51 protein-coding genes and 1 tRNA gene (2 of these 52 only partly in view) are annotated in these 55,949 nt (G+C 72.4%); 24 read left to right on the top strand and 28 right to left on the bottom strand.

Features of this window, described 5'->3' with window-relative positions; translation table 11 throughout:
* Both ACZ3HQ_RS17625 and ACZ3HQ_RS17620 read right to left on the bottom strand, forming a co-directional pair.
* On the bottom strand, positions 1–2,191 hold the 5' portion of the coding sequence (locus ACZ3HQ_RS17625) for an SUKH-4 family immunity protein (RefSeq protein WP_467511829.1). The gene continues 191 nt to the left of window position 1, outside the view; only the first 2,191 of its 2,382 coding nucleotides appear in the window; the start codon lies at positions 2,189–2,191; its stop codon lies off the left edge, out of view.
* A gap of 10 nt (positions 2,192–2,201) precedes the next feature.
* Positions 2,202–3,203, bottom strand: coding sequence for an SMI1/KNR4 family protein (locus ACZ3HQ_RS17620; protein WP_467511827.1), 1,002 nt, complete (start codon positions 3,201–3,203; stop codon positions 2,202–2,204).
* A 333-nt stretch (positions 3,204–3,536) separates the two neighbouring features.
* On the opposite strand from ACZ3HQ_RS17620, the gene ACZ3HQ_RS17615 reads away from it, so the two are divergent.
* Positions 3,537–4,052 (top strand): YwqJ-related putative deaminase, encoded by a 516-nt coding sequence (locus tag ACZ3HQ_RS17615; RefSeq protein ID WP_350904063.1) that lies wholly within the window; start codon positions 3,537–3,539, stop codon positions 4,050–4,052.
* 59 nt (positions 4,053–4,111) lie between these two features.
* Positions 4,112–4,645 (top strand): SUKH-3 domain-containing protein, encoded by a 534-nt coding sequence (locus tag ACZ3HQ_RS17610; protein WP_467511825.1) that lies wholly within the window; start codon positions 4,112–4,114, stop codon positions 4,643–4,645.
* Here ACZ3HQ_RS17610 and ACZ3HQ_RS17605 read toward each other — a convergent pair.
* The 5 genes from ACZ3HQ_RS17605 to ACZ3HQ_RS17585 form a co-directional block, all read right to left on the bottom strand.
* A complete protein-coding gene (locus ACZ3HQ_RS17605; protein ID WP_467511823.1) occupies positions 4,632–5,513 on the bottom strand; it encodes an SAM-dependent methyltransferase in 882 nt (293 codons plus the stop codon). The genes ACZ3HQ_RS17610 and ACZ3HQ_RS17605 overlap by 14 nt on opposite strands.
* Complete coding sequence (locus ACZ3HQ_RS17600; RefSeq protein WP_467511821.1) at positions 5,498–6,172, bottom strand: cysteine hydrolase family protein; 675 nt, start codon at positions 6,170–6,172, stop codon at positions 5,498–5,500. The genes ACZ3HQ_RS17605 and ACZ3HQ_RS17600 overlap by 16 nt, the downstream gene beginning before the upstream one ends.
* The gene (locus ACZ3HQ_RS17595; protein WP_467511819.1) at positions 6,169–7,251 is read right to left on the bottom strand and encodes an isocitrate/isopropylmalate family dehydrogenase; all 1,083 of its coding nucleotides are present in this window, start codon (positions 7,249–7,251) and stop codon (positions 6,169–6,171) included. The genes ACZ3HQ_RS17600 and ACZ3HQ_RS17595 overlap by 4 nt, the downstream gene beginning before the upstream one ends.
* Positions 7,252–7,289: 38 nt before the next feature.
* Positions 7,290–7,820: an EF-hand domain-containing protein gene (locus ACZ3HQ_RS17590; protein ID WP_467511817.1), complete on the bottom strand. Its 531-nt coding sequence runs from the start codon at positions 7,818–7,820 to the stop codon at positions 7,290–7,292.
* 198 nt (positions 7,821–8,018) lie between these two features.
* Positions 8,019–9,350 (bottom strand): sensor histidine kinase, encoded by a 1,332-nt coding sequence (locus ACZ3HQ_RS17585; protein WP_467511815.1) that lies wholly within the window; start codon positions 9,348–9,350, stop codon positions 8,019–8,021.
* A gap of 144 nt (positions 9,351–9,494) precedes the next feature.
* On the opposite strand from ACZ3HQ_RS17585, the gene ACZ3HQ_RS17580 reads away from it, so the two are divergent.
* The 7 genes from ACZ3HQ_RS17580 (at position 9,495) to ACZ3HQ_RS17550 (ending at position 15,192) form a co-directional block, all read left to right on the top strand.
* Positions 9,495–10,376, top strand: coding sequence for a hypothetical protein (locus ACZ3HQ_RS17580; protein ID WP_467511813.1), 882 nt, complete (start codon positions 9,495–9,497; stop codon positions 10,374–10,376).
* 6 nt (positions 10,377–10,382) lie between these two features.
* Positions 10,383–10,453 (top strand) — tRNA-Gln (locus tag ACZ3HQ_RS17575).
* 124 nt (positions 10,454–10,577) lie between these two features.
* A complete protein-coding gene (gene glmU, locus ACZ3HQ_RS17570) occupies positions 10,578–12,026 on the top strand; it encodes a bifunctional UDP-N-acetylglucosamine diphosphorylase/glucosamine-1-phosphate N-acetyltransferase GlmU (RefSeq protein ID WP_467511812.1) in 1,449 nt (482 codons plus the stop codon).
* A 149-nt stretch (positions 12,027–12,175) separates the two neighbouring features.
* Positions 12,176–13,156: a ribose-phosphate diphosphokinase gene (locus ACZ3HQ_RS17565; RefSeq protein ID WP_389006642.1), complete on the top strand. Its 981-nt coding sequence runs from the start codon at positions 12,176–12,178 to the stop codon at positions 13,154–13,156.
* A 205-nt stretch (positions 13,157–13,361) separates the two neighbouring features.
* Positions 13,362–13,958, top strand: coding sequence for a 50S ribosomal protein L25/general stress protein Ctc (locus tag ACZ3HQ_RS17560; protein ID WP_467511809.1), 597 nt, complete (start codon positions 13,362–13,364; stop codon positions 13,956–13,958).
* An 82-nt stretch (positions 13,959–14,040) separates the two neighbouring features.
* Entirely contained in the window at positions 14,041–14,637 is a 597-nt protein-coding gene (gene pth, locus ACZ3HQ_RS17555) for an aminoacyl-tRNA hydrolase (RefSeq protein ID WP_467511807.1), read from the top strand.
* Between the two features lie 66 nt (positions 14,638–14,703).
* Positions 14,704–15,192: a hypothetical protein gene (locus ACZ3HQ_RS17550; protein WP_467511805.1), complete on the top strand. Its 489-nt coding sequence runs from the start codon at positions 14,704–14,706 to the stop codon at positions 15,190–15,192.
* Positions 15,193–15,262: 70 nt separating this feature from the next.
* On the opposite strand, the gene ppc is transcribed toward ACZ3HQ_RS17550, so the two are convergent.
* The gene (gene ppc, locus ACZ3HQ_RS17545; RefSeq protein WP_467511803.1) at positions 15,263–17,995 is read right to left on the bottom strand and encodes a phosphoenolpyruvate carboxylase; all 2,733 of its coding nucleotides are present in this window, start codon (positions 17,993–17,995) and stop codon (positions 15,263–15,265) included.
* Between the two features lie 301 nt (positions 17,996–18,296).
* Between ppc and ACZ3HQ_RS17540 the strand changes: the two genes are divergently transcribed.
* Positions 18,297–19,295: an acyl-CoA desaturase gene (locus tag ACZ3HQ_RS17540; RefSeq protein ID WP_467511801.1), complete on the top strand. Its 999-nt coding sequence runs from the start codon at positions 18,297–18,299 to the stop codon at positions 19,293–19,295.
* On the top strand, positions 19,292–19,969 hold the full coding sequence (locus tag ACZ3HQ_RS17535) for a TetR/AcrR family transcriptional regulator (RefSeq protein ID WP_161146734.1): 678 nt from the start codon (positions 19,292–19,294) through the stop codon (positions 19,967–19,969). The genes ACZ3HQ_RS17540 and ACZ3HQ_RS17535 overlap by 4 nt, the downstream gene beginning before the upstream one ends.
* On the opposite strand, the gene ACZ3HQ_RS17530 is transcribed toward ACZ3HQ_RS17535, so the two are convergent.
* On the bottom strand, positions 19,966–20,328 hold the full coding sequence (locus ACZ3HQ_RS17530; protein WP_467511798.1) for a VOC family protein: 363 nt from the start codon (positions 20,326–20,328) through the stop codon (positions 19,966–19,968). The genes ACZ3HQ_RS17535 and ACZ3HQ_RS17530 overlap by 4 nt on opposite strands.
* 3 nt (positions 20,329–20,331) lie before the next feature.
* Positions 20,332–21,123, bottom strand: coding sequence for a trans-aconitate 2-methyltransferase (locus ACZ3HQ_RS17525; protein WP_467511796.1), 792 nt, complete (start codon positions 21,121–21,123; stop codon positions 20,332–20,334).
* Positions 21,124–21,227: 104 nt separating this feature from the next.
* Between ACZ3HQ_RS17525 and tamR the strand changes: the two genes are divergently transcribed.
* On the top strand, positions 21,228–21,725 hold the full coding sequence (gene tamR, locus ACZ3HQ_RS17520) for a MarR family transcriptional regulator TamR (RefSeq protein WP_030814668.1): 498 nt from the start codon (positions 21,228–21,230) through the stop codon (positions 21,723–21,725).
* On the opposite strand, the gene ACZ3HQ_RS17515 is transcribed toward tamR, so the two are convergent.
* Positions 21,684–22,451: a LuxR C-terminal-related transcriptional regulator gene (locus ACZ3HQ_RS17515; RefSeq protein ID WP_467511794.1), complete on the bottom strand. Its 768-nt coding sequence runs from the start codon at positions 22,449–22,451 to the stop codon at positions 21,684–21,686. The genes tamR and ACZ3HQ_RS17515 overlap by 42 nt on opposite strands.
* A 219-nt stretch (positions 22,452–22,670) precedes the next feature.
* Between ACZ3HQ_RS17515 and ACZ3HQ_RS17510 the strand changes: the two genes are divergently transcribed.
* Positions 22,671–23,126: a GNAT family N-acetyltransferase gene (locus ACZ3HQ_RS17510; protein ID WP_467511792.1), complete on the top strand. Its 456-nt coding sequence runs from the start codon at positions 22,671–22,673 to the stop codon at positions 23,124–23,126.
* Positions 23,127–23,137: 11 nt separating this feature from the next.
* Here ACZ3HQ_RS17510 and galK read toward each other — a convergent pair whose 3' ends face one another.
* Genes galK through galT form a run of 3 tightly spaced genes read right to left on the bottom strand, consistent with a single transcriptional unit; the run spans position 23,138 to position 26,345 of the window.
* On the bottom strand, positions 23,138–24,301 hold the full coding sequence (galK, locus tag ACZ3HQ_RS17505) for a galactokinase (RefSeq protein WP_467511791.1): 1,164 nt from the start codon (positions 24,299–24,301) through the stop codon (positions 23,138–23,140).
* Positions 24,301–25,263, bottom strand: coding sequence for a UDP-glucose 4-epimerase GalE (gene galE, locus ACZ3HQ_RS17500; RefSeq protein ID WP_350904099.1), 963 nt, complete (start codon positions 25,261–25,263; stop codon positions 24,301–24,303). Before galE ends, galK begins: the two co-directional genes overlap by 1 nt.
* On the bottom strand, positions 25,260–26,345 hold the full coding sequence (galT, locus tag ACZ3HQ_RS17495; protein WP_467511788.1) for a galactose-1-phosphate uridylyltransferase: 1,086 nt from the start codon (positions 26,343–26,345) through the stop codon (positions 25,260–25,262). Before galT ends, galE begins: the two co-directional genes overlap by 4 nt.
* A 167-nt stretch (positions 26,346–26,512) precedes the next feature.
* Between galT and ACZ3HQ_RS17490 the strand changes: the two genes are divergently transcribed.
* The gene (locus tag ACZ3HQ_RS17490) at positions 26,513–28,225 is read left to right on the top strand and encodes a sodium:solute symporter family protein (protein WP_467511786.1); all 1,713 of its coding nucleotides are present in this window, start codon (positions 26,513–26,515) and stop codon (positions 28,223–28,225) included.
* Between the two features lie 21 nt (positions 28,226–28,246).
* On the top strand, positions 28,247–28,591 hold the full coding sequence (locus ACZ3HQ_RS17485) for a hypothetical protein (protein ID WP_467511784.1): 345 nt from the start codon (positions 28,247–28,249) through the stop codon (positions 28,589–28,591).
* Between the two features lie 201 nt (positions 28,592–28,792).
* On the opposite strand, the gene ACZ3HQ_RS17480 is transcribed toward ACZ3HQ_RS17485, so the two are convergent.
* The 4 genes from ACZ3HQ_RS17480 to ACZ3HQ_RS17465 form a co-directional block, all read right to left on the bottom strand.
* Positions 28,793–29,485 (bottom strand): helix-turn-helix transcriptional regulator, encoded by a 693-nt coding sequence (locus ACZ3HQ_RS17480; RefSeq protein ID WP_030814646.1) that lies wholly within the window; start codon positions 29,483–29,485, stop codon positions 28,793–28,795.
* 71 nt (positions 29,486–29,556) lie between these two features.
* Positions 29,557–31,197, bottom strand: coding sequence for an outer membrane protein assembly factor BamB family protein (locus ACZ3HQ_RS17475; RefSeq protein ID WP_467511782.1), 1,641 nt, complete (start codon positions 31,195–31,197; stop codon positions 29,557–29,559).
* 70 nt (positions 31,198–31,267) lie between these two features.
* A complete protein-coding gene (locus ACZ3HQ_RS17470) occupies positions 31,268–33,004 on the bottom strand; it encodes an outer membrane protein assembly factor BamB family protein (protein WP_467511780.1) in 1,737 nt (578 codons plus the stop codon).
* 165 nt (positions 33,005–33,169) lie between these two features.
* Positions 33,170–34,978, bottom strand: coding sequence for an ABC-F family ATP-binding cassette domain-containing protein (locus ACZ3HQ_RS17465; RefSeq protein ID WP_467511778.1), 1,809 nt, complete (start codon positions 34,976–34,978; stop codon positions 33,170–33,172).
* Positions 34,979–35,136: 158 nt separating this feature from the next.
* Here ACZ3HQ_RS17465 and ACZ3HQ_RS17460 point away from each other — a divergent pair, with 158 nt between their 5' ends.
* Positions 35,137–35,721: a Uma2 family endonuclease gene (locus tag ACZ3HQ_RS17460; protein WP_467511776.1), complete on the top strand. Its 585-nt coding sequence runs from the start codon at positions 35,137–35,139 to the stop codon at positions 35,719–35,721.
* A gap of 5 nt (positions 35,722–35,726) precedes the next feature.
* On the opposite strand, the gene ACZ3HQ_RS17455 is transcribed toward ACZ3HQ_RS17460, so the two are convergent.
* The 6 genes from ACZ3HQ_RS17455 to rsmI all read right to left on the bottom strand — a co-directional run bounded on the left by ACZ3HQ_RS17455 (position 35,727) and on the right by rsmI (position 41,655).
* Complete coding sequence (locus tag ACZ3HQ_RS17455) at positions 35,727–36,620, bottom strand: 4-(cytidine 5'-diphospho)-2-C-methyl-D-erythritol kinase (protein ID WP_467511775.1); 894 nt, start codon at positions 36,618–36,620, stop codon at positions 35,727–35,729.
* Positions 36,617–37,495 carry a 16S rRNA (adenine(1518)-N(6)/adenine(1519)-N(6))-dimethyltransferase RsmA gene (gene rsmA, locus ACZ3HQ_RS17450; RefSeq protein WP_467511773.1) on the bottom strand — a complete coding sequence of 293 codons (879 nt, stop codon included), beginning with the start codon at positions 37,493–37,495 and terminating at the stop codon, positions 36,617–36,619. Before rsmA ends, ACZ3HQ_RS17455 begins: the two co-directional genes overlap by 4 nt.
* A gap of 41 nt (positions 37,496–37,536) precedes the next feature.
* Positions 37,537–38,829 (bottom strand): ubiquitin-like domain-containing protein, encoded by a 1,293-nt coding sequence (locus ACZ3HQ_RS17445; protein ID WP_467511771.1) that lies wholly within the window; start codon positions 38,827–38,829, stop codon positions 37,537–37,539.
* 120 nt (positions 38,830–38,949) lie between these two features.
* Positions 38,950–39,831 carry a TatD family hydrolase gene (locus ACZ3HQ_RS17440; RefSeq protein WP_467511769.1) on the bottom strand — a complete coding sequence of 294 codons (882 nt, stop codon included), beginning with the start codon at positions 39,829–39,831 and terminating at the stop codon, positions 38,950–38,952.
* A gap of 25 nt (positions 39,832–39,856) precedes the next feature.
* On the bottom strand, positions 39,857–40,195 hold the full coding sequence (locus ACZ3HQ_RS17435) for a hypothetical protein (protein ID WP_467511767.1): 339 nt from the start codon (positions 40,193–40,195) through the stop codon (positions 39,857–39,859).
* Positions 40,196–40,806: 611 nt separating this feature from the next.
* Positions 40,807–41,655: a 16S rRNA (cytidine(1402)-2'-O)-methyltransferase gene (gene rsmI, locus ACZ3HQ_RS17430; RefSeq protein WP_467511766.1), complete on the bottom strand. Its 849-nt coding sequence runs from the start codon at positions 41,653–41,655 to the stop codon at positions 40,807–40,809.
* Positions 41,656–41,760: 105 nt separating this feature from the next.
* Here rsmI and ACZ3HQ_RS17425 point away from each other — a divergent pair, with 105 nt between their 5' ends.
* The 3 genes from ACZ3HQ_RS17425 to ACZ3HQ_RS17415 all read left to right on the top strand — a co-directional run bounded on the left by ACZ3HQ_RS17425 (position 41,761) and on the right by ACZ3HQ_RS17415 (position 47,365).
* Positions 41,761–43,512 carry a dolichyl-phosphate-mannose--protein mannosyltransferase gene (locus ACZ3HQ_RS17425; protein ID WP_467511764.1) on the top strand — a complete coding sequence of 584 codons (1,752 nt, stop codon included), beginning with the start codon at positions 41,761–41,763 and terminating at the stop codon, positions 43,510–43,512.
* Between the two features lie 472 nt (positions 43,513–43,984).
* Positions 43,985–45,604, top strand: a complete 1,620-nt coding sequence (locus ACZ3HQ_RS17420; RefSeq protein WP_467511762.1) for a penicillin-binding transpeptidase domain-containing protein — start codon at positions 43,985–43,987, stop codon at positions 45,602–45,604.
* 96 nt (positions 45,605–45,700) lie between these two features.
* Entirely contained in the window at positions 45,701–47,365 is a 1,665-nt protein-coding gene (locus ACZ3HQ_RS17415) for a penicillin-binding transpeptidase domain-containing protein (RefSeq protein ID WP_467511760.1), read from the top strand.
* Here ACZ3HQ_RS17415 and ACZ3HQ_RS17410 read toward each other — a convergent pair whose 3' ends face one another.
* Entirely contained in the window at positions 47,366–47,707 is a 342-nt protein-coding gene (locus tag ACZ3HQ_RS17410; protein WP_031184234.1) for an SsgA family sporulation/cell division regulator, read from the bottom strand.
* Positions 47,708–47,873: 166 nt separating this feature from the next.
* On the opposite strand from ACZ3HQ_RS17410, the gene ACZ3HQ_RS17405 reads away from it, so the two are divergent.
* The 4 genes from ACZ3HQ_RS17405 (at position 47,874) to ACZ3HQ_RS17390 (ending at position 51,756) form a co-directional block, all read left to right on the top strand.
* Positions 47,874–48,920 carry an energy-coupling factor ABC transporter permease gene (locus ACZ3HQ_RS17405; RefSeq protein ID WP_467511758.1) on the top strand — a complete coding sequence of 349 codons (1,047 nt, stop codon included), beginning with the start codon at positions 47,874–47,876 and terminating at the stop codon, positions 48,918–48,920.
* Position 48,921: 1 nt separating this feature from the next.
* The gene (cbiQ, locus tag ACZ3HQ_RS17400; protein WP_401637441.1) at positions 48,922–49,683 is read left to right on the top strand and encodes a cobalt ECF transporter T component CbiQ; all 762 of its coding nucleotides are present in this window, start codon (positions 48,922–48,924) and stop codon (positions 49,681–49,683) included.
* Positions 49,671–50,438, top strand: a complete 768-nt coding sequence (locus ACZ3HQ_RS17395; RefSeq protein ID WP_467511755.1) for an energy-coupling factor ABC transporter ATP-binding protein — start codon at positions 49,671–49,673, stop codon at positions 50,436–50,438. The genes cbiQ and ACZ3HQ_RS17395 overlap by 13 nt, the downstream gene beginning before the upstream one ends.
* 151 nt (positions 50,439–50,589) lie before the next feature.
* Positions 50,590–51,756: a serine hydrolase domain-containing protein gene (locus tag ACZ3HQ_RS17390; RefSeq protein WP_467512031.1), complete on the top strand. Its 1,167-nt coding sequence runs from the start codon at positions 50,590–50,592 to the stop codon at positions 51,754–51,756.
* 186 nt (positions 51,757–51,942) lie between these two features.
* Here ACZ3HQ_RS17390 and ACZ3HQ_RS17385 read toward each other — a convergent pair whose 3' ends face one another.
* The 3 genes from ACZ3HQ_RS17385 to ACZ3HQ_RS17375 form a co-directional block, all read right to left on the bottom strand.
* Positions 51,943–52,218 (bottom strand): DUF1876 domain-containing protein, encoded by a 276-nt coding sequence (locus tag ACZ3HQ_RS17385; RefSeq protein WP_467511753.1) that lies wholly within the window; start codon positions 52,216–52,218, stop codon positions 51,943–51,945.
* Between the two features lie 83 nt (positions 52,219–52,301).
* The gene (locus tag ACZ3HQ_RS17380; protein WP_467512029.1) at positions 52,302–53,288 is read right to left on the bottom strand and encodes an NAD(P)-dependent oxidoreductase; all 987 of its coding nucleotides are present in this window, start codon (positions 53,286–53,288) and stop codon (positions 52,302–52,304) included.
* Between the two features lie 727 nt (positions 53,289–54,015).
* Entirely contained in the window at positions 54,016–54,327 is a 312-nt protein-coding gene (locus ACZ3HQ_RS17375) for a hypothetical protein (RefSeq protein WP_467511751.1), read from the bottom strand.
* Between the two features lie 383 nt (positions 54,328–54,710).
* Here ACZ3HQ_RS17375 and ACZ3HQ_RS17370 point away from each other — a divergent pair, with 383 nt between their 5' ends.
* Positions 54,711–55,949, top strand: the 5' portion of a protein-coding gene (locus ACZ3HQ_RS17370) for a helix-turn-helix domain-containing protein (RefSeq protein WP_467511749.1). Its footprint extends 27 nt past the window's final position; 1,239 of the gene's 1,266 nt are visible here — the first part of the coding sequence; it begins with the start codon at positions 54,711–54,713; its stop codon lies off the right edge, out of view.

The following is a 55,949-nucleotide window of genomic DNA, read 5'->3' as shown; positions in this document are numbered from 1 at the left end:
GCAGCCCGGAGTTGACGAACTGCGGCGGCACCGGCGCCCCGCCCGGCCCGCTCTCCACCGGCACGGCCACGATGTTCGCGGTGCCGTACTGCACGCAGATCGCCTTGCCGAAGTCCGTGCCCATCACCAGGTAGGACCCCGCGTCCGAGGCCGGGGCCACCCCGCGCTCGGCCGCCAGCTCCGCCAGCGTCGGCACCGGACGGCCCGGCTGGGCCTGCGCCCAGAAGAACGGGCCCATGTCCAGCGGGAGTCCGGCCACCACCAGGGTGTGCGCGACGACCGGCGGCACGCCCTGCCGGGCCACCGCCTGCTGCTCGAACCGGTACACGCCAGGACCGAACACCGCCGCCAGCTCCTGCGCGACCCCCTCCGGCGGGATCGGCGGCACGGGCGGCACCGGCGGCAGCGGCGCCCGCACCGGCGCGGGCCGCGCGGGACCGTCGGCGACCTGGTGCAGCTCGCCCTGATGGGCCAGCAACTCCTGCATGCCCTCCTGCCGGCTCGCATGGTCCGTGCCGTACGGCGCGATGGACGCGATCCGCGCCTGCGGCCACTGCTCCCGGATCATCCGCGCGCAGTACGCGCCCGGCAGTTCGCAGGACTCCAGCTCGGTGTGCAGCTCCAGCACCTGGTCCGGCGGCACGTTCATCGCGCGCAGCTCGTGGAAGATCTGCCATTCCGGGTGCGGGGTGCCGGGCGCGGAACGCCGGATGAGCTGCTGCTCCGAGCCGTCGTGGGCGCGGTAGCGCAGCACGGCCTGGTAGCCGGGGCCCACCATGGGCTGCCCCTGCGGCGGAAACCCGTACGCACCCGGCTGACCCGGCATCGGCCCGGCCGGCGGCGGCATCGCACCGGGCGGCATCGCACCGGGCGGCGGCATCGCACCGGCCGGGGGCGGCATGGCTCCCGGCGGCGGCATGGCACCGGGCGGCGGCATGGGCGCGCCCTGCGGCGGCGGGCCCGCGTGCGGCATCGGCTGCGGCGCGGGCGGCGGGCCGGGCGGCATGCCGGGTACGGGCGGCATGCCCGCCGTCGGCTGGGTGCCGGGCGCGGGAGGCGTGCCGGGGGCGGACGGCGGCGGGGGTACGCCGGGGCCGCCGGGCGAGGGCGGGGACAGCACGGTCTCCGCGTGGTGCACGGCACCGGGCGCTCCGGCGGGCCGGGGCGGGGCCGGGGCGTTCGGCGGCTGCGGTGCGCCCTCCGGCCCGGAGGGGCCGTCGAGCGAGGACACCAGTTGCGTGGGTACGTAGCCCTCGGCGCCCGCGCCCGGAGTGCCGGGGGCGCCCGGCGGATGCGGAGGGGCGTTGCCGCGCGGCTTGCGGGGCGGCGGGGCGGCCTTGCTGGTCGCGGCGTCGGCGATGTCCCCGGCGTGCGGGGGCAGCGGGCGGGCCGGGGCCGGCGGCGTACCGGGGCCCTGGGCAGGCGTCTTGGTGTCGTCCACCGCGGGCGCGACCGCCGTGGGCGGGAGCTGGCTGCCGCCCGACATCAGCGCCGTCTTGGCATCCGGCGCGGCGGCGGGCGGGGGCGGGGTGCCGTCGTGCACCGGCGGCGCGAACACCGTCGCGGGCAGCGGCACCGAACGGTCCTCGCCGTCGCCGTTGGTGTCCGTACCGGCCCACGGGGTGTCCCCGTCCCGGCGCTCCTCCTCCGCGTCGCCCTGGGCGGCGGGCCAGGCGGCCCCGCTGTCCGGGACGGCGGCGGGCGGGGTCGGGATGCCGGCCTGCGTCTGGGCGAGCCCCGGGGAAGAACCCTGAGCCGGGACCGAGGGCGCACCCCGACCGGCCTCCGTGTCCGAACCCTGACGCCGGTCCGGGATGCCCAGCTTGTCCGCGGCCTCCTGCAACCACTCCGGCGGACTCAGCAGGAACGACGTCTGGTTGAGGTCCACCCGCGCGGCGGGCGGCGCCGGCACCGCGTCCTCGACGTCGTCGGGGCGGCCGTACAGCTCCTCGTACCGGCGGATGACCTCGCCCACCGGCAGCGCGGGCCACAGCGTGGCCTCGCCGCTGTCCCGCGCGATGACCAGCCGCTGGCCGCCCGCGTCGGAACGCGGGCCGTCGGCCCGGTCCTCGCCCCACACCACGAACCCGAGGTCGAACTCCCGCACCCGCACCTCCCGGTGCTGGTACGCCGGGACGTCCCCGTTGATCCACTCCTCGCCGCGCTCCTGCGCGCGCGCAAACGTCACCATGACCCGGACCTCACTCCCCCGCCGGCGCCGACGCCGCGGACACCGGGACGGCGTGCGCGAAGCCGCCGTCCACCATCAGACTCGCCACCGTCTCCAGCTCCGGCGGATCACCGGCCAGCCGGGACAGGAACGCGTCGAAGTCGTCGCCGCAGGGCAGCAGCAGCCGCTCCACGCGCTCCGCCGCCGACCAGGACGGGTCGGTGTCCCGTACGTCGTCGTACGCGCAGAACCACACCGAACCGGCCCGCTCGCCCTTCACCTTCACCGCGACCAGGCCGCCCTGGACGAACGCGACGCCCAGGTAGTCCTTGGTCAGGTGGTCGCGCAGGCACTTGTTCACGTACACCAGGTCGTTGACCGCGGCCTCGTCACGGACCGTGAAGAACGGCTGGTCCAGCAGCAGGCCCAGCTCGGCGTCGAGCGCGGCGCCCACCGGGGCGCAGCCGCCCGCCGCCTTCAGGAACGACCGGTAGGCGCCGGGCAGCCGGTAGCCGAGGTCCTCCTCGACGCCCTGCACCTGCGACTCCGTCACCGCGATCTCCGACTTGGGGAGCGCGAAGTGCGCCGGACGCGTCTCGTTGAGCGGCCGGGTGCCGCGCTTGGCGTGGTCCACCACCGCCGTCGCCACCCCGCCGTGGTGCCGCAGCAGCGCCTTCACCTCGACCGGGATCAGCTCCAGGCGCCGGGAGTTCGCGACGTGGTGCCACGTCCAGCCGTGCGGCGTCGCCACCTCCGGCACCGTGTCCCACAGCTCGTGTCCGGACGCCGCGAGCACCGCGTTCGCCGACACGTAGTCCGTGAGCCGCAGTTCGTCGACGCCGAACCCCACCGGGGGCTCCGCGATCTCGGCCGCCGCGCGCGCGTACGGCGCGAAGTCGGGGTGACCGTGCTCGTCGATCCGCACGCCGCGCGGATGGCGGGCCGCCCGCACCGGGTCCGGGAAGTGCACGACCTGCCCGGCATAGGCCGCGTTCGGCGGCGCGGCTTCCTGCCCGAGCCGACCTGTCGTCATGGCGGTTGCCCCCTGCGGCACTCTGTACGAGCCGGGACGCCCCGACCCGTATCCGACTGTCTTCAACGTCACCGACGCCCTTGCCCGCGCCCCGGCGCGGTGCCGACAGCCTATGCGGTACGCGTGTGGCGGTCACCGGCCCACCGGACCCCGGCCCTCCGCCCCCGCCTCTCGAACACCCCCGCGAGAGCCCGCCACTTGTGTGACGAACCGTCACCGCGCGTGACGGCGGAGCCCCGCACCAGCGTGTCGCACCGCCCCAGCTTCCGCAGCCGCCACGGCATTTGGCACTCTGTGTCCTCCGGGCGCGGGCCCAGGGGAGGGAAGACGACCATGAACACCATGCCGACCGGAGGTACCGACGTGCGGGCCGGCGACCCCCGCATCGGCTGGAGCGACAGCACCGAACCTCCCGCCCCTGCCCTGCTGCACCGCCGCGACGGCATCCTGCCCGCCGTCGCCGCCGCCCTCTCCGTACGCGGCGCCACCCTCACCGGCACCGCCGCCCGCGGCGACCAGCCCGCCCCCCTGCACCACCTCGTGCAGGACTTCCTCGACACCCTCACCAGCGGCCAGCGCGACCGCTTCACCGGACGGTGTGCCGAAACGATCCTCATCTCACGGCACCTCACCGCCGCCGACGCCACCCGCAGCAGGCGCTCCGCCCGCCGCCCCATGACCAACGGCGAGGCCCGCAAGTCCCTGAAGCACGCCAAGCTCACCGCCCGCCGCATACGCGAGGACGGCGACCCGCTGCACGGCAGCTTCGCCACCCCCTGCCGCGCCTGCGCCGCCCTCAGCGCCCACTTCGGCGTCCGCATCGTCGACCCGGCCACCACCGGCGACTGACCCCCGCCCCCGCCGGGGACCACGAACCACGCACACCAGCACGACGATCGACAGGGCAGATGCACCCAGACCGCACCTCATCCCCCAGGCTCACCGCACCTCACGGCCCGGGCGGCACCACACCCCGCTTCCCCGGCGCCGTCGACAACGCGCTGCGCACCGCGGGCTGGCACCCCGGTCGCTGGGACATAAAGCAGGCCGAGATCTGGGCCGACACCCTGCGTGAACACCTCTCCCCCGCGGGCCACCGGCACGCCGTCTTCCCCGCCGCCGTCGAAGCCTGGGCCGAGTTCGGCGGACTCCACGTCACCCCCACCGGCACCGGCCGCCAGATCGCCCCGGCCAACCTCCACCTGGACCCGCTCCAGGGCCTGCACCTCGCCCGCACCCTCGGCGACCTCGGCCGCGCGCTCGCCACCGAACTCAGCCCGCTGGGCGTGGAGACCGACACCGCCGCCCTCCTCGCCATCGACACCCAGGGCCGGGTCTACACGCTCGACCACACCGGCGACTGGTACCTCGGCCCCGACATCGACCACGCGCTGACCGCGCTCATCGCCGGCACCCAGCCCGTCCGCCTCACCACCGGCTGACCCCCGCCGCGTCCTTCACCGCGAACACCCAGCGGTTGGCGGCCAGCGCGTCATCGGGCTCCGGGCGCGGCCCCCGACCGTACCGGCGGACATGGTCGTACGGCGTCCCCACCTCGGTCCGCCAGCCCCGGCCCGCCAGATCCGCCGCCGAGTCGGGACGCGGATCGCCGTCGAACAGCGCGAGCAGGTCCACCCCGAGCCGCTCCCGCGCCTCCGCGTACACCGGGCTGTCCCGCACCGCGCGGGCCTCCTTCAGCAGCTTCACCTCATAGCCGAGCATGCTGCCCGGCACGCTCAACCCGTCGACGGTCGCGACGAGTCGGCGTTCGGCCGCCGCCGGGAGATACAGCAGCAGCCCCTCCGCAAGCCACGCCGCAGGAAGCCCCGGGTCCAGACCGGCGCCGAGCAGCGCCGCCGCCCAGTCGCCCCGCAGATCCACCGGCACCGGCACCCGCCCGGCCGACGGCACCGCACCCGCCTCCGCGAGCACCCGCTCCTTGAAGCCGAGCACACCGGGCCGGTCCACCTCCCACACCGTGCTGCCCGACGGCCAGTCCAGGCGGAACGCCCGCGTGTCCAGTCCCGCCCCCAGCAGCACGAACTGCCGGGTCCCGGCCCGCGCCGCCGAGCGCAGCGCGTCGTCCAGCGCCCGCGTCCGCAGCCCGAAGTACCGGGCGAGCCGCCCCCACACCGGATCGGCGTCCCCGCGCGGCACCTCCTCGGGAGACACCGGCCAGCGCGCCGACACCGGCGCCGCCCGCACGAAGCACTCCGCGTACGGATCACGCGCCAGCGCGTCCGGACGGCGCGCCTCGATCGCCCGCGCCGCCGCCACCAGCAGCGCGGTCACCCCTACCCCGGCGTCCACTCCGAAGTCACCGGTACCGGACCGGCCGGCCGCAGAGACGGTTGCGATGGTTCCTCCTCGGTCGAGGGGCACGCGGCCCACAGCTCCGGGTCCGCACGCGTCGTCAGCCGGGCCCCGTACACACGCCGCATGAACGACAGGATCACCGGCTCCGGCAGATGCAACGGCGTCGTGCAGTCGGTCAGCACCGACACCTCGAACCCCTTCTGGAACGCCGTCCGCGCCGTCGAATCCACACACACATCGGTGAACACCCCCGCGAACACCAGCCGCACCACCCCCCGCTCCCGCAGGTACCGCTCGAACCCCTCCACCAGGAACGCGTCGAAACACGCGTACTTGGTGAACACCCGCTCCCCCGCGGCCGGCACCACCCCGTGGAACTCCGCGCCCCCGCTCCCCGCCACACACTTCGGCCGCTTGCCCAGCACCCCGTCCCGCCGCCGCCAGCTCGGCCCCTGATACGCCGCGTCCCCCAGGAACCGGACGAAGACCACCTCCACGCCCGCCGCCCGCGCCTGCTCCACCACCCCGGCCGCGGCCCCCGCCGCCCGCGCCAGCACCCCCGGATCGCCGCCGTGGCGGGCGGCGGCCGACGCGTCGCAGAAGTCGTTCTGCAGGTCGACCACCACCAGCACCACACCCCCCGCCCCGCTCACGCCCCCGCCACCAGCGCGTCCGCCCCCGGACCCGGCACCCCCAGTCCGGCCAGCACCCCCGCCACCACCTCACCCGTCGACGCCGCACCCCCCACGTCGGCCGTGCACACCCCCCGCGCCGCCAGCCCCGCCAGCGCACCCTCCACCGCGGCCACCGCCCCCGCACACCCCACATGCCGCTCCGCCACGGCCGCCGCCGCCCGGATCGTCGCCACCGGATTCACCAGATCACGGCCCTCAAGATCGTCCGCCGAGCCGTGCACCGTCTGGAACTCCACCAGCCCCGCCACCTCCGGCAGCAGATGCACGTTCTCCGTGAACCGGCTCTCCTGCCGCTCACCCCCGAACCGGTCCAGCAGCACCACATGCATGATGTCCGCCCACTCGTTCCCCGCCACCACCACCGTCCCCGGCGGCAGACCGTGCGCGATCAGATCCCGGTTCACCGTGTCCGGCTGGCACAACCGGATCTCCACCCCGTACCGCTCCGCCGCCCGCCGCACCCAGTCGTCCAGCGCCCCGTCCAGCAGATGGAACTTGTACGCCATCACCACCCGCGCCGCCCCACCCCCGGGCCACAGCAGCCGCGCCCGCGCCAGCGCGCAGTCGATCACCTCGTTCGTGATCGCCTCCGAGAACTCCATCGTCCGCACCACACGCCCCGGCTCATGCCGGTTCTCCCCCGTGTAGAACCCCTGCGCCTGATCCCGCACCAGCAGCAGCTCCGGCGCCACCCCGCCCGGCGGACCCCCCAGCCCGTCCACCTTCACCGCACGAAGGCGCTGCCGCACCAGATACAACGACTGCGCGTTGACCGCCGTACGGAACACCGCCGAGACCCCCCGGCCCGCCAGCCCCCGGCAGAACCCCTCGTAATGCGCCGCGTCCTCCTCGGTCAGCGCCGCGATCCGATCCGGCGCCTCACCCCGCAGCGACACATACGAGTGGTAGACCCGCTCCGCACGCTCCACCCGCACCGGCACCCCGTACGCCCCCGCCAGATGCCCCAGCACCCGCTCGAAGACCCCGGCCACCTCCCCGCCCGTACCCCGCCCCACGGCGAGCCCCACGACCGTCACCCCGGACCGCCCCTCTCCCCGAACCGACCCGACGTCCCTCAGACCGCCGCGCCCACCAGGCGGTCCCCCGGAATCCCCGCCTTGTCCGGCGCGTAGAAGTCCTCGATCCCCGCCACCCACGTCGCCACCGCGATCCGGTCCTCCGCGTCCGGACCGAACGCGTCGAACAGCGCGTCGATGTTCGGCTCCGCGAAACCGATCGCCCGCATCAGCGCCGTGAACAACGGCCGCTCGATCGCCCCGTCCCCGTCCGGGTCACCCAGCGCCGCCAGCGCCTCCGCGAACTCCCGCACCGTCCCCGCGAACCGCTCCGGCGCCAGCACACACGCCCGGAACTCCTCCAGCGTGATCCGCCCGTCCCCGTCCGCGTCCAGCTCCGCCTCCAGCGTCTCCCAGTACCGCTGGAACGCCCCCGCCATCCGCGCCCGCGCACCCTCCCCCGAACCCTCCGCGGCCGCCGTCACCCGCGACGCCATCAGCTCGAAGTCCTCCGGGTCCAGATGACCGTTCCCGTTCGCGTCGAAGAGCGAGAACACCAGCGTCACCCGGTCGATGGCCTCAGTACGCATGACTGACCAGAACCTTCCGTCGACTCGCCCCGAACCCCTCGGCGCGCACCGACACACTGCGTCCGGAAAGCCCCCTGCATGCCGGACGGCGGACACGTTCATCCAATGGGTGGATTCAGTACGTACCGAGGATTGGACGGCGAACACGACATAAGAGGCGAGCGGGAAACGCGGCCCCAGACCAGCGGGAACACGGCCCTAGGCCGCCGGAATCACCGCCGACACCCGGAAACCCCCCGCATCCGTCGGCCCCGACACGAACACGCCCCCCAACGCCACGACCCGCTCCCGCATCCCCAGCAGACCATTGCCGCCCGACGGCAGACCCGCCGACGCCGACCCAGGCTCCGGCGGCGACTCGTTCTCCACCTGCATCGCGATCTCCGCCGGCCGATGGGCCAGACGCACATACGTCTTCGCGCCCGCCGCGTGCTTGTGCACGTTCGTCAACGCCTCCTGCACCACCCGGTACGCCGTCTGCTCCACCTCCGCCGGATACGACCGCAGCTCACCCTCCACCGACAGCGCCACCACCATCCCGGCCGCCGCCGACTGACCCACCAGCTCCTCCAGCTCCGACAGCCACGGCCCGTCCACTACGACCACCTCGGCCGCAGCCTTCGACGCGGCCTCCGCGGCGGCAGCACCCACCGCCGCCAACGGCACCGGAACCGGCTCCGGCCGCACGCGCCGCCGCGCCGCCTCCCCGGAGTCCCCCGACCGCAGCACCCCGAGCATCTCCCGCAGCTCCGTCAGCGCCTGCCGGCCCATGTCCCCGACCAGCGCCGCGTTCCGCACCGCCTTCTCCGGGTCCTTGCGGGCCACCGCCTGCAACGCCGCCGCGTGCACCACCATCAGACTCACCCGGTGCGCCACCACGTCGTGCATCTCCCGCGCGATCCGCGTCCGCTCCTCACCGCGCGCCCACTCCGCGCGCTCCTCAGCACGCTCCGCGAGCAACTGCAGCTCCCGCTCCAGGCTGTCCGCCCGCTCCCGCAGGCTCTCCATCAGCCGGCGCCGGGCACCCACGTACAGCCCCAGCAGCAGCGGAGGCGCCGTCAGGCCCAGCGAGGTGGTCACCGCGGCGAACGGCACGAACCAGTCGCCCAGCGTCAGGTCGCCGCGCGCCATGTCCTGGCGCACCCGCACGAACGTCACGATCATCGTGCCCACCAGCGACATGCCCGCCAGCGCCACGATCACCCGGCGCGGCAGCTCGCACGCCGCCAGCGTGTACAGGCCGACGATGCCCATCAGGAAGCCCATCTGGGCGGGCGTCACCGCGATCGCCACCAGGACCACCGCGACCGGCCACTTCCGGCGCAACAGCAGCACCGAACCCGCCAGCAGCCCGAACACGACACCGAGCCACAGCGGCACGCCCGCGTCCCGCGCGAACGGCACGCCCTCCGCGCCGCACTCCACCGCCGACGCCAGCCCCAGGCCGACGTCCAGCACCGCACCGCGCCGCCTCTCCCACCACCACGGGCCGGTCGGCGCCCTGGTGTGGTCTTCCCCCGTCGTGGTCATGCCCTCCAGCCTACGGGCGCCCCCGGCGGCATTTCCGGTGACTTTCCCCTACCCACCCCGGCCGCGGCCCCCTCCGTCACTCGAACTACTGAACTCCACCGCCCGCACCCCCGGAGCCCCACATTCCCCCCGGGGGATATGCAAATGGCACATTCACCAGGCAAAACCCCCAACCACCCCGACATCGAAAACCTCCACACCCAGGCCATCACCCTCCGCCGCCAGGGCATGAGCCTCCGCCAGATCCGCGACCACCTGAAGGTCTACAACAACGACCTCCTCAACCGCCTCGTCCACGGCGAACCGGCCCCGGAGTGGACGAAGCGCCCGAACGCCAAGGACGACCTGCGGGAAGAAGCGAGGGAACTGCGCCGCCAGGGCCACACCTACGATCAGATCCAAATGAAGCTGGGCTGCTCGAAGAGCTCGATCTCGCTCTGGGTGCGCGACCTGCCAAAGCCGGAGCGTCGGGACCCCACGGAGCAGGCGAAGCTGGCGGCCCGCAAACGCTGGGAGCACGAACTGGCCGTGCGCGACGAGAGCCGTCGACGGACCAAGGCGGACGCGCGGGCGGAGATGGGCGCACTGTCCGACCGCGAGCTGTTCATCGCGGGTGTCGCTCTCTACTGGGCCGAGGGAAGCAAGGACAAGCCGCACGCCCGCCGCGAGCGGGTCGTCTTCATCAACAGCGACCCCGGCGTGATCCGCGTCTTCCTGGCCTGGCTCGACCTGCTCCGGGTGCGACGCGAGGACGTCAGCTTCCGGGTGATGATCCACGAGTCGGCGGATGTGGCGGCCGCCGAGACGTACTGGGCCGGCCTCGTCGGGGCGGAGGGGGGCGCCTTCGCGAAGACGACCCTGAAGCGCCACAATCCCAAGACGGTCCGGAAGAACACCGGGGAGCAGTACCGGGGATGCCTGATCGTCAGCGTGCGCCGGAGCGCTGACCTCTACCGTCGCGTCGAAGGCTGGTGGTGCGGCATAGTAGGGGCTGCCACCACGGCCGATCTTCCGAATCGGACATAACGGCAATCCCAGGTCGTCTAAGGGCAAGACGTCAGATTTTGGTTCTGATCATGGGGGTTCGAGTCCTCCCCTGGGAGCAAATTGCTCAGTTCGGGTCCCGACCGGCACACCCCCGGCGGGACCCGCTCTCATGTCCGCCGAAATGCCCCCCGGTATTCTGCCGCCAGTCACCACCTCTTCCCAGAGCCGAAAGGCAACTCCGTGAGCGCCATTCGCCCGGCAGCCGTCGTCGTTCTCGCAGCGGGTGAGGGCACCCGTATGAAGTCGGCCACACCGAAGGTCCTGCACCGGATCTGCGGCCGCTCCCTGGTCGGCCATGTGCTGGCCGCCTCCCGTGAACTGGACCCCGCCGAGCTGGTGGTCGTCGTCGGCCACGCCCGTGAGCAGGTCGCCGCGCACCTCGCCGAGATCGACCCCGGCGTCCGTACGGCCGTGCAGGAGCAGCAGAACGGCACCGGGCACGCGGTGCGGATGGCGCTGGAGGAGCTGGGCGGCCCGGTGGACGGCACCGTCGTGGTGGTCTGCGGCGACACCCCCCTGCTGACCGCGGACACCCTGGCGGCCCTGACCGGCACGCACCAGGCGGACGGCAACGCCGTGACCGTGCTGACCGCCGAGGTCCCGGACGCGACCGGTTACGGCCGGATCGTGCGGGACGGCGCGAACGGCGCGGTGACCGCGATCGTGGAGCACAAGGACGCGACGGACGAGCAGCGGGCGATCGCCGAGATCAACAGCGGTGTGTTCGCGTTCGACGGCCGGCTGCTGGCGGACGCGCTGAAGCAGGTGCGCACCGACAACAGCCAGGGCGAGGAGTACCTGACCGATGTGCTGGGCATCCTGCGGGCGGCCGGGCACCGGGTGGGCGCTTCGGTGGCGGGTGACCACCGGGAGATCGCCGGGATCAACAACCGGGTGCAGCTCTCCGAGGCGCGCCGGACGCTGAACGACCGTCTGCTGACGGCCGCGATGCTGGACGGCGTGACCGTGGTGGACCCGGCGACGACGTGGGTGGACGTGACGGTCGGCTTCGGCCGGGACGCGGTGGTGCACCCGGGTACGCAGCTCACCGGTGCGACGCGGATCGAGGAGGGCGCGGAGGTCGGCCCGAACAGCCGCCTGCACGACACCGTGGTGGGCGCGGGCGCGCGCGTGGACAACACGGTGGCGGACGGCGCGGTGGTCGGCGAGGGCGCGACGGTGGGTCCGTACGCGTATCTGCGGCCCGGTACGCGGCTGGGGGTGAGGTCGAAGGTCGGTACGTACGTGGAGACGAAGAACGCGTCGATCGGTGAGGGGACGAAGGTTCCGCATCTGTCGTACGTGGGGGACGCGACGATCGGGGACTTCACGAACATCGGCGCGGCGAGTGTGTTCGTGAACTACGACGGTGAGAGCAAGCACCACACGACGGTGGGGTCGCATTGCAAGACCGGTTCGGACAACATGTTTGTGGCTCCTGTCACGGTCGGGGACGGCGCGTACACCGGCGCGGGGTCCGTGATCACCAAGGATGTGCCGCCCGGTGCGCTGGCCGTGGCCCGTGGTCAGCAGCGGAATATCGAGGGCTGGGTGGCCCGTAAGCGTCCTGGGAGCGCGGCCGCGAAGGCGGCGGAGGCGGCGTCCCGGCCGGGCGTGGACGAGGGCTGAGGGAAGGCTCGTCGGACACGGCTGCGTCAAACACGGCGTACCGTGATAAGTGCACAACCGCACCCCTACCAGCCGATTCGGCCCTCTCGTGCCCCGTCGAGAGGTCGCTTGGCCGGCGGCTGGCTGAGAACCTCTGAGGAGACAGTGCTGTGACCGGGATCAAGACGACCGGCGAGAAGAAGATGATGTTCTTCTCCGGCCGCGCCCACCCCGAACTTGCCGAGGAGGTCGCTCACAAGCTCGGTGTGGGGGTCGTCCCGACCAAGGCGTTCGACTTCGCCAACGGTGAGATCTACGTGCGTTATCAGGAGTCGGCGCGCGGCGCGGACTGCTTCCTGATCCAGAGCCACACGGCGCCCATCAACAAGTGGATCATGGAGCAGTTGATCATGATCGACGCGCTGAAGCGGGCGTCGGCGCGGTCGATCACCGTGATCGTGCCGTTCTACGGGTACGCCCGGCAGGACAAGAAGCACCGGGGCCGTGAGCCGATCTCGGCGCGTCTGATCGCGGACCTGATGAAGACGGCGGGTGCGGACCGCATCCTGACCGTGGATCTGCACACCGACCAGATCCAGGGCTTCTTCGACGGTCCGGTGGACCACCTGTTCGCGCTGCCGCTGCTGGCGGACTACGTGGGCGCGAAGGTGGACCGCTCCAAGCTGACCGTGGTGTCCCCGGACGCGGGCCGGGTGCGGGTGGCCGACCGCTGGTGCGACCGTCTGGGCGCGCCGCTGGCGATCGTGCACAAGCGCCGGGACAAGGACGTGGCGAACCAGGTCACGGTGCACGAGGTCGTGGGTGAGGTCGAGGGCCGGGTGTGTGTCCTGGTCGACGACATGATCGACACCGGTGGCACGATCTGCGCGGCCGCGGACGCGCTGTTCGCGCACGGGGCCGAGGACGTCATCGTGACGGCGACGCACGGTGTGCTGTCGGGTCCGGCGGCGGACCGGCTGAAGAACTCGCGGGTGAGCGAGTTCGTGTTCACCGACACGCTGCCGACGCCGGGTGAGCTGGCGGCGGACCTGGACAAGATCACGGTGCTGTCGATCGCCGGGACGATCGCCAGCGCGGTGCGTGAGGTGTTCGAGGACGGTTCGGTGACGAGCCTCTTCGACGAGCAGTGAGGTTTCTGCAGGCCCTCTGAGGGGCGGCGGAAGATCCTTTTGGGCGCGGCCCCCTTGCCGAGTAGACTGCGACAGTTGCTCGGCGAGGGAGGCCGCGCTCGTGTGTTCCACGGGTGCCGGTTGTCCGTTATCGACGCGCTCTTCGTAGCAGGCCGTTCGTGGCCGGGTGACCCCGTCCGTCCTACCTGTACGAGGAGTGATCCGCATGTCCGAGGTCAAGCTCGCCGCCGAGTCCCGCACCGAGTTCGGCAAGGGTGCCGCCCGTCGCATCCGCCGTGACAACAAGGTTCCCGGTGTCCTTTACGGCCACGGTTCCGAGCCGCTGCACATCTCCCTGCCGGGCCACGAGCTGCTGCTCGCCCTGCGTACGCCGAACGTCCTGATCTCCCTGGACATCGACGGCAAGACCAACGAGCTGGCGATCCCGAAGGCCGTGCAGCGCGACCCGCTGAAGGGCTTCCTGGAGCACGTCGACCTGCTGCTGGTCAAGCGTGGCGAGAAGGTCACCGTCGAGATCCCGGTCGTCGCCGAGGGCGAGCTGGCCCCGGGCGGCAACCTGCTCGAGCACGTGCTGAACGCGCTGCCGGTCGAGGCCGAGGCCACCCACATCCCCGAGTCCGTGACGGTCTCCGTCGAGGGCCTGGAGGCCGGTGCCTCCGTCCACGCCAAGGACATCAAGCTCCCCAAGGGTGTCTCCCTGGCCGTCGAGGACGACGCCGTCGTCCTCCAGGTCCTGGCCGCCCAGGTCGAGGAGCCGGCCGAGGACGCGGCCGCCGAGGGCGAAGAGTCCGCCGAGGCCTGAGCCGCACCGGCTTGAATCATCTGTCAGCCGTCGTCCCCGCTTCCGGGGGCGGCGGCTGGCGCATATCGAGGAGAGTGGCTCGTTGAGTACCCCCGCAAACGCCCCTTGGCTGGTGGTCGGGCTCGGTAATCCGGGGCCGGAGTACGCGATGAACCGGCACAACGTCGGTTTCATGGCGGTGGATCTGCTCGCGGAGCGGATCGGCGGGAAGTTCAAGCGGTCGGGCAAAGCGCAGGCGCAGGTGCTGGAGGGCCGGATCGGTCCGGTGGGCCCGGCCGGCCGGCGGGTGATCCTGGCCAAGCCGATGTCGTACATGAATCTGTCGGGCGGTCCGGTGAACGCGCTGCGCGACTTCTACAAGGTGCCGCTCTCCCAGGTGGTGGCGGTCCATGACGAGCTGGACATCGACTACGGCGTGCTGCGGCTGAAGCTGGGCGGCGGCGACAACGGGCACAACGGCCTGAAGTCGATGACCAAGGCGATGGGGCCGGACTACCACCGCGTCCGCTTCGGCATCGGCCGTCCGCCGGGCCGGATGCAGGTCGCGGACTTCGTCCTGAAGGACTTCGCCTCGGCCGAGCGCAAGGAACTGGACTACTTCGTGGACCGCACCGCGGACGCGGTGGAGTGCCTGGTCATCGAGGGGCTGGAGCGGGCGCAGTCGGCGTACAACTCGTAGCGCCGGGGGCGTCGGGGGCACCCCTGGAGTTGACCCGTCGTAGGGGTATGGCCAATGATCCCGGCCATGTCTCCTGCCTCCGCCAGTTCCGCGCGTTCGGGGTCCGTCGTCCGGATGGGCCGGGTCGTGGTCGCGGGGGTGTTCGCCGGGCTGATCGTGTTCGCCGGGGCGTGGGGGTCCTGGGGGACCGCGCAGCACGCGATGCTGCCCAAGGGGCGTGAGCGCGGCACGCTGACGGTGACCCACTGTCTGCCGGAGCGCTGCGAGGGCTCGTTCAAGCCGCTGTCGCCGGGCGCCACGGCGCGGCCGTCCGTGCGGATCGAGCGGTCGGTGGTGGTGCGCGAGGGGCACAGCTACGACGTCGTCCTGGAGCCCGGCACGGACTTCGCCGTGCGCGCGGGCGTCTCCGGTGTCCTGCTGGCCTGGCTGCCGCTGGGCGGGGCGCTGCTGCTGGCCTCGGTGGTGGTCGCGGGCGGGATGCGGATGTCCCGGCTCGCCTGGGTGCTGGGCCTGGCGGGCGCGGCCCTGCTGACGGCGGCCTTCGTGCTCTCCTGAAACGGGACCCTGACGCATCGGTGCCCCCGGAACCGACGAGTTCCGGGGGCACCGTCGTACGCGCTTCGGGTCAGCCGGTGTTGCGCAGGCCCGCCGCGACGCCGTTGACGGTGAGCAGGAGGGCGCGGCCCAGGGTCGGGTCGGGTTCCTCACCGGCGGCGGCCGCGTCGCGCTGGCGCTTGAGCAGGGCGACCTGGAGGTAGGAGATCGGGTCCAGGTAGGCGTCGCGGATGCTCAGGGTCTGCCGCAGCTCGGGCTGGGCGTCGAGGAGTTCGGTCTCGCCGGTGATGCGCAGGACCTCGGCGACGGTCAGCTCGTGCTCGGCCTTGATGGTGTCGAAGACGTGCTTCAGCTCGTCGGGGACGAGGGTGTCGACGTAGTGCTGGGCGATGCGCAGGTCGGTCTTGGCGAGGGTCATCTCGACGTTGGAGATGAAGTTCCGGAAGAAGTGCCACTGTTCGTGCATCTCGCCGAGCACGGTGTCGAGCCCGGTCTCGCGCAGGGCCTTGAGGCCGGAGCCGACGCCGAACCAGCCGGGGACGATCTGCCGGGACTGGGTCCAGCCGAACACCCACGGGATGGCGCGCAGGCCGTCGAGCGAGACGCCCGAGCCGGGGCGGCGGGAGGGCCGCGAGCCCAGGTGCAGCTCGGCGAGCTGGTCGACCGGGGTGGAGGCGAGGAAGTACGTCGGCAGGTCGGGGTCCTCGACGAGCCGGCGGTAGGCGGCGTGGGCGGCATCGGAGACGACGTCCATGGCCGCGTCCCAGCGGGCGAGGGCCTCGTCGGACTGGCGGGGCGCGGTGTGCAGGGCGGACGCCTGGAGGGTGGCGGCGACCGTCAGCTCCAGGTTCTCCCGGGCGAGGGAGGGGATCAGGTACTTGTCGGAGATGACCTCGCCCTGCTCGGTCACCTTGATCTCGCCCTCCAGGGTGCCCCAGGGCTGGGCGAGGATCGCGTCGTGCGAGGGGCCGCCGCCGCGGCCGACGGTGCCGCCGCGGCCGTGGAAGAGGCGCAGCCGGACGCCGTAGCGGTGGGCGACGTCGCGCAGCCGGCGCTGGGCGCGGTGGATCTCCCACTGGCTGGTGGTGATGCCGCCGAACTTGGAGGAGTCGGAGTAGCCGAGCATGACCTCCTGGACGTCCCCGCGCAGCGCGACCAGGCGCCGGTAGGAGGGGTCGGAGAGCATGTCCTCCAGGATGGTGTCGGCGGCCTTCAGCTCGTCGGTGGTCTCCAGCAGCGGCACGATGCCGATCTTGGCCCAGCCGGCGTGCAGGTCGAGCAGTCCGGCCTCGCGGGCCAGCACGGTCGCGGCGAACACGTCGTCGGCGCCCTGGCACATCGAGATGATGTACGACTCGATGACCTCGGGCCCGAAGACCTCCAGCGCCCGCCGGACGGTCTGGAAGACGCCGAGTGTCCTGGCGCCGGCCTCGTCGACCGGGGCCGGGCTCGGGGCGAGCGGGCGGCGCGAGCGCAGCTCCTTGGCGAGCAGCTTGGCGCGGTACTCGCGGGGCATGTCGGCGTAGCGCCAGGACTCCTCGCCGAGCCGGTCGAAGAGCTGGCCGAGGGCGTGGTGGTGGGCGTCGGCGTGCTCGCGTACGTCCATGGTGGCGAGCTGGAGGCCGAAGGCGGCCAGGGTGCGGATGACGCGGTCGATGCGGCCGTCGGCGAAGAGGGCGCCGCGGTGCTCGCGCAGGGAGGTCTGGATGATGCGCAGGTCGGCGAGGAGTTCGGCGGTGCCGAGGTAGTCGCGGCCCTCCTCGTGCGGGGTGTTGCGGGCGAGGCGCTGCTTGGTGTTCTCCAGCTTCTGCCGGATCGCGGTGGCCTTGAGCCGGTAGGGCTCCTCGGCGTTGAGCCGCTTGTAGCGGGGGCTGATCTCCGGCAGGCGCTCCAGGTCGGTCTCCAGGGACTCCAGGAGTTCCCGGGTGGCGCCGGCGTAGCGGATGGAGTTGGAGAGCAGGCCGCGGAGCTGGTCGATCATCTCCAGCGCGTCGTTGATGCCGTGCTCGTGCTGGAGGATCAGCACGTCCCAGGTGACCTGGGGGGTGACGTTGGGGTTGCCGTCGCGGTCGCCGCCGATCCAGGTGCCGAAGGTCAGCGGGCGGGTGTCCGGCGGCAGGGTGACGCCGACCCGCTCCAGCTCGGCGGTGAGGTCCTCCAGGACGTCCCCGACGGCGTCGGCGTGCAGCTCGTCCAGGTAGTAGATGGCGTTGCGGGCCTCGTCGGTGGGCTCGGGGCGGACCACGCGCAGTTCGTCGGTCTGCCAGACGAGGTCGATGTTCTCGGCGAGCCGTACGTCGTGGCGGCGGCGGTCGGAGTCCAGGACGGGGGTCTCCAGGAGCTCCGCGACACGCCGGAGCTTGTTGAGGACCGAGCGGCGGGCGGCCTCGGTGGGGTGGGCGGTGAACACCGGGCGCACGTTGAGGTTGCGGACGGCGTCCCGCAGGTGCTCGGGGTCGGCGTCCTTCAGCCGGTCGGCGGTACGGGAGAGCAGACCGCCCTCGGCCGCCCGGCGGGCGCGCAGCTCGCGGCCGCGGTGCACCTGCTCGGTGACGTTGGCGAGGTGGAAGTAGGTGGAGAAGGCGCGCACCAGCTTGGCGGCGGTCTCCAGCTCGGTGCCGCGCAGCAGCTCGGCCGCGGCCTCGCCGTCCTCGCGGGTGAGACGGCGGACCTTCTCGACCAGTTCCAGCAGCTCGGGGCCCTCCTGGCGGACGAGGGTCTCGCCCAGGAGATCGCCCAGGCGCCGGATGTCGGCGCGCAGCGCCTGGCCGTTCGTGGTGCTCTGGTCGTCGACACTGCTCACAGGTGCGGCTCCTTGCGGTGTTGAAGCTCATCCGGAGGGAACCCGGACACCCATCCATCACACGGCAAAACGCCGCATACCGGCCGGAACGTCCGGGAAGCAAACAGAGCGGACCGCGCTGTCCGACCGTCTCCAAGGATAGGTGTCCCGGTGGACGCGCAGGATCTCGGGCTCTTGCCGCCGACCTGACCGCTGACATACTTACGACGCCGTAGGTTACGGAACCGTAGGGACGTACCGTCCGTTCCCTACCTGTCCGGCACCGCCTCGACCCCCGCCCTCGACCCCACAGGGGACGCGCATGACCTCAAGTAGTTCCGATGTGATCGACGAAGCCCGCACCGATGGCGCGACCGCCACGCTGGGCGGCGAACAGAAGCGCTCGATCGAACAGATCGCGCTCCTGGTGTTCATCGTCGTACCGTTCCTGGCCCTGCTCGCGGCCGTGCCGCTGGTGTGGGGCTGGGGGGTGAGCTGGCTCGACCTGGGCCTGCTGGTGTTCTTCTACTTCCTCGGGTGCCACGGCATCACCATCGGCTTCCACCGCTACTTCACCCACGGCTCCTTCAAGGCGAAGCGGCCGCTCAGGATCGCGCTGGCGATCATGGGGTCGATGGCGGTGGAGGGGCCGCTCGTGCGCTGGGTGGCCGACCACCGCAGGCACCACAAGTTCTCCGACGCCGAGGGCGACCCCCACTCGCCGTGGCGGTTCGGGGAGACGCTCCCCGCGCTGATGAAGGGCCTGTGGTGGGCCCACATCGCCTGGATGTTCGACGAGGAGCAGACCCCGCAGGAGAAGTACGCGCCGGACCTGGTCAAGGACCCCGCCATGCGGGCGATCTCCCGGCAGTTCGCGCTGTGGACGACCGTCTCGCTGCTGCTGCCCCCGCTGATCGGCGGGCTGGCGACGATGTCCTGGTGGGGCGCCTTCACCGGGTTCTTCTGGGGTTCACTCGTCCGGGTGGCCCTGCTGCATCACGTGACGTGGTCGATCAACTCGATCTGTCACGCGGTGGGCAAGCGCCCCTTCAAGTCCCGCGACCGCTCGGGCAACGTGTGGTGGCTGGCCGTGCTGTCCTGCGGCGAGTCCTGGCACAACCTGCACCACGCCGACCCGACCTCCGCGCGGCACGGGGTGGAGCGCGGGCAGATCGACTCCTCGGCCCGGTTCATCCGCTGGTTCGAGAAGCTCGGCTGGGCCTATGACGTGCGCTGGCCGTCGCGCTCGCGCATCGATTCCCGCCGCACCGACGACGACGGTTCCGCCCGGCGCGGGAAGGCCGCCGCGAAGGCGGCATGATTGACGGCGTGGCCACCGACTCCAGCAGCACCTCCAGCAACGACAAGACACGGCGGACCCGCCGGACCCGGATGACCGGTGCGGAGCGCCGCCAGCAGTTGCTGGAGATTGGCCGGACCCTCTTCGCGGCCAAGGGCTTCGAAGGCACGTCGGTGGAGGAGATCGCGGCCAAGGCCGGGGTCTCCAAGCCGGTGGTGTACGAGCACTTCGGCGGCAAGGAGGGGCTGTACGCGGTCGTGGTGGACCGGGAGATGCGGTGCCTGCTGGACATGGTCACCGGCTCGCTGACCGCCGGCCACCCCCGTGAGCTGTGCGAGCAGGCCGCGTTCGCGCTGCTGGACTACATCGAGGAGTACACGGACGGTTTCCGCATCCTCGTCCGTGACTCCCCCATCCCGCAGTCCACCGGCTCCTTCGCCTCGCTGATCTCCGACATCGCCACCCAGGTCGAGGACATCCTGGGCCGCGAGTTCAAGAGCCGCGGCTTCGACTCCAAGCTCGCCCCGCTCTACGCCCAGGCCCTGGTCGGCATGGTCGCCCTCACCGGCCAGTGGTGGCTCGACGTCCGCCGCCCCAAGAAGGCCGAGGTGGCCGCCCACCTCGTCAACCTCGCCTGGCACGGCCTGGACGGCCTGGAACAGAAGCCCCGCCTGATAGGCCACCGCAAGAACTAGGCGTCCGCCGCCAGGAACTCCAGGCGGTTGCCCACCGGGTCGCTGGAGTGGAAGCGGCGGTGGCCGGGCTGCCCGGCGTCCCACTCCACCGGCGCGCCGTGGGCGGCCAGCCGGGCGGCGCACGCGTCGAGGTCCGCGACCAGCAGGCCGGGGTGCGCCTTGCGGGCGGGACGGAAGTCGTCGTCGACGCCCAGATGGAGCTGGACCCCGCCCGCCCGGAACCAGCAGCCGCCGCGCGCCGCCAGCGCCGGGGGCTTGGGCACCTCCGTCATGCCGAGCACCCCGCCGTAGAAGGCGCGCAGCGCGTCCTCCGTGCCGGACGGCATCGCGAGCTGGACGTGGTCGATCGCACGCAGCACGGCTCAGGCCCCCTTCACCGCGACCGCGAACAGGCGGCGGAAGGGCAGGACCGTGCCGTACGGGGCGGTCGGGTACGCCTCTCGGAGGAGGTCTCGGTATTCGGTGACGAAGGCGTCCCGCGCCTCCGGATCGTCGGCCAGGGCGGTCAGGGCGGGGCGGAGGGCGGTGCCCTTGGCCCAGTCCAGGACCGGGTCGGGGCCGGGGAGGACGTGCTGATAGGTGGTCTGCCAGACGTCGGTGGCGCAGCCCAGGCGGGCCAGGTGGTCCAGGTAGGCGCCGGGGGTGTGGACGGAGTCGGGGGTGCGCAGGACGCCGGCCAGGCGGGACGCCCAGCGGGGCGTGGCGGCCAGTTCGCGCAGCAGGGTGTGCAGCGGGGCGTCGGTGTTGTCCGGCACCTGGAAGGCGAACACCCCGCCCGGCTTCAGCGCGTGGGTCCAGTCCGCCAACCGGTCGAGGTGGCCGGGCACCCACTGGAGGGTGGCGTTGGACAGCAGCAGGTCGTGCGGGCCTTCGGGTGTCCAGGTGCGGGCGTCGGCGGGGGCGAAGTCCAGCGCGGGCTGTTCGGCGCGGGCCCGCTGAAGCATCTCGGGCGAGTTGTCGTACCCGGTGATCCGGGCGCCGGGCCAGCGTTCGGCGAGCAGCGCGGTGGCGTTGCCGGGGCCGCAGCCGAGGTCGGCGATCCGGGGGCGCTCGGACGGCAGGGCGGGGACGCGGGCCAGCAGGTCCGTGAACGGGCGCAGCCGGTGGCCGGAGTGACGGAGGTACTGGGCGGGGTCCCAGGAAGGCGTCGTCATGGCAGCCACCTTCCCGAAGAACTTCTCTCGATGTCAAGATACTCAGCTTCAAGAGGCTTCGCTTCAAGAGACTTCACGTCGACACAACCACTACACTGATCTCCATGGAGGACGAGGTCGATCGGCTGGTCGCAGCGTGGCGCCGGGAGCGCCCTGACCTCGACGTGGAACCACTGGAAGTACTGAGCCGGGTGAGCAGGCTGGCCCGGCACCTGGACCGCGCCCGCAGGCTCGCCTTCTCCGAGCACCAGTTGGAGCCCTGGGAGTTCGACGTGCTGACCGCGCTGCGCCGCGCCGGCACCCCGTACCAGCTCTCCCCCGGCCAGTTGCTCACCCAGACGCTGGTCACCTCGGGCACCATGACCAACCGCATCGACCGGCTGGCCAAGAAGGGCCTGGTGGAGCGACTGCCCGACCCCAGCGACCGGCGCGGTGTGCTGGTACGGCTGACCGACACCGGCCGGGACCGCGCGGACGAGGCACTGGCGGGCCTGCTGGCCCAGGAGCGGGCCATCCTCGGCGAGCTGTCCCGCGCCCAGCGCGGCGAACTCGCCGGGCTGCTACGCCAGTTGACCGCCCCGTTCGACAACGTCCCCGGTTAGGTCGACCGGCCCCACCCCGGCCCGCCGGGCCAGCGCCACCGCGGCCAGCGTGGAGTGCACACCCAGCTTGCCCAGCACGTTCTGCATATGGGTGCGGACGGTGTGCGGGGAGAGGAACAGCCGTTCCGCGACCGCCTTGCGGCCGAGCCCGGCGACCATGCAGCGCAGCACCTCCCGCTCGCGCGGGGTCAGCGACGACACCAGCCGCTCGCTCTCGCTGCGGTGCTTGCGCGCCGCCGTCAGCTCCTTCAGCACGCCGGTGAGCAGCGCGGCCGGCAGATGCGTCTCGTCCCGCAGCACACCCCGGACCACGGTGAGCAGCCGGGACAGCGAGCAGTCCTTGGCGACCCAGCCGGAGGCACCCGCCTGGAGCGCGAGCGCGGCCCGGTGCGGGTCGTCCTTCTCGGCGAGGACCACCGTGCGCACCCCGGCCTGCGCCGAGCGCACCCCGGCGACCAGCGAGATCCCGTCCACCAGGCCGTCCGCGTCGCCCGCCTGCACCGGGACCGCCGCCCGCCCGCCGGGCAGCACCCGGCCGAGGTCGGCGTCGACCAGCAGTACGTCGTAGCGGCGGCCCTCGGCGGCGGCGCGCTCCAGACAGCGCAGCGCGGCCGGGCCGCTGCCCGCGGCGGACACGTCCACGTCGGGCTCGGCCGCCAGAGCGGCCGCCAGTGACTCGGCGAAGATGCGATGGTCGTCCACGACCAGCACTCGGATGCGAACCACGAAACCCCCTTCCCCAGGCTCCACTTGGAGCAGGGGTCACCCACGGCGCGGCGGCCGCCGTCGCGGAGACTGCTACCCCCGGCGCGGTCCCCGTACCCGCCCGTCCCGCCCCCTGATCGGCCACCGGCCCCCACCGGTACCGCTCGCGAGGTCCCTCAGCGTACGGGCGGGCCCTGGCCGGGGGGAGCGGATTGACGGAACTGACCGGCCGTCGCGTTTATGGTGTGCCGCATGTTTCGGATCGAGACGGAAGTGGACAAGGACCGACGGGATCTGCTGCGCGCCCGGCTGCGGGACACCAACACGGCGGCCTCCCCGGTACTGGCCGCGCTGCGCGGCTCGCCGGGCGACCGGAACACCCCGCTGCACGTGTGGGTGCTGGACGCGGCGGGCGGGCTCGCCGGGGGGCTGGTCGGGCACACCTGGGCCGGGTGGCTGCACGTCACGTATCTGTGGGTGGACGCCCGGTACCGGGGCGCGGGTCTCGGCTCCCGGCTGCTGGCGGAGGCCGAGCGCGTCGCGCACACCGGCCGGGGCTGTACGCGCTCCCGCGTGGAGACCTGGGACTTCCAGGCCCCGGAGTTCTACAAGGACCGCGGCTACGACGTGGTGTCCGTGATCCCCGACTATCCGCCGGGGATCACGGAGTACACGCTGACCAAGCGGCTCGGCTGAAGGCTCGGGGATCAGCCCAGGCGGCGGGCGCCCGGCGAGGGCACCGCCTCGAAGACGCGCGGGGCCGTGTACCCGGCCGCCGCGAACGCCTCCTCGACCGCCTTGGTGAGGGTGTCCACCGCGGACACCTCGGCCAGCGCGATCGCGGAGCCGCCGAAGCCGCCGCCGGTCATCCGGGCGCCGAGCGCGCCGGCCGCCAGCGCGGTGTCGACCGCGAGGTCCAGCTCCGGGCAGGAGATCCGGAAGTCGTCGCGCAGCGAGGCGTGGCCCTCGGTGAGGAGCGGCCCGATGGCGCGGACGTCGCCCGAGGTCAGCAGCTCCACCACCCGCTCCACGCGCCGGTTCTCGGTGACGATGTGCCGCACCAGCCGGCGCACCTCGGCCGCGTCGTCCTCGGAGCCGAGCTGCTCCAGCGCCGCGTCCAGCCCGTCGTACGCCACATCGCGCAGCGCGTCGACGCCGAGCAGGGCGGCGCCCTTCTCGCAGCCGGCCCGGCGCTTGCCGTACTCGCCGCCGCTGTGGGCGTGCTTGACCTGGGTGTCGACCACCAGCAGGCGCAGGCCCTCGGCGGCCAGGTCGAACGGGATCTGCCGCTGGGACAGGTCGCGGGTGTCGAGGAAGAGCGCGTGGCCCTCCTCGCAGCAGGCCGACGCGGTCTGGTCCATGATGCCGGTGGGCGCGCCGACGTAGACGTTCTCCGCGCGCTGGCACAGCCGGGCCAGCTTCCAGCGCGGCAGCTCCAGGCCGAACAGGTCGTCCAGCGCGAGCGCGACGACGACCTCCAGCGCGGCCGAGGACGACAGCCCGGCGCCGGTCGGCACGGTGGAGGCGAGGTGGATGTCGGCGCCGGTGACCGGGTGCCCGGCCTCGCGCAGCGCCCAGACCACGCCCGCCGGGTACGCGGTCCAGTCGTCGTCGGTGCCCGGCGCGAGGCCGTCCAGTACGAGTTCGACGACCTCGCCCTCGATGTCGGCCGAGTGCAGCCGCAGCAGGCCGTCGGTGCGGCGGGAGACGGCCGCGGTGACCTGGTGCGGCAGGGCGAACGGCATGACGAAACCGTCGTTGTAGTCGGTGTGTTCGCCGATCAGGTTGACCCGGCCCGGCGCCGCCCACACCCCTTCCGGTGCCGCACCGTACAGCTCGGTGAAGCGTTCCCGGACCTGCTGTGCCCCCACTAGTGCTCCCTCTGCGTGTCGCGCGCGAACTCCCAGGCGTCCGCGATGATCCCGGCGAGGTCCGCGCGGGACGGGTTCCACCCCAGTGTGGCGCGTGCGGTCTCCGCCGACGCCACCAGGACCGCCGGGTCGCCGGCCCGGCGCGGGGCGGTGACCTCGGGGATGGGGTGGCCGGTGACCTCGCGGGCGGTCTCCACGACCTCGCGGACGGAGAAGCCGTTGCCGTTGCCGAGGTTGCAGATCAGGTGCTCGCCGGAGCGGGCGGCGCCGAGGGCGAGGAGGTGGGCGTCGGCGAGGTCCGCGACATGGATGTAGTCGCGGACGCAGGTGCCGTCGGGGGTCGGGTAGTCGTCGCCGTAGACGGAGATGGCCTCGCGGCGGCCCTGGGCGACCTGGAGGACGAGCGGGATGAGGTGGGACTCGGGGTCGTGGCGCTCGCCGTAGGGGCCGTAGGCGCCGGCCACGTTGAAGTAGCGCAGGGAGACGGCGGCCAGGCCGTGGGCGTGCGCCTCGCTGGTGATCATGTGGTCGACGGCCAGCTTGGAGGCGCCGTAGGGGTTGGTGGGCCGGGTCGGGGCGGACTCCGGGATCGGGACCTCCTCGGGCTCGCCGTAGGTGGCGGCGGTGGAGGAGAAGACCAGCCGGTTCACGCCCGCCTCGCGCATGGCGGCGAGCAGGGCCATGGTGCCGCCGACGTTGTTCTCCCAGTACTTCTCCGGCTTCACCACCGACTCGCCGACCTGGGAGAACGCGGCGAAGTGCAGCACGCCGTCGTAGGACGGGTCGAGCCACTTGGCGGCATCGCGGATGTCGCCCTCGACGAAGGCGGCACCGGCGGGCACGCCCGCGCGGAAGCCGGTGGAGAGATTGTCGAGGACGGTGACCTCGTGTCCCGCCTCCAGCAGATGCTGGGCGACGACACTGCCCACATAGCCCGCGCCACCCGTCACCAGGTACTTCATGAACTCGCTACCTCTCGCAGTCGCTCGGCCGCGCGCTCCGGCGGCACGTCGTTGATGAAGACGTTCATGCCGGACTCGGAACCCGCGAGGAACTTCAGCTTGCCGGATGTGCGGCGGATGGTGAAAAGCTCCAGGTGGAGCGCGAAGTCGTCCCGCGTCACCCCGTCGAAGCCGGGGAGGTCGCCGAACGGCGCCTGGTGCCACGCCGCGATGTACGGCGTCGGCGCCTCGGCCTCGTCGCCCTCTCCACCCTCCGGCCGCCCGAAGATCCGGTCGAAGCGCCTCAAGAGTTCCAGATAGACCTGGGGGAACTCTGTGCGCGCGGCCTCGTCCAGCGCGAGCAGGTCGGGCACCCGGCGCTTGGGGTACAGGTGCACCTCGTAGGGCCAGTGCGCGGCGAACGGGACGAAGGCCGCCCAGTGTTCACTCTGCAGGACGACCCGGTCACCGGCGAGTTCGCGTTCCAGGACGGCGTCGAAGAGGTTCTCCCCGCCGGTGGCGGCCTTGTGGCCGGCGAGCGAGCGGAGCATCAGTGCGGTGCGCGGGGTGGTGAACGGGTAGGCGTAGATCTGGCCGTGGGGGTGACCCAGCGTCACCCCGATCTCGGCGCCCCGGTTCTCGAAACAGAAGACCTGCTTGACGGAGGGCAGATGCGACAGCTCGGCGGTGCGGTCGGTCCACGCCTCCAGCACGAGCCGGGCCTGTTCGTCGGTGAGGGAGGCGAAGGACGCGTCGTGGTCGGAGGTGAAGCAGACGACCTCGCAGCGGCCGGAGTCACCGGCGAGGGAGGGGAAGCGGTTCTCGAACACCACCACGTCGTAGGTGGAGTCCGGGATCTCGCTGAGCCGCCCGTCCCGGCTGGGGCAGAGCGGGCACTCGTCGGCCGGGGGGTGGTAGGTGCGGCCCTGGCGGTGGGAGGCCACGGCCACCGAGTCGCCGAGCAGCGGGTCCCGGCGGATCTCGGAAGCGGTGACCGTGGGCTCCAGCGGACGGCGGTCCACCGCGTCGCGGACGGTGTCGTCCCGCAGGTCGTAGTAGACCAGCTCACGTCCGTCGGCCAGCCGGGTCGAGGTCTTCTTCACGCCGGACTCCTCGCTCTCACTCAACACAATCAAACATAACAAACCACAACCCGACAACAGCTCGCACGATCACAATCGAACAAAGAACACCAACAGAACTGTTCAAATAATGAACGCCGCGGCGTAGGTTCCGCTCTGGATCAGTTCGCGCAACGAAGCGAGTTCTCATGCAGACCCCCCCGACCGGACCCGCGCCCCTGGCGGCGGGCCCCAGCTATCTGGCGGCGGAGCTACGGCTCCCCACCAACTGGCTCGACTACACGATCCTGGCCATCTACTTCGTCGTGGTTCTCGGCATCGGCTTCGCGGCCCGCCGCTCGGTGAAGACCAGCCTGGACTTCTTCCTCTCCGGACGCTCGCTGCCCGCCTGGATCACCGGCCTCGCCTTCATCTCGGCGAACCTGGCGGCCACCGAGATCCTGGGCATGGCGGCCAACAGCGCCCAGTACGGCGCGTACACCGTGCACTGGTACTGGATCGGCGCCATCCCGGCCATGGTCTTCCTCGGCCTGGTGATGATGCCCTTCTACTACGGCAGCAAGGTCCGCTCGGTCCCCGAGTTCCTGCTGCTGCGCTTCGACAAGGCAGCCCACCTGCTCAGTTCGATCCTGTTCGCCTTCGCCGCCATCCTCATCGCGGGCGTGAACCTGTACGCGCTGGCGATCGTGGTGGAGGCCCTGCTCGGCTGGCCGCAATGGGTGGCCATCGTGGTGGCGGGCGCCTTCGTGCTCGGCTACATCACCCTGGGCGGTCTGTCCTCGGCGATCTACAACGAGGTGCTCCAGTTCTTCGTGATCCTGGCCGCCCTCATCCCGATCACCGTCCTCGGCCTGAAGAAGGCCGGCGGCTGGGACGGCCTGACCCACAAGCTGGACGCGGCCCACGGGCACAACTTCACCACCGCCTGGGGCGGCACCGGCATCGGCAGCGCCAACCCGCTGGGCGCCAACTGGCTGACCATCGTGCTCGGTCTCGGCTTCGTGCTGTCCTTCGGCTACTGGACGACCAACTTCGCCGAGGTGCAGCGCGCGCTGTCCGCGAAGAACCTCTCCGCCTCCAAGCGCACCCCGCTGATCGCTGCCTACCCGAAGATCTTCATCGTCTTCCTGGTGATGATCCCCGGCCTGGTCGCCGCCGCCCTGGTCCCGAAGATCGGCCAGCCCGGCTCCGGGCTCCAGTACAACGACGCGATCCCCTACCTGATGCAGGAGCTGCTGCCCAACGGTGTGCTCGGCATCGCGGTCACCGGTCTGCTCGCCGCGTTCATGGCGGGCATGGCGGCCAACGTGTCGTCCTTCAACACGGTGTTCACCACCGACATCTGGGCCCGCTACGTGAAACCGGGCCAGGAGGACGCCTACTACGTCCGCTTCGGCCGCTGGATCACCGTGATCGGTGTCGCCGCGTCGGTCGGCACGGCGTTCCTGGCGTCGTCGTTCTCGAACATCATGAGCTACCTCCAGACGCTGTTCTCCTTCTTCAACGTGCCGATGTTCGTGGTCTTCATCGTCGGCATGTTCTGGAAGCGCGCCTCCGCCAAGTCCGGCTTCTGGGGCCTGCTCGCCGGTACCGCCACCGCGATGGTCAACTACTTCGTGTTCTACAAGGAGGGCATCATCTCGATCCCCTCCGACCAGGGCGCCAACTTCGTCTCCGCCATCGCGGGCTTCGTCGCGGGCGCGGTCGTCATGGTCGCGGTGTCGCTGTTCACCAAGCCCAAGCCGGCCGAGGAACTCCAGGGCCTGGTCTACGGCACCAAGTCGCCCGGCATGTCCGAGGCACCCGCCGAGGGCGACGACGCCTGGTACCGCAAGCCCGCCCTGCTCGGCTGGGGCGCGGTCGTCCTGGCCGCCGCCTGCTACATCCCGTTCTCGTTCTGATCGCGGGAGGATGAGGAAACCATGACCGACGAATCCCCCCGCCCCGAGCACGGGCCCGGCGCGACCGAGCACGACGTCCAGCGCGAGGTCACCGAGCTGGAGGGCAAGTCCGCCACCGCGGCCCGCATCTTCGACCTGCGGCGCATCATCGGCGGCCTGTTCGTGCTCTACGGCATCATCGTCACGATCGCCGGCATCACCGACTCCCAGGCCGCGATCGACAAGGCCGAGGGCGTCAACATCAACCTGTGGACCGGCATCGGCATGCTGATCCTCGGGGTGTTCTTCCTGGCCTGGCTGAAGCTGCGGCCGACCCCGCCCCCGCTGCCCACCGAGGACGCGGGCGACGAGGACCCCGTGCACTAGGGGGTGTCTTTCCGATCTTCGTGGATCAGCCCGCGGCGTCTGGTGCGGTGCCTCGGCGTGCGGTCGAGTCGCCCTCGTACTGGACGTACTTGGGTGATTCGGCCGTGCGGCGAGGTGCCGTGCCAGGGGTCGCGGGCCCGCGAAGATCGGGGAGACGCCCCCTAGCCCCGCGGGGACGAAAGCCGGAGCCGGAGCTGTGGACTACAGCTCCGGCTCCGTCGTGTGCGGGGCGGCTCCGGCGCGGTCCAGCAGCCCGGTACGGGCCGCGAGGGCGGCCGCCTCCAGCCGGGAGCCGACCCCCAACTTCATCAGCACCCGCTGCACATGGGTACGGGCGGTGCTGGGTGCTATCCCCATGCCGGCCGCGATCAGCCGGGTGTCCTCGCCGTCGGCGACCCGGACCAGCACCTCCACCTCGCGCGGGGTGAGCAGCCTCAGCAGCCGCTGGCCCTCGTCGTCGGGCTGCACGGCCGGGTTCAGCAGCTCCGCGAAGGCGCCCTGGAGCAGTTGGGGGGCGACGGCGGCCTCACCGGCGCGGGCCTTCAGGATGGCCCGCTCGACCCCCTCGATGCGCTCGTCGTGCCGTACGTACCCGGCGGCGCCCGCAGCGAAGGCGGCCGCGATGCCGCGCGGGGACGGGACCGGGCCGAGGACCAGGACGGCCACCTGCGGGCGCTCCCGCTTGATGCGGGCCACCGGGTCGAACGCCCCCGGCTCGGCGGGTGCCGCGGTGCCCAGCAGGCACACCTCGGGGGCGCGCGATATCACCAGCTCGGCCGCGCCCGCGGCCGGCGCCGCCGCGGCGAGCACCCGGTGCCCGCGCAGCTTCAGCGCCGACGCCAACGCCTCCGCCAGCAGGCGGTGGTCGTCGACGACCATGAGCCGCACTCCCATAGAGCAACCCCCCAGTTCCTCCCGATCTCCCGGAAGTTACACGCTCGGGGCGCCTGCCGTGCGGGCTTCGGTCAGTCGCGGGTGCCGAAGGCCACCACGCAGTTCTTGTCCTTGTCGAAGCTCCCGATCGGCTTGCCCGCGTTCGGCGCCGCCATGAAGAGCCTGCCCTGGCTGTACCGGTACTCCGAGAAGCTGGGCTGGAGACCGGTCTGGAGGGCACGGTCGGCCTGGTCGGCGGGCAGCTCCATCAGCGTCGTGGACTTGAAGGCGGCGCCGTCGATGCGGACGACCTGGCCGCCCTTGTCGTACGGCGCGTCCTTGTACGCGATCAGGTTGCCGCCGTCCATGCGCAGCGGGAACAGCGTGTAGCCCTCGCCGGCCTCGGCCCGCTGGCCGGTCCGCTTGCCGGTGGCGAGGTCGAAGGCGACGACCTCGTTGGTGTGGACGAGCTTGCTCTTGCCGCTGCCGCTGTGCTCCTTGGTCGCCAGGTACAGCCTGCCCGCTCCCGCGACGACGCCCTTGCACTCCTCGACGAGGGTGATGGTCTCGCACTCGCCGTCGTAGGTGTCGCCCGAGACCGGGATACGGGCCAGCAGCCTGCCGGTGCGGTTGTCGATGGAGAAGTAGTCCGAGACCCCGCTGCCGCCGCTCGCGCTGTGCCCGGCGTCCGCGCCGACCACCAGCGGGTCGGTGGAGACGATGGCCGCGTAGTCGATGCCGGCGCCCATCTTGTACTCGGCGATCACCTTGCCCGAGGTGGGGTCGATGTTCTGGATGCTGAGGGTGCGGTTGCCGAACGCGCCGCACTTGCGGACCGCGACCAGCTTGCTGCCGCCGCCGTAGCCGACGTCGTCGCAGTCGTCGCCGGGCTTGGGCTGCCAGAGCACCTTGCCGGTGCCGATGTCGTAGGCCGCGCCGCCGCCGAGACCGCCGACCGCGACGGTCTTCCCGGCGACGGTGACGTTGCTGAACTGGGTGGCGAACTCGCCCGTGCCGACCGACTTGGTCCACAGCTTGGTGCCGGCCCGGACGTCGACGCCCGCGACCTGGGTGCAGCCGGGGCGGCTGTCCTTGGTCGGCATGGAGGGCTGGTAGACGATGCCGGTGCGGCCGTCGGCGGTGACGTGCTCGGTGGCCGCGCAGACGGGGCCGGGCAGCTTGAGCGTCCACTTCTTGTGGCCGTCGGCCGGGTCGTAGCCGTTGATCTCGGCGATGCCGCTCTTGGCGTAGACGCCGCTGCTCAGCCAGGAGCCCGGCGTGGTGACGACGTTCTCCTCGGTCTTGGGCTGCGGGACCTTGAACACGACGTCGGCGGCCGGGTTGTCCGGCACCTTCTCCTTGCCGCCGGTCGCGGTGGCGGTGCCGTCCTTGTCCCCGCCGGTCTTCGCGGTACCGCCTCCGTCAAGGGAGCGGGAGTACCAGACGCCGGAGCCGATGATCAGACCGATGGCGACGACGGCCGCGAGGACGATCAGCGCGATGGCGCGGTTCTCCCTGGCGCGGGTGTTGTCGCCCGCCACGACGGTCGGCGGCTGGGCGGGGTATCCGTAGCCCGGCTGCTGCGGATGCTGCGGCTGGGCCGGGTAGCCGTAGCCGGGCTGCGGCTGCGGCTGGGGCGGGGGCGCCTGCGGATAGCCGTACGTCGGCTGGGGAGCGGCCGGCGGGGTGGGCGGCTGGTCCTGGGGCGGGCCGGAGGGCGGCTGGTCGGTCATCGTGGGGTACCTCGAAGCGGCTGGTGGGGACGGCGGGGGGCGGCAGGGGCGGCCGAGAGGAGGGGACGGGCTACTTGCCGTAGGCCAGCATCAGCTTCTCCTCGGACTCGTCCTGGCCGCTCAGCCGGTCGGTGGCGATGAAGAAGCGGCCGCCGGACCAGACCGTGGTGGCGTCATAGAAGCCGTTCTCGATCTGCGCGGCGCCGTCCGGGTTCCGGAGCAGCGTGACGGGCCGGTGCGCGCCGGAGCCGGTCGGGACGGAGAGCACCCGGCCGCCCTGGGAGTAGGACGCGTCGGCGTAGGCGATGAGGTTGCCGCCCTGGAGCTGGACCGGGACCATCGGGCGGCCGATCGGGGACTTCACCCGCCACTTCTCCTTGCCGTCGGCCAGACCGATGGCGATGATCTCGTTCGCGCCGGTGGTGGACTCGGTGGGCAGGTAGAGGGTCTTGGCGTCCACGGCGACGGCCTTGCAGTTCTGCAAACCGCGGTTCAGCGAGAGGAAGCCGCAGCCGGGGGCGAACTTCTTGTCGACCTTGACCTCGGAGGTGAAGCGGCCGCCGCTGTCCAGGGTGGAGATGTTCCACGTCTTCTTGTCGCGGTTGGTCAGGTAGACCACCAGCGGGTTCACGGAGAAGACACGGTCGGCCTTCCAGCCCTTGGTGACGGCCCGGGTCCACTTCGCCTTGCCGGTGGCCGGGTCGAGTTCGCGGATCTCGTCGCGCTCCTTGGCGCCGCCCGCCCCGCAGGAGGCCACCTCGACCAGGCGCCCGGTGTCACCGGCGTACCCGGCCGGGTAGCAGTCCGTGCCGTACTTCTTGAGGTCGTACAGCTTCTTGCCGGTGCCCGCGTCGTACGCGGTGCCCGACATGTCCCGGCCGACCACCAGGGTTTTGCCGGCGAGGGTCAGCTCGATGCTGCGGGTGCTGTCGAACAGGGCGGTGCCGTCGGCGACTTCGGCGTGCCAGCCCTTCTTGCCGGTGTCCAGGTCGATCTGCTGGAGCTGGTTGCACTTGGCGCGGTCGGTGGAGCCGTTCATGTACGCGACGACGATGCTGCCGTCGGCGTCGGCGCGCTTGGTGACCGCGCAGACCTCGTGCGGCAGGGCGATCGGGGCCCAGGCGGGCTTGCCGTCCGCGACGCGGAAGCCGAGGACCTCCTTGTACGCGGCCTTCACCGCCGTCCTCTCCGTGACCCAGAGGCCGGGCGCCTCCGCGCCGTTGCCGGGGGCGTCGGGGGCGGACTTGTACCAGAGGACCTTCGACTCGCCGGGCTTGCGGCCCGCGTTGAGGTCCTCGGCGTCCGTACGGCCGTCGCCCTTGCCGTCGCCGGTGTCGGCGGAGGGGGACGCGGTGGCGGAGTGCTGGGTGTCGCCGGTCGGGTGGGCGACGGGCTTGTCGTCGTCCCCACCGCCACTGGCGACCGCGTACACGGTGCCGCCGGCGAGCAGCAGCGCGACGGCCACCGCCCCCGCGATCAGTGCGGTGCGCTTCTTGCCACCGGGCGGCTTGCCGGGGCCGCCGGGGTGCGGGTACGCCCCGTAGGGGGCGCCGGGCGGGGGGCCGTAGGGGCCGGGAGCCTGCCCGTAGGGGCCGGGCTGGGCGTACGGGCCGGGAGGCTGCTGGGGGTAGCCGTAGCCGGGCTGCTGGGGCGGCGGCGGGGCGCCGAACCCGCCCTGGGGCGGCGGCTGTTGGGACGGCGGCTGCGGAGGGGCGCCGAAGCCCCCCTGCGGCGGGCCCTGCGGCGGCTGGTTCTGCGGTGGGCCGAAACCGCCGTGCGGCGGCTGCCCGGGCGGCGGCTGGCTCATCAGCGCTGCTCCCCCTCGTTCACTGACTTTTAGCCTACGAAGGGTCTTTCTATCACCGACCACCGACAGCACAGGGGCCCGTGAGAGCCCCTGTGCCCAAGGTCGAACCACCCCGTGATGCCGCCGTTACGGACTCACCGGTATGGCCTGATTCCGCCGTACGCGCTACGCGTCCTCCGCCAGCTCCAGCCAGCGCAGCTCGAGTTCCTCGCGCTCGCCGGCGAGTTCACGCAGCTCGGCGTCGAGTTCGGCGACCTTGGCGAAGTCGGTGGCGTTGTCCGCGATGCGGGTGTGCAGCTTGGCCTCCTTGTCGGAGATCTTGTCCAACTGCCGCTCGATCTTCTGGAGTTCCTTCTTCGCGGCCCGCTGGTCGGCGGCGCTCCTCTCCGCGCCGGCCGGGGCGGGCGCGGCGACGGCCGAGCGCTGGGCGACGGCCTCCTCCATGCGCAGGCGGCGCTCCAGGTACTCGTCGATGCCGCGCGGCAGCATGCGCAGAGCGCCGTCGCCGAGGAGGGCGTACACCTTGTCGGTGGTGCGCTCGACGAAGAACCGGTCGTGGGAGATGACGACCATCGAGCCGGGCCAGCCGTCGAGGACGTCCTCCAACTGGGTCAGGGTCTCGATGTCCAGGTCGTTGGTGGGCTCGTCGAGGAAGAGGACGTTGGGCTCGTCCATGAGCAGGCGCAGCAGTTGGAGCCTTCGGCGCTCACCGCCGGAGAGGTCGCCGACCGGCGTCCACTGCTTCTCCTTGGTGAAGCCGAAGGTCTCGCAGAGCTGGCCCGCCGTCATCTCGCGGCCCTTGCCGAGGTCGACGCGCTCGCGCACGCGCTGCACGGCCTCCAGCACCCGCCAGTTCGGGTCGAGTTCGGCGACCTCCTGGGAGAGGTAGGCGAGCTTGACCGTCTTGCCGACGCTGACCTTGCCGCCCGCGGGCTGCTCCTCGCCGCCGGTGCGGGCGGCCTGGGCCATGGCCCGCAGCAGGGAGGTCTTGCCGGCGCCGTTGACGCCGACCAGGCCGATGCGGTCGCCGGGGCCGAGCTGCCAGGTGACGTGCTTCAGCAGTTCCTTGGGGCCCGCGGTGACGCTGACGTCCTCCAGGTCGAAGACCGTCTTGCCGAGCCGGGAGGAGGCGAACTTCATCAGCTCGCTGCTGTCGCGGGGCGGCGGCACGTCCTTGATCAGCTCGTTGGCCGCCTCGACGCGGAAGCGGGGCTTGGAGGTGCGGGCGGGGGCGCCCCGGCGCAGCCAGGCCAGTTCCTTGCGGACGAGGTTCTGCCGCTTGGTCTCCTCGGTGGCGGCGATGCGCTCGCGCTCGGCGCGGGCGAAGACGTAGTCGGAGTAGCCGCCCTCGTACTCGTAGACGGTGCCGCGCTGGACGTCCCACATGCGGGTGCAGACCTGGTCCAGGAACCAGCGGTCGTGGGTGACGCAGACGAGGGCCGAGCGGCGCTCGCGCAGGTGCCGGGCGAGCCAGGCGATGCCCTCGACGTCGAGGTGGTTGGTGGGCTCGTCCAGGACGAGGAGGTCCTGCTCCTCGATGAGCAGCTTGGCCAGCGCGATCCGGCGCCGCTCACCGCCGGAGAGCGGGCCGATGACGGTGTCCAGACCCTTGGGGAAGCCCGGCAGGTCGAGCCCGCCGAACAGGCCGGTCAGCACGTCCCTGACCTTGGCGTTGCCCGCCCACTCGTGGTCGGCCAGGTCGCCGATGACCTCGTGCCGGACGGTGGCCTCGGGGTCGAGCGAGTCGTGCTGCGTCAGCACCCCGCTCCGCAGCCCCCCGGAGTGCGTGACCCGCCCGCTGTCGGCCTCCTCCACCTTGGCGAGCATCCGGATCAGCGTGGTCTTCCCGTCGCCGTTGCGCCCGACGACCCCGATCCGGTCCCCTTCCGACACACCGAGCGAGACGCCGTCCAGCAGGGCCCGCGTGCCGTAGACCTTGCTGACGTTCTCGACATTGACCAGATTGACGGCCATTTCACTCCTGTGCAGGGGGATCGATCAGCCTTCAAGCGTAGGCCCTGCGGCGCGGGTGCCGGGGCGCGCGGGTGCGGTCACTCTTTGTGATGACGTGATCGACGCTCGGCCGCTACCGTGGAAGGCGGGCAGCAGGATCTCCGTCCATGGGAGGAACCATGACCGCCGAGTCCGTCGAGCACCAGGTCGAGTGGCCGGTGCCGCCGCAGGACGGGTACACCGTGGATGATCTGTTCACGCTGCCCAATCTCCCGCCGCACACCGAGTTGATCGACGGGAGCCTGGTTTTCGTGAGTCCGCAGCGGCGTTTCCACTATCTTGCGATCAACATGCTGTTCGACGGACTGCGCGCCGCTCTCCCCGGGGAGTTCAGCGTCGAACGGGAGATGACGGTCGTCCTGGACGACCGTAACGGGCCCGAACCCGATATCTGTGTGGTTCGGGCCGAAGCGGTCACCGGGCTGGATCAGACCCGGTTCCGGGCCGAGGACGCACTGCTTGTCGTGGAGGTCGTCTCGCCCGAGTCCGGGTCCCGCGACCGCACGACGAAACCTCACAAGTACGCCGCCGCGGGAATCCGGAACTTCTGGCGCGTCGAGCAGGACGGACCCACCGGCAGCCTGTTCGTCCATGTCTATGAGATCGACCCGCTGACCAGCCGGTATGTGCATATGGGGCTGCACAAGGACAAGCTCGATGTCGAGAAGCCCTACCCGATCAGCATCGACCTGACCGCCATCTGACCGACTCAGAGAACCGTCGCCCCCGGTACCGGCCCCGCTGCCGTGCGGGTGGTGCGGCAGGTGCCGGAGTCCTCAAGGGCCTGGGCGACCTGGGTCGCCGTGTCCGCGTCCGGGACCAGGAAGGCCGTGGTGGGGCCCGAGCCGGAGACCAGGGTGGCGAGGGCGCCTGCCTGGTGGCCGGTGGCGAGGGTGGCTGCCAGCTCCGGGTAGAGGGAGAGGGCGGCGGGCTGGAGGTCGTTGGTGAGGGAGGCGGCCAGGGCTTCCGGGTCGCCCTTGGACAGGGCGGTCAGGAGGGTCGGGTCGGCCTCCGGGGCCGGGATGTCGTGGCCCTCCGTCAGGCGGTCGAACTCGCGGAACACCGCCGGGGTCGACAGGCCCCGCTCCGCCATCGCGAACACCCAGTGGAAGGTGCCCCCGACCTCCAGCGGAGCCAGCTTCTCGCCGCGCCCGGTACCGAGCGCCGCGCCGCCGACCAGGCTGAAGGGGACGTCGCTGCCCAGCTCGGCGCAGATGTCGAGCAGCTCGGCACGCGTGGCGCCCGTACCCCACAGCGCGTCGCAGGCCAGCAGCGCGCCCGCGCCGTCCGCGCTGCCGCCGGCCATGCCGCCCGCGACCGGGATGTCCTTGGCGATGTGGAGGTGGACGGCGGGCTCGATGCCCCGGCGTTCCGCGAGCGCGAGCGCGGCGCGGGCGGCCAGGTTGGTGCGGTCCAGGGGGACCGACGCGGCGTCCGGCCCGGAGCAGGTGACCCGGAGTGCGTCGGCCGGGGTCACGGTGACCTCGTCGTAGAGGCCGACCGCCAGGAAGACGTTGGCCAGGTCGTGGAAGCCGTCGGGGCGGGCGGCGGCTACGCCGAGCTGGACGTTGACCTTGGCGGGGACCCGTACCGTGACGCTCACGCGGCTGCTCCCCCATGGCCCTTGTGCTCGGCGATCCGCGCGAACTCCTCGACCGTCAGCGCCTCGCCGCGCGCCTGCGGGGAGACTCCGGCGGCGACCAGCGCGGCCTCGGCGGCGGCGGCCGACCCGGCCCAGCCGGCGAGCGCGGCGCGCAGGGTCTTGCGGCGCTGGGCGAAGGCGGCGTCGACCACGGCGAAGACCTCGGCGCGGGTGGCCGACGTCTTGACCGGCTCGGCACGCCGGACCAGCGAGACCAGGCCGCTGTCGACGTTCGGCGCGGGCCAGAACACGTTCCGCCCGATCGCCCCCGCCCGCTTGACCTCGGCGTACCAGTTGGCCTTGACCGAGGGCACGCCGTACACCTTGGAGCCGGGCGCGGCGGCGAGCCGGTCGGCGACCTCGGACTGGACCATCACCAGGGTGCGCTCGATGCTCGGGAAGGTGGCGAGCATGTGCAGCAGCACGGGGACGGCGACGTTGTAGGGCAGGTTGGCGACGAGCGCGGTCGGCGGCGGGCCGGGCAGCTCCTCGACGAGCATCGCGTCGGAGTGCACCAGCGCGAACCGGTCGGCCCGCTCGGGCATCCGGGCGGCGACGGTCGCGGGCAGCGCCGCGGCCAGCACGTCGTCGATCTCGACGGCGGTGACCCGGTCGGCCGCCTCCAGCAGGGCCAGGGTGAGGGAGCCGAGTCCGGGCCCGACCTCCACCACCACGTCGTCGGGGCGCACCCCGGCGGTGCGCACGATGCGGCGGACCGTGTTGGCGTCGATCACGAAGTTCTGGCCGCGCTGCTTGGTCGGCCGTACGCCGAGCACGGCCGCCAGTTCGCGGATGTCGGCGGGACCGAGGAGGGCGTCGGGGGTGGGGCTGCTCACGGGACAAGGGTACGGGGCGGCAGGGGCGCCGCTGCCCCGGCTCAGCCGCGCAGGCGTGCCCCGCAGTGCGGCCAGGGCGAGGTGCCGTGCCGCAGGTACAGGGTCTTGGCGCGCCGGGTCTGCTCCTCGGGCGGCGCGTCCTGGGGGCGTCCGCTGCCGCCGAGGCCGTGCCAGGTGGCGGTGTCGAACTGGTAGAGCCCGCCGTAGGTGCCGGAGGGGTCGACGGCGTCGGCCCGGCCGCCGGACTCGCAGACGGCGAGCGCGTGCCAGTTCAGGCCGTCCGCGCCGGCGGGGGTGGCCGGGCGGGCCTTGGTGCCGACGCGGACGAGCCGGCGGCGCGGCTCGCGGACCACCTCGGAGTGCTCGCGGCGGGGGCGCTGCCGGACGCCGTTGACGGTACGCAGCAGGTAGGTGGTGCGGCGCAGCCCCGGCAGCCCGGCCTGGTCGACGACCTCGGTGCCCTTCGGCAGGGTGGGGTCCTCGGTGCGGCGCACGGCGTACGGGATCTCCTCGTCGCGCGTCTCGCGGGTGCCGGTGATCCGCAGCACGGTGACGGTCTGCCCGTCGCGCGGGAAGGAGGTGCCGGGCACGGAGGTGGTGTCCTCGCCGTGCAGCGTGATGCCGGCTTCACGCAGCGCCTCGGCGACGCTGGCCGCGTTGGTGCGCAGGGTGCGGGTGCGTCCGTCGGCCATGACGGTGACGCTGCGCTCGGTACGGACGTCCAGCGCGAGCCCGGCCCGGCCGATGGGCAGCGAGCGGGACACGGAGAGGTAGGCGCCCTCCGCCCGCACCCCGAGCTGTCTGAGCGCGCCCTCCACCGTGTCGGCGGTGGTCCACACCACGCGGCGCTCGCCGTCGATGGTCAGCCGGACCGGGCGGCCGTGGCGTACGGCGATCTCGTCGCCGTCGGTGAGCGGGGTGCCGGGGGCGGGGGCGACCACGTCGTGCGGGCCGACCCGGACGCCCTCCTCGGCGAGGAGACCGGTGACGTCGTCGGCGAAGGTGTGCAGGGTGCGGGGGTGGCCGTCGACGGTCAGCTCGACCGCCTTGTCCTCGGCGACGAAGGCGGCGGTGCCCCCGGCGAGGAACGCGACGACCAGTGCCTGGGGCAGCAGCCTGCGCACCGGGGACTCGGGCCGTTCGGCGGCCCGCCGCCTGCGTCCCGCCGGTCGTACGCCCTGCGGGGCCCTGCGGGGCGCGGGTACGGCCTCGTAGGCGGGCCGGTAGGTGCCGGGGGGTACGCCGTACGGCAGGGTCAGCGCGCTGTGCACCGACGGCACGGCTTCGTCGCCGAGGGTGCCGTGGGGGCCGTACCGCTCGTACTGCTGGGTCACGCCGACACGCTCCAGGGGGCCTTGGCCGATCGGGCCCCCAGAACCTAGCGGAGCGGGCGTCACTCTCCAAAGCGGCGCGGCCACACAGGGTCACGGCTCGAACTGGCGCGTCAGTAAGGCTCAGTACCCGAAGGCGCGGGCCGTGTTGGCGCCGAGGGCGGCGGCGAGGGTGTCCTCGTCGGTGCCGCGTACGGCGGCCATGGCGCGCACGGTGACCGGGATCAGGTACGGGGCGTTGGGGCGGCCCCGGTAGGGCGCCGGGGTGAGGAAGGGGGCGTCGGTCTCGACCAGGACCAGCTCCAGCGGGGCCACGGCCAGGGCGTCCCGGAGGTTCTGGGCGTTCTTGAAGGTGACGTTGCCCGCGAAGGACATGTAGTAGCCCTCGCGGGCGCAGATCTCCGCCATGTCGGCGTCACCGGAGTAGCAGTGGAAGACGGTGCGGTCGGGGGCGCCCTCCTCCTTCAGCACGCGCAGCACGTCGGCGTGGGCGTCGCGGTCGTGGATGACCAGGGTCTTGCCGTGCCGCTTGGCGATCTCGATGTGGGCGCGGAAGGACCGCTCCTGCGCCTGTTTGCCCTCGGGGCCTGTGCGGAAGAAGTCGAGGCCGGTCTCGCCGACCCCCTTGACCTGCGGGAGCGCGGCGAGCCGGTCGATCTCGGCGAGCGCCTCGTCCAGCGCGGCGTCCCCGCCCGGCTGCCGGGCGCCCTGCCTCGACCATCCGTCGGGGTCACCGTGCACGATGCGCGGAGCCTCGTTCGGGTGCAGGGCGACCGTCGCGTGGACGCGGTCGTGCGCGGCGGCCGTCTCGGCGGCCCAGCGGGAGCCCGCCAGGTCGCAGCCGACCTGCACGACCGTGGTCACGCCGACTGACGCGGCCTTCGCCAGCCCCTCCTCGACGGTGCCGGACTGCATGTCGAGGTGGGTGTGGGAGTCGGCCACCTCGACGCCGAGGGGTGCGGGGAGCGGGGGCGGCGCGTTCTTGTCACCGGCGTTCGAAGGCATGCCCCGATCCTACGGAAGGGGCGTGCTAGCTCGCCCGGCGCTGGAAGGGATGCAGCAGGTCGGAGAGGTGCCAGTGGTGGGTTTCCGGGGCGGGCGCATCCGGCACCGGAACCGGGCGGCGCAGGGAGGACACCTGTCCGGCGCGCATGATCCGTACGACGTGCCCGTCGCAGTTCTCGCACACCGGCCGGCTCAGCGGGGACGGCACCACGGTGCCCTCCACGACGTACCGGACGCACTCATGGCCCTCGGTGTCGGTGTGGTGCTCTATCGCGTACGACTGCTCCCAGCCGTGCCCGCACCTCATGCAGGCGAACGCGTACGACTCGTGAACGGCGGCGATCTGCCCGGCGACCTCACTCATGCCCAGCTCCTGCGGTCCACTGACGCCCCCGTCACGGAGGCGGGGGACGGCTTGTCGCCCCCTCACCCAGTGGACGCCCGCGCCGCCCCGAACGCACGCGACCTGTCGACTGTTGGACGCCCCTTGGCCGTCCCTTGCCGAACCGCTCCGCCGGGGCCCGTTCCCTTTGCCCGCCCGCACCCGCCATTTGCCCACCCATGGGGCGCACCCCGGCATACGCGCTGCGCAGAGGGCGCGGAAGCCCCGCCCTACGGGGGCTGTCCGCCATGTCGCCCCCCTCCCCTGCGGGGCGCTCAGACCCCTCGAGGTGCCGGCCACCACCCCGGTACCCCGCCACGGGACCGGGGCCCGCCGCACCACCCCGGCACCACCCCTGCCCCGCACCACCCGCGCCTCACAGAGGCAGCCCCGAGGGGTCGCTCGTCGCCCAGCGCCGCCCCTCCGCCGCCCAGGCGTCAACGCGGGGCCCGGCCCGCCCGCACTTCCGACGCGGCGCGGACCGGGGCCGAGGTGCTGGGGTCGGTGCGACGGGCCGCGCTCGGGCGAAGCCCGCATCGTGGGCCTGCCGGCCTGCGGGCGACGCCGGAACTCGCCCCGCGACGAACCTCCGCTCAGCCCGCCGAGCGCTTCGCCGCCACGACCGCGTCGAAGACGACCCGCTTGGCCAGGCCGGCCTCGGCCGCCACGGCCGCGATGGCTTCCTTGCGGCGCTCGCCCGCGTCCTCGCGGATGCGGACGCGGCGGACCAGTTCGTCGGCGTCGAGTTCCTCGGGGCCGGACTCCGGGGCGCCCTCCACGACGACGGTGATCTCGCCACGTACGCCCTCCGCCGCCCAGGCGGCCAGGTCGGCGAGGGGGCCGCGCTTGACCTCCTCGTAGGTCTTGGTCAGCTCGCGGCAGACGGCGGCGCGGCGGTCGGCGCCGAAGACCTCGGCCATGGCGGCGAGGGTGTCGTCGAGGCGGTGCGGGGCCTCGAAGTAGACGAGGGTGCGCCGTTCGCCGGCGACCTCGCGGAGCCGGGACAGGCGTTCGCCGGCCTTGCGGGGCAGGAACCCCTCGAAGCAGAAGCGATCCACCGGCAGCCCGGACAGCGCGAGCGCGGTGAGCACGGCGGACGGCCCCGGCACGGCGGTGACCTTGATGTCGTGCTCGACGGCGGCCGCGACCAGCCGGTAGCCGGGGTCGGAGACCGACGGCATCCCCGCGTCCGTGACAAGGAGCACACGGGCGCCCCCGCGCAGCGCCTCCACCAGTTCGGGGGTGCGCGCGGACTCGTTGCCCTCGAAGTACGACACCACCCGGCCGCCCGGCGTCACCCCGAGGGCCTGGGTGAGGCGGCGCAGCCGCCGGGTGTCCTCGGCGGCGATGACGTCGGCGTCCGCCAGCTCCGTGGACAGCCGGGGCGGGGCGTCCGCGACGTCGCCGATGGGGGTACCTGCGAGGACAAGGGTTCCAGTCACGGGGCCATCCTCCCAGGGGCGCCGGCCGGCACGGAAAACGATCGCGTCCCAATCGGTACCGCGCTTGCACGGGACTCACACGGCACGTTTCCCTACCATGGCGCGGTGACCAGTACCGCGTCCTCCACGGACCTCCGGCAGGGCCAGGCGCCGCCCGACGACGAGCGGCCCTCCTGGCAGCGGCGGCTGCGCCGATTCGGCTACGTACCTCCCGCGAACGCCCCCGCGGCCGACGTACGGGACCGGCTCGTGCCGCCCTACGCGCAGCCCTCGCCGAGGGTGTGGCAGGTGCTGGGCTGCCCGCCGCACTTGGCGGACCGGATCACCCGCTGGTCGGGCTGGGGCGGGCCGCTGCTGGTGACGCTGCTCGCGGGCCTGCTGCGGTTCTGGCACCTGGGCAGCCCGCGCGCGGTGATATTCGACGAGACGTACTACGCCAAGGACGCCTGGGCGCTCGTCCACCGCGGCTTCGAGGTCAACTGGGACAAGAACGCCAACGACGCGGTCCTCGCGACCCACGGCCACCTCGCCGTGCCCACGGACGCGGCGTACGTGGTGCATCCGCCGGTCGGCAAGTACGTGATCGGCCTGGGTGAGCTGATCTTCGGCTTCGACCCGTTCGGCTGGCGGTTCATGACCGCGCTGCTCGGCACGCTGAGCGTGCTGCTGCTGTGCCGGATCGGCCGCCGGATGTTCCGCTCGACCTTCCTCGGCTGCCTGGCGGGCGGGCTGATGGCGGTGGACGGCCTGCACTTCGTGATGAGCCGGACCGCGCTGCTGGACGGCGTGCTGATGTTCTTCGTGGTCGCCGCCTTCGGCTGCCTGGTGGTGGACCGGGACCGGGCGCGGGAGAAACTCGCCGCCGCTCTCCCGGTGGGCCCGGACGGGCTCGCCCGCCCGGACGCCCGCCTTGCCGACACCTTCCGCTTCGGCTGGCGCCCCTGGCGCTGGGGCGCGGGCGTGATGCTGGGCCTGGCCTTCGGCACCAAGTGGAACGGCCTGTACATCCTGGCCGCGTTCTGCCTGATGGCGGTCCTGTGGGACGTGGGCGCCCGCAAGGTCGCCGGCGCCCGGCACCCGTACGAGGCGGTGCTGAAGTACGACACCGGGTTCGCGTTCCTGGCGACCGTGCCGGTGGCGATCGCGGTGTACGTCGCCTCCTGGATCGGCTGGGTCCTCTCCCCCACCGACGGCACCGGCGGCTACTTCCGCAACTGGGCCGCGACCGACGGCCAGGGCGGCTCCTGGACCTTCCTGCCCGACTGGCTGCGCAGCCTGTGGCACTACGAGCACGAGGTCTACAACTTCCACGTCCATCTGTCGTCCCCGCACACCTACCAGTCCAACCCGTGGAGCTGGATCGTGCTGGGCCGCCCGGTCTCGTTCTTCTACGAGTCCCCCGGCCCGGGCTCCGCCGGCTGCCCGATCGGCACCACCGACAAGTGCGCCCGCGAGGTCCTCGCCCTCGGCACCCCCATGCTGTGGTGGGCCGGCTGCGCGGCGATCCTCTACGTCCTGTGGCGCTGGGCCTTCCGCCGCGACTGGCGGGCCGGCGCCATCGCCTGCGGCGTCGTGGCCGGATACCTCCCCTGGTTCATGTACCAGGAGCGCACGATCTTCCTCTTCTACGCGGTCGTCTTCGTCCCCTTCCTCTGCCTCGCGGTCGCCATGCTGGTCGGCGCGATCATCGGCCCCCCTGGTTCCACCGACACCCGCCGAGTGGTCGGCGCCACCGCGGCGGGCGTCCTGGTCCTCCTGATCGCCTGGAACTTCATCTACTTCTGGCCCCTCTACACGGGCCAGGCCATCCCCATCGACTCCTGGCGGGGGCGGATGTGGCTGGACACCTGGGTGTAGGCCCGGCCAGAGGACGGAACACGCCAGGTTTCGCCACCCCCGTAGGCGTCCTGCCTGGGGGTGAGGAATGCGCCAGGGGAACGCGCCAGTCGAACGCCACCGGGGGCGCCACCGGCAAAAGGGGGCGAACCCCCATCCGGGGTCGGCCGCGGGGCGGTTGAGCAGGTGGGGGCGGGTGGGGTTTCCTCTCTGGCGGAGGCCCCGGGGGGAGAGCCTTCGGCACGGTCCCCGCAGGCGTGGGGTCCGGCTCGGGGCACGCACCCCGGAGCCGGGCGGGCGCGTGGGGACGGGGCGGGTCCGGGCGTACGCACGTCGTCCGGGCCCGCCCCTCGCGCGTACGCCGTTCAACGTCTCCGTTCGGACAAGTATCGGAAACGGCCGCCCCAACTCCCTGTGGAGCACATACAGTTCCGTGCGCACCAACTTTTGAACACGTTCAGGAATCCGGTGCGGCAACGGGGAGGAATCACGCATGGGCAGGGGAGTCAGAGTCGCGGTCATCAGTGGCGTGTGCGCCACGATGCTGGGCGGGGCCGGGTACGGCATGTACAACATCGCCTCCGCGCTGAACTCGACCGCTACCGACGGTGTCAAGGCCGCACCGACCGGGCCGCCCAGCGGCGAGGAGGTCGATCGGACCACCGCCAAGTTCTTCGCCGCCTGGGAGAAGAACCAGCCGGAGCAGGCGGCGAGCCTCACCAACTTCCCCGAGGAGGCCAGGTCGCTGCTCACGGCGTACGGCTCGGACGCGCACATCACCGGCGTGCGCATCACCCCCGGCAGGGCGACCGGCCAGACGGTGCCGTTCCGGGTGCGGGCGACGGTGTCGTACGGGCAGGAGAGCCGGCCGCTGGCGTACGCGAGCAGGCTGACCGTGGTGCGCGGGGTCAACTCGCACCGCCCGCTGGTCGACTGGGACCCCGCGCTGGTGCACCCGAAGCTGGCCAAGGGCGACTCGCTGACCGTCGAGGAGTCCGCCACCCCGCAGATCGACGCCGTGGACCGCGACGGCCAGGTGCTGACCAAGGAGAAGTACCCCTCCCTCGGCCCGGTCCTGGACGAGCTGCGCAAGCGGTACGGCGCCAAGTCGGGCGGGCAGGCCGGCGTCGAGCTGGTGGTCCGGCACGAGGGCAGCGGGGCGGCCGACACCACGCTGATGACCCTGGTCAAGGGCAAGCCGGGCAAGCTGCGCACCACGCTCAGCGCGAGCGCCCAGGCGGCGGCCGAGGCGGCGGTGGCCGACTACACCAACTCCTCGGTGGCGGCCGTACAGCCCAGCACCGGCGACATCCTGGCCTTCGCCAACCACCGCGACGACGGCTTCAACGCGGCCTTCCTCGGCGAGCTGGCCCCCGGCTCCACCATGAAGATCGTCACCGCCGCCACCCTCATCGACTCCGGCCTGACCTCGGCGAACGGCCCGGCGCCCTGCCCGCCGTCGGCCGTGTGGCAGAGCCAGACCTTCACCAACCTCACCGGCCTGGCGCCCGACGAGAACGCCACCCTCTCCGAGAGCTTCGCCCGCTCCTGCAACACCGCGTTCGTGAAGTTCGCGGACGAGGTGAAGGCGGACTCGCTGGCCACGGAGGCCGCGCAGCGGTTCGGCATCGGACGGAACGACTGGAAGGTGGGCGTGCCCTCCTTCGACGGCCGGGTCCCCTCGCCGGACGGGCCCGACCGGGCGGCCGGGCTGATCGGGCAGGGCCAGGTCCAGATGAGCCCGCTGAACATGGCGTCGGTGACGGCGACCGCGAAGACCGGCACCTTCCGGCAGCCGGTCATCGTCCCGCTGAGCCTGGACGGCCGCCGGGCCGCCACCGCGGGCGGGCTCGCGCCGGGTACGTCCCAGCAGTTGCGCAAGATGATGAACCGCACGGCGCGCAGCGGCACCGCGGCGGGCGTGATGGCGGGGCTGAGCGGGAACGTCGGCGCGAAGACCGGTTCGGCGGAGGTCGACGGGCAGTCGCGGTCCAACAGTTGGTTCACCGGCTACCGGGACGACATCGCGGCGGCCGCGATGACGGAGGACGGCGGGCATGGCATCGACGCCGCCGGTCCGATTGTCGCAAGAGTGCTACGGAGTGCGGGCTGAGATCGGCCGAGTTCGCACAGACTCTAGGCTGTTGAGGTCGTTGGGGACGTGTGAGGGCTGCGGGGACCCTGGGGAGAGCGCGGAGGGCTTGGGACTGTGGGCAAGAGAAGGCGTGCCGCCGAACGGCCGAAGAGGAAACCCGCCGTACTCGGCGGCATGATCGCCCTCGTCGTCGGCGGCGCCGGGTTCGGCCTCTACGCGCTGTACGACGGCGGGGCGTCCGCCGACGAGGCGTCCACACTGTCCGACCACAAGAACGTGAAGACCGGGCCGCCCAGCGCGCTGGAGGTCAAGACGGTCACCACCCGCTTCCTGACCGCCTGGCAGCAGGGCCGGGTCACCGAGGCGGCCGCCGCCACCGACCACGCCGAGGCCGCCACCGCGCTGCTCACCGGCTACACCAAGGACGCCCGCCTGAAGGACGTCACCCTCACACCGGGCAGGGCGACCGGCGCGAAGGTGCCGTTCTCCGTCAGGGCGACCGTCGCGTACCAGGGCGTCAGCAAGCCGCTGGCGTACACGAGTTCGCTGACCGTGGTGCGGCGGGCGAGCGACGGCGCGGCGCTGGTCGGCTGGCAGCCGTCCGTGGTGCACCCGGAGCTGAGGGACGGCGACACCCTGGTCACCGGCGCGTCCGGCACCCCGCCGGTCAAGGCGCTGGACCGGGCCGGCGGCGAGCTGACGGTGACCGCGTACCCCTCGCTGGGCTCGGTGCTGGACGGGCTGCGGGAGAAGTACGGCAAGACGGCCGGCGGCAAGGCGGGCGTGGAGCTGCGCGTGGTGCGCGGCAAGGCGTCGAAGAAGGCCGGGCTGTCGGACAAGACGCTGGTGGAGCTGAGCGAGGGCACGCCGGGCACGGTGAAGACCACGCTGGACCCCAAGTTCCAGGCGGCGGCCGAGCAGCAGGTGGCCAAGCGGGAGCATGCGTCGGTGGTGGCGCTGCGCGCGTCGACCGGTGAGATCCTCGCGGTCGCCAACAGCGGGCACGGCTTCAACATCGGCTTCCAGGGCTCGCTGGCCCCCGGCTCCACCATGAAGGTGATCACCTCCTCGCTGCTGATCGAGAAGGGCCTGGCGAGCGCGGACAAGAAGCACCCGTGCCCGAAGACCTTCACCTTCGGCGGCTGGAAGTTCCACAACGACGACGACTTCGAGATCAAGGACGGCACCTTCAAGGCGAGCTTCGCCCGCTCCTGCAACACCGCCTTCATCAGCCAGGCGAAGAAGCTGAAGAACGACGACCTGACCAAGCAGGCCCAGCAGGTCTTCGGCCTCTCCATGAACAACTGGTCGGTCGGCGTGCCCACGCTGGACGGCTCGGTGCCGGTGCAGTCGGCGGCGCAGATGGCGGCTTCGCTGATCGGGCAGGGCGGGGTGCGGATGAACCCGCTGAACATGGCCTCGGTGGCGGCGACCGTGAAGACCGGCACCTTCCACCAGCCGTACCTGGTCGCCCCGTCCGCGGACCACCGCACGCTGGCGACGGCGTCCCGCACGATGTCGGCGAAGACACTGGGCCAGCTCCGCGAGCTGATGAACTTCACCGCCGCGTACGGCACGGCGGCCGAGGCGATGTCCGGGCTGGGTCCGGACTACGGCGCGAAGACCGGCTCGGCCGAGGTCGACAACCAGAAGAAGCCCAACGGCTGGTTCACCGCCTACCGGGGCGACCTCGCCTCGGCCGGTGTGGTGCAGGCGGGCGGCCACGGCGGCGACACGGCCGGGCCGATCGTCGCCGGCCTGCTCAAGCTCGGCGGCTGATCAGTTCCGTACGGGCTCGGCCGTGTAGGTGCGCAGCAGGAACCGGGTCAGCGACTTCACGTCGAACTGGACCACGTCCACTCCCTCCGGGGAGTGGAACTCCAGCACCGCCTGTACGCGCCCGCACGGCCAGACCCGTACGTCCCCGCTCTCGGCGGGGGCCCGGAGGCCGTCCTCCAGCAGGGAGCGGGAGAAGGTCCACTCGGCGGGGCCGGGCAGGCCGACCTGGACGGAGAGGGGGTCGGCGTCGGGGTCGTAGCGGAGCACCACGCGGACGGCGTCGGGGTCGTCCTCCGCGTCGGTGACGATGTGGGCGCGGGTGTACTGCTCGACTACGGACATCGGTTCGCCCTCTCACGTTCAGTGACCGCCACGAAGGCCGCACAGCCGTTTCGTCTCTAATGTCGCATATTTTCTGATTTGCGCCCTTGGGGGCCGAGAGTCGGGCCCGGAGTCGAGACCGCCTCGCTCTTGCAAGGCATTCGCAACAAGCGCTTAAAATTGAACGGTGCATGTACCTGACGGATTCATCGACGCCCCCACCTCCGCTGTCACCGGGGTGGTCGCCGCGGGCGCCCTCGCGGTGAGCCTGCGCGGCGCCCGCCGCGAACTGGACGAGCGCACGGCCCCGCTGGCCGGCCTGGTCGCCGCGTTCATCTTCGCCGTACAAATGCTCAACTTCCCCGTGGCCGCCGGAACAAGCGGCCACCTGCTGGGCGGAGCGCTGGCGGCGATACTCGTCGGCCCCTATACCGCCGTGCTGTGTGTGTCGGTCGTGCTGCTGATGCAGGGCGTGCTGTTCGCGGACGGCGGGCTGACCGCGCTCGGCGTGAACATCACCGACATGGCGATCGTCACGAGCGTGGTGGCGTACGCCGTCTTCAAGGGCCTGCTCGCGGTGCTGCCGCGCTCCCGGCGCTCGATCACCGCCGCCTCCTTCGTCGCCGCCCTGCTCTCCGTGCCGGCCGCGGCCGTCGTCTTCACGCTGATCTACGCGATCGGCGGCACCACGGACGTGTCCATCGCCAAGGTGGCCACCGCGATGATCGGCGTCCACGTACTCATCGGCATCGGTGAGGCCGTGATCACCGCGCTCACCGTCGCCGCCGTCGTCGCGGTCCGCCCCGACCTCGTGCACGGCGCGCGCGGGCTGCAACAGAAGCTCCGGCTCCGGGTGAACGGCGAGCTGGTCGACGCCCCCGAGGCCGCCCCGGCCCCGGCCGCCGCCCGCACCTCCCGGCGCACCCTGTGGATCACCGGCCTGGTGACCTCGCTGGTCCTCGCCGGGTTCGTCAGCTTCTACGCCTCCGCCAACCCGGACGGCCTGGAGAAGGTCGCCCACGACCAGGGCATCGACAAGAAGACCGAGCCGCACCACTCCTCGGACTCCCCGCTGGCCGACTACGGCGTCAAGGACGTGGCGAACGCCCGGCTGTCCGGCGGCCTCGCGGGCGTGATCGGCGTCGGCGTCACCGTCGTCGCGGGCAGCGCGGTCTTCTGGGCGGTGCGCAGGCGCCGCGACCACGACGCCTCTCCCGCGAACACGAGCGTCTGAGATGGGCGCCGGCCACGGGCACAAGCTCTACCGGCACGGGCACTCCGCCGTGCACCGGCTGCCCCCGCACACCAAGCTGGCGGCCGTCTTCGCCTTCGTCGTGGTGGTGGTCTCCACCCCGCGCGAGGCGATGTGGGCGTTCGGGGTCTACGCGCTGCTGCTGGCCGGCGTCGCGTACCGGGCGCGGGTGCCCGCCGGGTTCCTGCTGAAGCGGCTGCTGATCGAGGTGCCGTTCGTCGCGTTCGCGGTGCTCATGCCGTTCGTCGCGGAGGGCGAGCGGGTGCACGTCCTCGGCCTCTCACTGAGCGTCAACGGCCTCTGGGGCGCCTGGAACGTGCTGGCCAAGGGCACCCTGGGCGTCGCCGCCTCGGTGCTGCTCGCCGCCACCACCGACCTGCGCGAACTGCTGCTCGGGCTCCAGCGGCTGAAGCTGCCGCCGCTGCTGGTGCAGATCGCCTCCTTCATGATCCGCTACGGCGACGTCATCACCGACGAGATGCGCCGGATGCGGATCGCCCGCGAGTCGCGCGGCTTCGAGGCGCGGGGGGTACGGCAGTGGGGGGTGCTCGCCAAGTCGGCGGGCGCGCTGTTCATCCGCTCCTACGAGCGGGGCGAGCGGGTCCATCTGGCCATGGTCAGCCGGGGTTACGCCGGGTCGATGCCGGTCATCGACGAGGTCACCGCCACCCGTGACCAGTGGCTGCGCGCGCTGGCCCTGCCCTGCTCCGCCCTCGTCGTCTGTCTGCTGGGATGGTTCCTGTGAGTACCGCACCGCTGTCGCTGGAAGTATCCGGCCTCGCCTTCGCCTACCCCGACGGCCACCAGGCCCTCTTCGGGGTCGACTTCGCCGTCCCGCGCGGTGAACGGGTCGCGCTGCTCGGGCCGAACGGCGCGGGCAAGACCACGCTCGTGCTGCATCTCAACGGCATCCTGTCCGGCGGCACCGGCACGGTCACCGTGGCCGGACTCCCGGTCGGCAAGCGGCACATGGCCGAGATCCGGCAGAAGGTCGGCATCGTCTTCCAGGACCCCGACGACCAGCTCTTCATGCCGACCGTGCGCGAGGACGTGGCGTTCGGTCCTGCGGCGGCCGGGCTGAAGGGGGCCGAGCTGGAGGAGCGGGTGCGGACCGCGCTGGAGCAGGTCGGGATGGCGGAGTTCGCCGACCGGCCCCCGCACCATCTGTCCTTCGGGCAGCGGCGCCGGGTCGCGGTGGCGACGGTACTGGCGATGCGGCCGGAGATCCTCGTCCTGGACGAGCCGTCCTCCAACCTGGACCCTGCCTCGCGGCGCGAACTGGCCGACATCCTGCGGTCGTTGGACGTCACGGTGCTGATGGTCACGCACGACCTGCCCTACGCCCTTGAGCTGTGCCCGCGTGCGCTGATCCTCAGTGACGGGGTGATCGCGGCCGACGGGCCCACCGGCAAGCTGCTCTCCGACGACGCGCTGATGCGGGCGCACCGGCTGGAGCTGCCGTTCGGGTTCGATCCGCGGACGGTGGCGTTGGACGCGTAGGAGTTCTGGGCGCCGGAGGCCGGGCGTCGGGGGCGGGGGCGGGGGCTGGGTCGGGGTCGGGGTCGGGGGTCCGTCGGGGCCGAGGAATCCAAGGCCGTACGGCTGTGTTTCACTCGTGAGTGCGGGCGAGGAAAGGGAATACGGCGTGGATGTGCGTGTGAACGGCACGGTGGCCGAGGGCTTCGAGCCGGTGGCGGAGGCGTTCGCGGCGAACTTCGCCCGGCTCGGGGAGCGGGGCGCGGCCGTGGCCGTGTACCGGGACGGGCACCGGGTCGTCGACCTGTGGGCGGGCACCCGTGACATCGACGGTTCCGCCCCCTGGGAGCGCGGCACCGCGCAGATCGTGCGCTCCGCGACCAAGGGGGTCGCCGCCGCCGCGCTCCTGCTGCTGCACCAGCGGGGCCTGCTGGACCTGGACGCCCCGGTGGGCGCGTACTGGCCCGAGTTCAAGGCGGCGGGCAAGGAGCGCGCCCTCGTACGCGATCTGCTCGCCCACCGGGCGGGCGTGCCGGTGCTGGACCGGCCGCTGACCCCCGCGGAGGCCGCCGACCCCGGCCTCGGCGCCGCCGCCGTCGCCGCGCAGGCGCCGGTGTGGGAGCCGGGCACGGACCACGGGTACCACGCGCAGACCTATAGCTGGCTCACCGGTGAGCTGGTCCGCCGGGTCACCGGGCGCCCGATCGGCGAGTTCATCGCGTCCGAGATCGCGACGCCGGCCGGGGCGGACGTATGGCTGGGGCTGCCCGCCTCCGAGCAGGCACGGGTGGGCCGAGTGGGGCCGCTCCCGGCGCCCGAGGCGACCGGCGCGCTGAAGGTACGCCCCAAGCGGGCCGTCGCGGACGCCTACGCCGACCCCGCCTCCCTGACCCGCCGCGCCTTCGCCGCGATCACCCCGCTCCCGGACGAGAACGACTTTACGTACCGTTCGGCCGCCCTCCCCGCCTCCAACGGCATCGCCACGGCGGACGGCCTGGCCCGCGTGTACGCGTCCCTGATCGGCGAAGTGGACGGCGGAACCCGCGTGTTCACCCCGGAGACTCTGCGTCTGGCCCGCGCCGAGTCATCGACGGGCCCGGACCGGGTCCTCGTCGTCAGCACCCGCTTCGGCCTCGGCTACATGCTGCACGGCGCCGCCTCACCCCTCCTCTCCCCCACCGCCTTCGGCCACCCCGGCCGAGGCGGCGCCCTGGCCTTCGCCGACCCCGCCTCCGGCATCTCCTTCGGCTACGTCACCAACGGCTTCCGCAGCGGGGTCACGGCGGACCCGAGGGCCCAGGCACTGGTACGAGCGGTACGGGGTTCGCTGGCGCGGGCCTGAGCGGATCGGACGGGGGGGGACCGCGCCCCGCTACGGGTAGGCACCGCCGAGGCCCGCTACAGGTAGCCCCTGCGCCAGGGTGACGGCCGATCCAGACGGGGGCGTACAAGTTCGTGGCCCTGGGCCGGTCCTCGCGGCGGGGCGCCGACGAGACCCGCTTGACCGGCCCCCGCGCGGACGCGCCCCTCAGACGTGGATGGGGTGCGAGATGCGGCCCGAGTCCGCGTCGATCTCCTCGTGGGCCTTGGTCAGCAGGCGCATGGCCAGTTCGTTCAGGGCGCGGGCGCCGGCGATCTCCTCGCCGACCCGGGGCTGGTTGGAGTCGACCCGGTGCCGGGTCGCGTGGCCGTGCGCCCGTACCTCACTGCCGTCCGCCAGCCGTAGAAGTGCCACGGCGCGCGTGTGCTGGTCGTCCTCGTCGAACTCCAGCTCGATGTGCCAGCCCACGGTGTTGTGCGTCATCCCAACCACCTCCGAAAGCCACCGTGCCCCCTGCTTCCAGGGTGCGCCCGCCTCCGCCGAAGTTCACGTCGGGCCCGTACAGGTCAGTCGGTCGTCTTCTCCTCGAAGCTGGCGAAGTAGGCCGCCGCCATGTCCTCGTCCCCGTGTCCCTGGGCGGCTGCGCGGGCGAAGCGGTTGGCGGTGGCTTCGGCGAGGTCGAGGCGGACGCCGCCCCGGTCGGCGGCGGCGGTGATGAGGCGGGCGTCCTTCTCGGCGGTGGCGACGGCGAAGGAGGCCGGGGTGAGCTTGCCGTCCAGGACCAGCGCGGACTTGGCGCGGAGGTAGCCCATGTCCAGCGGGCCGCCCTCGATGAGGTCGAAGAACGAGCGCGGGTCGACGCCGAGCGCCTGGGCGAGGGCCAGCACCTCCCCGGTGGCCGCGGTGATGGCGAGCACCCAGTTGTTGGCGACCAGCTTGAGCCGGCTCGCGCTGCCCTCGGCCCCGTCCTCGCCGGTCCACACCGTACGGGAGCCGACCGCGTCGAAGACCGGCGCGAGGGTGGCCCGCCCCGCCTCCGGCCCGGCGGCCAGCACGGTGAGCTGACCGTCCTCGGCGGGCTTACGGGTGCCGAGCACGGGCGCGTCGTAGAACTCGAGACCGTGCTCGCGGGCGAACGCGGCGAGGCGGCCGGTGAGTTCGGCGCCCGCGGTGGTGCTCTGCACCCACAGCGTGCCGGGCCGCAGCGCGGGCGCGGCCTCGCGCATCACGTCCAGCACGGTGTCCCCGTCGTACAGCATGGTCAGCACCACGTCCGCGCCCTCGACCGCCTCGGCGGCCGTACCGGTGACACGGACGCCGTCCTCCGCGAGCGGCTCGGCCTTGGCACGGGTGCGGTTCCAGGCGCGTACGGGAAGCCCGGCGGCGGCGAGGTTGCGGGCCATGGCGGCGCCCATGATGCCGGTGCCCAGCACGGCGACGGTCGGCCGGTCGGTGGCGGTCATACGGTGGCTCTCCTTGTCACAGCGTGTCGCCCTGTGAGGGGGGCGTCGATCATGTGCCTCGCCCCCATCCTGCCCGCAAACCCCGCCCACCCCGCCGTGACTCAGCGGGCCCGCTCCTCCCGCGTGAAGAATTCGATCAGTTCCGCGGACGTGGGCTTGTGGTGCGCGTCGGCGGCCGCGTCGACGCCGCGCGGGAAGAGCACCCGCTCGTACGCGGCCGGCGGGGCTAGGCCGGTGAAGTCGATACCGGCGAACCAGCCCAGGGGCCTGGCGAGCGTGACGTAGGCACGCGTACTCCGGGACCGCGTCGGAGAGCAGCGGACGGATCCGCGACCAGGCGCCGTCCGCGACCACGAGGAGGTCGGCGGTGACGGAGGTGCCGTCGGCGAAGGTCACCTCGTGACGGCCGTCGGCCAGGGTACGGGCGCCGCTGGCCTTGTGCCCCCAGCGGACGGTGCCCTCGGGCAGCGCGTCCAGCAGGAGCTGACGCAGCTCACCCCGCTGCACCTCGGGCCGGCCGCCGGTACCGTCGGCCTTGTCGAACAGCAGCGAGCCGTCCCGGTGGAAGAACCGCATCGCCTCCCGGAACTCCTCCGTCAAGTCGGCCGCCTTGAGCGCCAGTTGCCCGTTGCAGTCATGAATGTCGAGCATCCCGCCCTGCGTACGCGCCCCCGCCGAGCCCCGCACCGATGATCGTGGCGTGAGTGGACATGGGTTCTCCTCACAGAAGGCTCCCGCCGGGTGCCCACCCGACGAGCACCCCCACCGCCCCAACCCACCCCGACAGCGGGCCGACAAAGGTATGCGGGAGGAGTCGTTACTCTGACCGGTCCTCGTCCCACGTATGCCGTCCGCCGTGCCTCTCGAAGAGACAGCAGCTCTCCTCCGGCGTACCTGCACTCGTCACCGGGCAGTCGGCGAGGACGACCAGCGTGGCCTCGCTGCCGGACCAGCGCAGCCACGACGCGGTCGTGCACTCGGCGTCGTCGAGGAAGCCGTAGTGATCACCGGCCCGGTGCTCGGAGAGCTGGCACTGCACGGCACGGTCGACGTGGCCCGAAGGTGACCGCTGCTGCGCCACCCGCAGAATGTCCAGCGGCACCCGCCGCCAATGCGCACACCTCGTCATCGCGCCGTCCTGACACCGGCTCCGCAGCGCGGGCACGAGCACGGTGGAAAGCCGACGGGGTTCTCCGCAAGCCTCCGCTCCTTCTGTTCCAGCACTTCCACCACCCGACCCCAGGTCCGCCCGGAATCGTGCGAGACCCGGAGCGTCATGAGAACCCGCGGCCGGGAACCGGAGCCCTCCACGGGTGGCCCGCCGTCGCTGGGACAGCCCCGCCCGTCACCGCTGGCAACCATGGCCTCACCTCTCCGTCGTACGAACCCGATCCGGGACGTCACCCAGGAAATCGTCCGAAGCCGGAGATGACCACGGCATCCGTGCGGCACTCTGGTCGCATATCCGCGCACGCACCGTAGCCACGGGCCGGGCGTGGGAAGGGAGCGGTCATGGCGCTGGCACGACGTCGCAAGGCCCTGGGCTACAGTCAGGAAAAACTGGCCCAGTTGCTCGGCGTGGACCGCACCACGGTCGGGCGGTGGGAAAGCGGCAGGATCGCTCCCCAGCCGGCTCAGCGACGAGCGTTGGCAGCCGTACTCGAGATCAGCCTGCACGAGTTGGACGCCCTCCTGGTGCCGCCGCGAGCAACGGACGAAGCGGAGCAGGGACGGGTGTCCGGCTGCCCTACGGACGCGGGAGACTCCGACGAGATGATCCGCCGCGAATTCCTCCGCCTGCTCACGGTCAGCGGGGCGCTCGCGGCGCTCCCCGCCGAAGAGGCCGAAGCGCTGGCCGACGGGGTGCGCAGGGGCACTCCGGCCGACTTCGCCCGTATGAACGGCCACCTGTGGCAGGTCTACCGACTGGCCCGCGCCAAACGGTCTGTCCACCCCGTCGTCCGCGACCAACTGACCAGGCTCTCCGAGGCGCTGGCGCAGAACCGGGGCGGGGCGCGCTCGTTGCTGACCGCAGCGGCGGACCTCTTCCAGTTGGCCGGCGAGGTGGCCTTCGACGCCGACCGGCACTCCGACGCCGTCTCCTCCTACGCACTCGCCGCCTCCCTCAGCAAGGACGCGGGCGCGTACGACCTTTGGGCCTGCGCCCTCGTGCGGCACGCGTACGTCGAGATGGCGGAGCACCGCTACACCCAGGCCGCCGAGATGCTCGGCGCCGCCGAAGCCCTGGCGGCGCGGGGCGACGGCACCCTGTCGACCCGCTACTGGGTGGCTTCCGTACGGGCGGAGGCCCACGCCGGTCTCGGGGACCTGGACGCGTGCGAGCGGGCGCTGGACCGAGCGGAGGAGGTGCAGGGTCTGAACGGGGACGGCGGCAACGGCGGCTGGCTCAGGTTCGACGGCTCACGCCTGGCCGAGGAGCGCGGCGCACGCTATGTGCGCCTGGGACGCCTGGACTTGGCAGAGTGCACGCTGCAGAAGGCGCTTGGGCAGGGGCCCTTGGCCTCCGGTCAGTCGTTCCGGCGGCGTGGCACCGTACTGGCCGGCCTGGCCGCCGTCGGGGCGAAGCGGGGAGACCCCGAGCAGGTGGTCGCGTACGGCAGTCAGGCCGTCGAGCTGGCTTGCACCTCCGGCTCGGGATATGTCGCCCGTAGACTCCGGGATCTGTACGACGAGTTCGGCACCCTGCGCCGTGATCGACGCGTGGCGGAACTGGGGGCGGAGATCGTCGCG

This window comes from Streptomyces sp. NPDC018263, from assembly GCF_055562575.1.
Note: the sequence above shows the minus strand (reverse complement) of the source record. Positions and strands in the feature narration are given on the sequence as shown.

What these genes read in the sequence shown, in the direction of transcription:
- ACZ3HQ_RS17620 (WP_467511827.1), bottom strand. Translation starts at nt 3,203, where the DNA reads ATGACGACAGGTCGGCTCGGGCAGGAAGCCGCGCCGCCGAACGCGGCC.
- ACZ3HQ_RS17615 (WP_350904063.1), top strand. Translation starts at nt 3,537, where the DNA reads ATGAACACCATGCCGACCGGAGGTACCGACGTGCGGGCCGGCGACCCC.
- ACZ3HQ_RS17610 (WP_467511825.1), top strand. Translation starts at nt 4,112, where the DNA reads ATGCACCCAGACCGCACCTCATCCCCCAGGCTCACCGCACCTCACGGC.
- ACZ3HQ_RS17590 (WP_467511817.1), bottom strand. Translation starts at nt 7,820, where the DNA reads ATGCGTACTGAGGCCATCGACCGGGTGACGCTGGTGTTCTCGCTCTTC.
- ACZ3HQ_RS17585 (WP_467511815.1), bottom strand. Translation starts at nt 9,350, where the DNA reads ATGACCACGACGGGGGAAGACCACACCAGGGCGCCGACCGGCCCGTGG.
- ACZ3HQ_RS17580 (WP_467511813.1), top strand. Translation starts at nt 9,495, where the DNA reads ATGGCACATTCACCAGGCAAAACCCCCAACCACCCCGACATCGAAAAC.
- ACZ3HQ_RS17560 (WP_467511809.1), top strand. Translation starts at nt 13,362, where the DNA reads ATGTCCGAGGTCAAGCTCGCCGCCGAGTCCCGCACCGAGTTCGGCAAG.
- ACZ3HQ_RS17550 (WP_467511805.1), top strand. Translation starts at nt 14,704, where the DNA reads ATGTCTCCTGCCTCCGCCAGTTCCGCGCGTTCGGGGTCCGTCGTCCGG.
- ACZ3HQ_RS17540 (WP_467511801.1), top strand. Translation starts at nt 18,297, where the DNA reads ATGACCTCAAGTAGTTCCGATGTGATCGACGAAGCCCGCACCGATGGC.
- ACZ3HQ_RS17535 (WP_161146734.1), top strand. Translation starts at nt 19,292, where the DNA reads ATGATTGACGGCGTGGCCACCGACTCCAGCAGCACCTCCAGCAACGAC.
- ACZ3HQ_RS17525 (WP_467511796.1), bottom strand. Translation starts at nt 21,123, where the DNA reads ATGACGACGCCTTCCTGGGACCCCGCCCAGTACCTCCGTCACTCCGGC.
- tamR (WP_030814668.1), top strand. Translation starts at nt 21,228, where the DNA reads ATGGAGGACGAGGTCGATCGGCTGGTCGCAGCGTGGCGCCGGGAGCGC.
- ACZ3HQ_RS17510 (WP_467511792.1), top strand. Translation starts at nt 22,671, where the DNA reads ATGGTGTGCCGCATGTTTCGGATCGAGACGGAAGTGGACAAGGACCGA.
- galE (WP_350904099.1), bottom strand. Translation starts at nt 25,263, where the DNA reads ATGAAGTACCTGGTGACGGGTGGCGCGGGCTATGTGGGCAGTGTCGTC.
- ACZ3HQ_RS17490 (WP_467511786.1), top strand. Translation starts at nt 26,513, where the DNA reads ATGCAGACCCCCCCGACCGGACCCGCGCCCCTGGCGGCGGGCCCCAGC.
- ACZ3HQ_RS17485 (WP_467511784.1), top strand. Translation starts at nt 28,247, where the DNA reads ATGACCGACGAATCCCCCCGCCCCGAGCACGGGCCCGGCGCGACCGAG.
- ACZ3HQ_RS17480 (WP_030814646.1), bottom strand. Translation starts at nt 29,485, where the DNA reads ATGGGAGTGCGGCTCATGGTCGTCGACGACCACCGCCTGCTGGCGGAG.
- ACZ3HQ_RS17475 (WP_467511782.1), bottom strand. Translation starts at nt 31,197, where the DNA reads ATGACCGACCAGCCGCCCTCCGGCCCGCCCCAGGACCAGCCGCCCACC.
- ACZ3HQ_RS17470 (WP_467511780.1), bottom strand. Translation starts at nt 33,004, where the DNA reads ATGAGCCAGCCGCCGCCCGGGCAGCCGCCGCACGGCGGTTTCGGCCCA.
- ACZ3HQ_RS17465 (WP_467511778.1), bottom strand. Translation starts at nt 34,978, where the DNA reads ATGGCCGTCAATCTGGTCAATGTCGAGAACGTCAGCAAGGTCTACGGC.
- ACZ3HQ_RS17460 (WP_467511776.1), top strand. Translation starts at nt 35,137, where the DNA reads ATGACCGCCGAGTCCGTCGAGCACCAGGTCGAGTGGCCGGTGCCGCCG.
- ACZ3HQ_RS17440 (WP_467511769.1), bottom strand. Translation starts at nt 39,831, where the DNA reads ATGCCTTCGAACGCCGGTGACAAGAACGCGCCGCCCCCGCTCCCCGCA.
- ACZ3HQ_RS17435 (WP_467511767.1), bottom strand. Translation starts at nt 40,195, where the DNA reads ATGAGTGAGGTCGCCGGGCAGATCGCCGCCGTTCACGAGTCGTACGCG.
- ACZ3HQ_RS17420 (WP_467511762.1), top strand. Translation starts at nt 43,985, where the DNA reads ATGGGCAGGGGAGTCAGAGTCGCGGTCATCAGTGGCGTGTGCGCCACG.
- ACZ3HQ_RS17410 (WP_031184234.1), bottom strand. Translation starts at nt 47,707, where the DNA reads ATGTCCGTAGTCGAGCAGTACACCCGCGCCCACATCGTCACCGACGCG.
- cbiQ (WP_401637441.1), top strand. Translation starts at nt 48,922, where the DNA reads ATGGGCGCCGGCCACGGGCACAAGCTCTACCGGCACGGGCACTCCGCC.
- ACZ3HQ_RS17395 (WP_467511755.1), top strand. Translation starts at nt 49,671, where the DNA reads ATGGTTCCTGTGAGTACCGCACCGCTGTCGCTGGAAGTATCCGGCCTC.
- ACZ3HQ_RS17385 (WP_467511753.1), bottom strand. Translation starts at nt 52,218, where the DNA reads ATGACGCACAACACCGTGGGCTGGCACATCGAGCTGGAGTTCGACGAG.
- ACZ3HQ_RS17375 (WP_467511751.1), bottom strand. Translation starts at nt 54,327, where the DNA reads ATGACGAGGTGTGCGCATTGGCGGCGGGTGCCGCTGGACATTCTGCGG.